The 56,186-nt window shown below is 73.0% G+C and carries 51 protein-coding genes (1 of these 51 running past the window's edge); 26 read left to right on the forward strand and 25 right to left on the reverse strand.

The window, feature by feature from the left end; translation table 11 throughout:
- Nucleotides 1-128 precede the first annotated feature (128 nt).
- The 5 genes from AC07DC_RS16710 to AC07DC_RS16730 form a co-directional block, all read right to left on the reverse strand.
- The gene (locus tag AC07DC_RS16710; RefSeq protein WP_138353944.1) at nt 129-368 is read right to left on the reverse strand and encodes a DUF397 domain-containing protein; all 240 of its coding nucleotides are present in this window, start codon (nt 366-368) and stop codon (nt 129-131) included.
- 98 nt (nt 369-466) lie between these two features.
- Entirely contained in the window at nt 467-1,633 is a 1,167-nt protein-coding gene (locus AC07DC_RS16715) for a thiolase domain-containing protein (protein ID WP_478915152.1), read from the reverse strand.
- Complete coding sequence (locus AC07DC_RS16720; RefSeq protein WP_478915153.1) at nt 1,630-2,676, reverse strand: thiolase domain-containing protein; 1,047 nt, start codon at nt 2,674-2,676, stop codon at nt 1,630-1,632. Before AC07DC_RS16720 ends, AC07DC_RS16715 begins: the two co-directional genes overlap by 4 nt.
- Complete coding sequence (locus tag AC07DC_RS16725) at nt 2,677-3,642, reverse strand: Zn-ribbon domain-containing OB-fold protein (RefSeq protein ID WP_478915154.1); 966 nt, start codon at nt 3,640-3,642, stop codon at nt 2,677-2,679.
- Between the two features lie 73 nt (nt 3,643-3,715).
- Nucleotides 3,716-4,522, reverse strand: a complete 807-nt coding sequence (locus AC07DC_RS16730) for a crotonase/enoyl-CoA hydratase family protein (RefSeq protein WP_478915155.1) — start codon at nt 4,520-4,522, stop codon at nt 3,716-3,718.
- A 181-nt stretch (nt 4,523-4,703) separates the two neighbouring features.
- On the opposite strand from AC07DC_RS16730, the gene AC07DC_RS16735 reads away from it, so the two are divergent.
- The 6 genes from AC07DC_RS16735 to AC07DC_RS16760 all read left to right on the forward strand — a co-directional run bounded on the left by AC07DC_RS16735 (nt 4,704) and on the right by AC07DC_RS16760 (nt 9,391).
- Nucleotides 4,704-6,338, forward strand: a complete 1,635-nt coding sequence (locus AC07DC_RS16735) for an acyl-CoA synthetase (RefSeq protein WP_478915156.1) — start codon at nt 4,704-4,706, stop codon at nt 6,336-6,338.
- Nucleotides 6,339-6,419: 81 nt separating this feature from the next.
- Nucleotides 6,420-6,764 carry an antibiotic biosynthesis monooxygenase family protein gene (locus AC07DC_RS16740; RefSeq protein ID WP_478915157.1) on the forward strand — a complete coding sequence of 115 codons (345 nt, stop codon included), beginning with the start codon at nt 6,420-6,422 and terminating at the stop codon, nt 6,762-6,764.
- Between the two features lie 82 nt (nt 6,765-6,846).
- Nucleotides 6,847-7,419 (forward strand): TetR/AcrR family transcriptional regulator, encoded by a 573-nt coding sequence (locus tag AC07DC_RS16745; RefSeq protein WP_478915158.1) that lies wholly within the window; start codon nt 6,847-6,849, stop codon nt 7,417-7,419.
- A 63-nt stretch (nt 7,420-7,482) separates the two neighbouring features.
- Complete coding sequence (locus tag AC07DC_RS16750; protein ID WP_478915159.1) at nt 7,483-8,067, forward strand: DUF4865 family protein; 585 nt, start codon at nt 7,483-7,485, stop codon at nt 8,065-8,067.
- Nucleotides 8,064-8,453 (forward strand): carboxymuconolactone decarboxylase family protein, encoded by a 390-nt coding sequence (locus tag AC07DC_RS16755; protein WP_478915160.1) that lies wholly within the window; start codon nt 8,064-8,066, stop codon nt 8,451-8,453. The genes AC07DC_RS16750 and AC07DC_RS16755 overlap by 4 nt, the downstream gene beginning before the upstream one ends.
- Nucleotides 8,450-9,391, forward strand: coding sequence for a phosphotriesterase family protein (locus tag AC07DC_RS16760; RefSeq protein ID WP_478915161.1), 942 nt, complete (start codon nt 8,450-8,452; stop codon nt 9,389-9,391). Before AC07DC_RS16755 ends, AC07DC_RS16760 begins: the two co-directional genes overlap by 4 nt.
- Here the strand turns inward: AC07DC_RS16760 and AC07DC_RS16765 are convergent.
- Complete coding sequence (locus AC07DC_RS16765) at nt 9,368-10,204, reverse strand: endonuclease/exonuclease/phosphatase family protein (protein WP_478915162.1); 837 nt, start codon at nt 10,202-10,204, stop codon at nt 9,368-9,370. The two genes, AC07DC_RS16760 and AC07DC_RS16765, sit on opposite strands and share 24 nt — an antisense overlap.
- A 77-nt stretch (nt 10,205-10,281) precedes the next feature.
- Between AC07DC_RS16765 and cpt the strand changes: the two genes are divergently transcribed.
- Entirely contained in the window at nt 10,282-10,815 is a 534-nt protein-coding gene (gene cpt / locus AC07DC_RS16770) for a chloramphenicol phosphotransferase CPT (protein WP_478915163.1), read from the forward strand.
- A gap of 92 nt (nt 10,816-10,907) precedes the next feature.
- Nucleotides 10,908-12,869, forward strand: a complete 1,962-nt coding sequence (locus AC07DC_RS16775) for a hypothetical protein (protein WP_478915164.1) — start codon at nt 10,908-10,910, stop codon at nt 12,867-12,869.
- Between the two features lie 34 nt (nt 12,870-12,903).
- On the opposite strand, the gene AC07DC_RS16780 is transcribed toward AC07DC_RS16775, so the two are convergent.
- From AC07DC_RS16780 to AC07DC_RS16805, 6 genes are all read right to left on the reverse strand, one after another.
- Nucleotides 12,904-14,457 (reverse strand): acyl-CoA synthetase, encoded by a 1,554-nt coding sequence (locus AC07DC_RS16780; RefSeq protein WP_478915165.1) that lies wholly within the window; start codon nt 14,455-14,457, stop codon nt 12,904-12,906.
- Between the two features lie 10 nt (nt 14,458-14,467).
- Nucleotides 14,468-15,586, reverse strand: a complete 1,119-nt coding sequence (locus AC07DC_RS16785) for an NAD(P)H-dependent flavin oxidoreductase (protein ID WP_478915166.1) — start codon at nt 15,584-15,586, stop codon at nt 14,468-14,470.
- Nucleotides 15,587-15,701: 115 nt separating this feature from the next.
- Complete coding sequence (locus AC07DC_RS16790) at nt 15,702-17,879, reverse strand: serine/threonine-protein kinase (RefSeq protein ID WP_478915167.1); 2,178 nt, start codon at nt 17,877-17,879, stop codon at nt 15,702-15,704.
- A gap of 78 nt (nt 17,880-17,957) precedes the next feature.
- Nucleotides 17,958-18,824, reverse strand: a complete 867-nt coding sequence (locus AC07DC_RS16795; RefSeq protein ID WP_478915168.1) for an oxygenase MpaB family protein — start codon at nt 18,822-18,824, stop codon at nt 17,958-17,960.
- A 40-nt stretch (nt 18,825-18,864) separates the two neighbouring features.
- A complete protein-coding gene (locus AC07DC_RS16800; protein WP_478915169.1) occupies nt 18,865-20,064 on the reverse strand; it encodes an acyl-CoA dehydrogenase family protein in 1,200 nt (399 codons plus the stop codon).
- A 105-nt stretch (nt 20,065-20,169) separates the two neighbouring features.
- Complete coding sequence (locus AC07DC_RS16805) at nt 20,170-20,694, reverse strand: TetR/AcrR family transcriptional regulator (protein WP_478915589.1); 525 nt, start codon at nt 20,692-20,694, stop codon at nt 20,170-20,172.
- A 266-nt stretch (nt 20,695-20,960) separates the two neighbouring features.
- Here AC07DC_RS16805 and dhaK point away from each other — a divergent pair, with 266 nt between their 5' ends.
- The 7 genes from dhaK (at nt 20,961) to AC07DC_RS16840 (ending at nt 29,395) form a co-directional block, all read left to right on the forward strand.
- A complete protein-coding gene (gene dhaK / locus AC07DC_RS16810) occupies nt 20,961-21,953 on the forward strand; it encodes a dihydroxyacetone kinase subunit DhaK (protein ID WP_478915170.1) in 993 nt (330 codons plus the stop codon).
- A 68-nt stretch (nt 21,954-22,021) separates the two neighbouring features.
- The gene (gene dhaL / locus AC07DC_RS16815; RefSeq protein WP_478915590.1) at nt 22,022-22,660 is read left to right on the forward strand and encodes a dihydroxyacetone kinase subunit DhaL; all 639 of its coding nucleotides are present in this window, start codon (nt 22,022-22,024) and stop codon (nt 22,658-22,660) included.
- A complete protein-coding gene (locus tag AC07DC_RS16820) occupies nt 22,657-23,064 on the forward strand; it encodes a PTS-dependent dihydroxyacetone kinase phosphotransferase subunit DhaM (protein WP_478915171.1) in 408 nt (135 codons plus the stop codon). Before dhaL ends, AC07DC_RS16820 begins: the two co-directional genes overlap by 4 nt.
- A 183-nt stretch (nt 23,065-23,247) precedes the next feature.
- The gene (locus tag AC07DC_RS16825; protein WP_478915172.1) at nt 23,248-23,904 is read left to right on the forward strand and encodes a peptidylprolyl isomerase; all 657 of its coding nucleotides are present in this window, start codon (nt 23,248-23,250) and stop codon (nt 23,902-23,904) included.
- Between the two features lie 162 nt (nt 23,905-24,066).
- Entirely contained in the window at nt 24,067-27,870 is a 3,804-nt protein-coding gene (locus AC07DC_RS16830) for an nSTAND1 domain-containing NTPase (protein ID WP_478915591.1), read from the forward strand.
- A 168-nt stretch (nt 27,871-28,038) separates the two neighbouring features.
- On the forward strand, nt 28,039-28,914 hold the full coding sequence (locus tag AC07DC_RS16835; protein WP_478915173.1) for a C40 family peptidase: 876 nt from the start codon (nt 28,039-28,041) through the stop codon (nt 28,912-28,914).
- Between the two features lie 91 nt (nt 28,915-29,005).
- Complete coding sequence (locus tag AC07DC_RS16840; protein ID WP_478915174.1) at nt 29,006-29,395, forward strand: hypothetical protein; 390 nt, start codon at nt 29,006-29,008, stop codon at nt 29,393-29,395.
- Between the two features lie 78 nt (nt 29,396-29,473).
- On the opposite strand, the gene AC07DC_RS16845 is transcribed toward AC07DC_RS16840, so the two are convergent.
- On the reverse strand, nt 29,474-29,917 hold the full coding sequence (locus tag AC07DC_RS16845) for a GlcG/HbpS family heme-binding protein (protein ID WP_478915175.1): 444 nt from the start codon (nt 29,915-29,917) through the stop codon (nt 29,474-29,476).
- 53 nt (nt 29,918-29,970) lie between these two features.
- Nucleotides 29,971-31,215: an MFS transporter gene (locus AC07DC_RS16850; RefSeq protein WP_478915176.1), complete on the reverse strand. Its 1,245-nt coding sequence runs from the start codon at nt 31,213-31,215 to the stop codon at nt 29,971-29,973.
- Nucleotides 31,216-31,369: 154 nt separating this feature from the next.
- Here AC07DC_RS16850 and AC07DC_RS16855 point away from each other — a divergent pair, with 154 nt between their 5' ends.
- Nucleotides 31,370-31,828, forward strand: a complete 459-nt coding sequence (locus AC07DC_RS16855) for a MarR family winged helix-turn-helix transcriptional regulator (RefSeq protein WP_478915592.1) — start codon at nt 31,370-31,372, stop codon at nt 31,826-31,828.
- A 51-nt stretch (nt 31,829-31,879) separates the two neighbouring features.
- Here the strand turns inward: AC07DC_RS16855 and AC07DC_RS16860 are convergent, their stop codons facing one another.
- Nucleotides 31,880-32,317 carry a cupin domain-containing protein gene (locus AC07DC_RS16860; protein ID WP_478915177.1) on the reverse strand — a complete coding sequence of 146 codons (438 nt, stop codon included), beginning with the start codon at nt 32,315-32,317 and terminating at the stop codon, nt 31,880-31,882.
- A 193-nt stretch (nt 32,318-32,510) separates the two neighbouring features.
- Between AC07DC_RS16860 and AC07DC_RS16865 the strand changes: the two genes are divergently transcribed.
- The gene (locus AC07DC_RS16865; protein ID WP_478915178.1) at nt 32,511-33,896 is read left to right on the forward strand and encodes an MFS transporter; all 1,386 of its coding nucleotides are present in this window, start codon (nt 32,511-32,513) and stop codon (nt 33,894-33,896) included.
- A gap of 75 nt (nt 33,897-33,971) precedes the next feature.
- Here AC07DC_RS16865 and AC07DC_RS16870 read toward each other — a convergent pair whose 3' ends face one another.
- From AC07DC_RS16870 to AC07DC_RS16880, 3 genes are all read right to left on the reverse strand, one after another.
- Complete coding sequence (locus tag AC07DC_RS16870) at nt 33,972-35,882, reverse strand: helix-turn-helix domain-containing protein (RefSeq protein WP_478915179.1); 1,911 nt, start codon at nt 35,880-35,882, stop codon at nt 33,972-33,974.
- 44 nt (nt 35,883-35,926) lie between these two features.
- On the reverse strand, nt 35,927-36,709 hold the full coding sequence (locus AC07DC_RS16875) for a 3-hydroxybutyrate dehydrogenase (RefSeq protein ID WP_478915180.1): 783 nt from the start codon (nt 36,707-36,709) through the stop codon (nt 35,927-35,929).
- A gap of 91 nt (nt 36,710-36,800) precedes the next feature.
- A complete protein-coding gene (locus AC07DC_RS16880) occupies nt 36,801-37,298 on the reverse strand; it encodes an NUDIX hydrolase (protein WP_478915181.1) in 498 nt (165 codons plus the stop codon).
- A 189-nt stretch (nt 37,299-37,487) separates the two neighbouring features.
- On the opposite strand from AC07DC_RS16880, the gene AC07DC_RS16885 reads away from it, so the two are divergent.
- Nucleotides 37,488-38,537 (forward strand): O-antigen ligase family protein, encoded by a 1,050-nt coding sequence (locus AC07DC_RS16885; protein ID WP_478915182.1) that lies wholly within the window; start codon nt 37,488-37,490, stop codon nt 38,535-38,537.
- A gap of 35 nt (nt 38,538-38,572) precedes the next feature.
- Here the strand turns inward: AC07DC_RS16885 and AC07DC_RS16890 are convergent, their stop codons facing one another.
- Complete coding sequence (locus AC07DC_RS16890; RefSeq protein WP_478915183.1) at nt 38,573-39,136, reverse strand: hypothetical protein; 564 nt, start codon at nt 39,134-39,136, stop codon at nt 38,573-38,575.
- Nucleotides 39,137-39,196: 60 nt separating this feature from the next.
- The gene (locus tag AC07DC_RS16895) at nt 39,197-39,982 is read right to left on the reverse strand and encodes a glutamate racemase (protein ID WP_478915184.1); all 786 of its coding nucleotides are present in this window, start codon (nt 39,980-39,982) and stop codon (nt 39,197-39,199) included.
- 133 nt (nt 39,983-40,115) lie between these two features.
- On the opposite strand from AC07DC_RS16895, the gene AC07DC_RS16900 reads away from it, so the two are divergent.
- The gene (locus AC07DC_RS16900; RefSeq protein WP_478915185.1) at nt 40,116-41,321 is read left to right on the forward strand and encodes a glycosyltransferase; all 1,206 of its coding nucleotides are present in this window, start codon (nt 40,116-40,118) and stop codon (nt 41,319-41,321) included.
- On the opposite strand, the gene AC07DC_RS16905 is transcribed toward AC07DC_RS16900, so the two are convergent.
- Together AC07DC_RS16905 and AC07DC_RS16910 are read right to left on the reverse strand one after the other, a co-directional pair.
- The gene (locus AC07DC_RS16905) at nt 41,294-42,442 is read right to left on the reverse strand and encodes a glycosyltransferase (RefSeq protein ID WP_478915186.1); all 1,149 of its coding nucleotides are present in this window, start codon (nt 42,440-42,442) and stop codon (nt 41,294-41,296) included. The two genes, AC07DC_RS16900 and AC07DC_RS16905, sit on opposite strands and share 28 nt — an antisense overlap.
- A 118-nt stretch (nt 42,443-42,560) precedes the next feature.
- Complete coding sequence (locus AC07DC_RS16910; RefSeq protein ID WP_478915187.1) at nt 42,561-43,904, reverse strand: TerD family protein; 1,344 nt, start codon at nt 43,902-43,904, stop codon at nt 42,561-42,563.
- 253 nt (nt 43,905-44,157) lie between these two features.
- Between AC07DC_RS16910 and AC07DC_RS16915 the strand changes: the two genes are divergently transcribed.
- The 4 genes from AC07DC_RS16915 to AC07DC_RS16930 all read left to right on the forward strand — a co-directional run bounded on the left by AC07DC_RS16915 (nt 44,158) and on the right by AC07DC_RS16930 (nt 48,843).
- Nucleotides 44,158-44,757, forward strand: a complete 600-nt coding sequence (locus AC07DC_RS16915; protein ID WP_478915188.1) for a DUF6643 family protein — start codon at nt 44,158-44,160, stop codon at nt 44,755-44,757.
- 70 nt (nt 44,758-44,827) lie between these two features.
- On the forward strand, nt 44,828-45,655 hold the full coding sequence (locus AC07DC_RS16920) for an MOSC domain-containing protein (protein WP_478915189.1): 828 nt from the start codon (nt 44,828-44,830) through the stop codon (nt 45,653-45,655).
- 104 nt (nt 45,656-45,759) lie between these two features.
- A complete protein-coding gene (locus AC07DC_RS16925; RefSeq protein WP_478915190.1) occupies nt 45,760-46,362 on the forward strand; it encodes an Rv1733c family protein in 603 nt (200 codons plus the stop codon).
- 87 nt (nt 46,363-46,449) lie between these two features.
- Nucleotides 46,450-48,843 carry a right-handed parallel beta-helix repeat-containing protein gene (locus AC07DC_RS16930; RefSeq protein WP_478915191.1) on the forward strand — a complete coding sequence of 798 codons (2,394 nt, stop codon included), beginning with the start codon at nt 46,450-46,452 and terminating at the stop codon, nt 48,841-48,843.
- Here the strand turns inward: AC07DC_RS16930 and AC07DC_RS16935 are convergent.
- Nucleotides 48,813-51,233, reverse strand: coding sequence for a hypothetical protein (locus AC07DC_RS16935; protein WP_478915192.1), 2,421 nt, complete (start codon nt 51,231-51,233; stop codon nt 48,813-48,815). The genes AC07DC_RS16930 and AC07DC_RS16935 overlap by 31 nt on opposite strands.
- Nucleotides 51,234-51,439: 206 nt before the next feature.
- On the opposite strand from AC07DC_RS16935, the gene AC07DC_RS16940 reads away from it, so the two are divergent.
- Nucleotides 51,440-52,276: a DeoR/GlpR family DNA-binding transcription regulator gene (locus AC07DC_RS16940; protein ID WP_478915194.1), complete on the forward strand. Its 837-nt coding sequence runs from the start codon at nt 51,440-51,442 to the stop codon at nt 52,274-52,276.
- 24 nt (nt 52,277-52,300) lie between these two features.
- Nucleotides 52,301-52,789, forward strand: a complete 489-nt coding sequence (locus AC07DC_RS16945; protein WP_478915195.1) for an SRPBCC family protein — start codon at nt 52,301-52,303, stop codon at nt 52,787-52,789.
- Nucleotides 52,790-52,934: 145 nt separating this feature from the next.
- On the opposite strand, the gene AC07DC_RS16950 is transcribed toward AC07DC_RS16945, so the two are convergent.
- On the reverse strand, nt 52,935-53,402 hold the full coding sequence (locus AC07DC_RS16950; RefSeq protein ID WP_478915196.1) for a MarR family winged helix-turn-helix transcriptional regulator: 468 nt from the start codon (nt 53,400-53,402) through the stop codon (nt 52,935-52,937).
- A gap of 105 nt (nt 53,403-53,507) precedes the next feature.
- On the opposite strand from AC07DC_RS16950, the gene AC07DC_RS16955 reads away from it, so the two are divergent.
- On the forward strand, nt 53,508-54,065 hold the full coding sequence (locus tag AC07DC_RS16955; RefSeq protein WP_478915197.1) for a DoxX family membrane protein: 558 nt from the start codon (nt 53,508-53,510) through the stop codon (nt 54,063-54,065).
- Between the two features lie 174 nt (nt 54,066-54,239).
- Here AC07DC_RS16955 and AC07DC_RS16960 read toward each other — a convergent pair whose 3' ends face one another.
- Nucleotides 54,240-56,186 carry the 3' portion of an endo-beta-N-acetylglucosaminidase gene (locus AC07DC_RS16960; protein WP_478915198.1) on the reverse strand. Its footprint extends 165 nt past the window's final position, so only the last 1,947 of its 2,112 coding nucleotides appear in the window; its start codon lies beyond the right edge, outside the window — the gene reads right to left on this strand; its stop codon occupies nt 54,240-54,242.

The raw sequence follows: 56,186 nt of genomic DNA on the forward strand, positions 1-56,186 counted from the left end.
CCCCCCCCCCCCCCCCCCCCCCCCCCCCCCCCCCCCCCCCCCCCCCCCCCCCCCCCCCCCCCCCCCCCCCCCCCCCCCCCCCCCCCCCCCCCCCCGCGGCCGGTGGCGGGCTTCCGCGGCGAAACGCCTCAGGTGAGGTCGAACTCGCCGTCACGCGCGCCGAGTACGAAGGCGCGCCATTCGGCCGGCGTGAAGATCAGCGACGGCCCGTCCGGGCTCCGCCCGTCCCGCATCGCGATGTAGCCCTCGATGAAGGCGATCTGGACGTCGCCCGTGCCCTGACTGCTGGACTGCCAATCCGCGCTCGCAAGATCCAGCTGCGGCTTCTTGCCGTTGGTCAACGGCTGTCCGATGGTGCTCTCGGCCACGTCCGCTCTCCTCCCACGTCGTCATCCGCGACCCAGCCTAGCCACCGGGCCCATTGCCCGACAGGCAATGGGCCAAGCTGCCCGGATACACCCCCCGATCAGGTGGTGGGCCGGTCCGCGCCGACGAGCCACATCGAGAAGAACTGGGCGCCGCCGCCGTACGCGTGGCCCAGTGCGCGGCGGGCCCCCTCCACCTGGTGTTCGCCGGCCTGGCCGCGCACCTGCAGGGCCGCCTCGGCGAACCGGATCATGCCGGAGGCGCCGATGGGATTGGTGGAGAGCACGCCGCCCGACGGGTTGACGGGCAGCTCGCCGTCGAGTTCGGTGACGCCCGCCTCGGTGAGCTTCCAGCCCTCCCCCTCGGCGGCGAAGCCGAGGTTCTCCAGCCACATCGGCTCGTACCAGGAGAACGGCACGTACATCTCGACGGCGTCGATCTCCCGGCGCGGATCGGTGATCCCGGCCTGCCGGTACACATCGGCGGCGCAGTCCTTGCCGGCCTGCGGGCTGACGTAGTCCTTGCCCGCGAACATCGTCGGCTCGCTGCGCATCGCGCCGCCGTGCAGCCAGGCGGGCGGTCGCGGCGTCCGGGCCGCGCCCTCGGTGTCGGTGAGCACCATCGCCACCGCGCCGTCGGAGGACGGGCAGGTCTCGGAGTAGCGGATCGGGTCCCACAGCATGGGGGCGGCCCGCACCTTATCCAGCGTGATGTCCTTCTCGTGCAGGTGGGCGTAGGGGTTCTTCAGGGCGTTGCGGCGGTCCTTGTAGGCGACGAGGGAGCCGATGTGGTCGGGCGCCCCGGTGCGGCGCATGTAGGCGCGCACATGCGGGGCGAAGAAGCCGCCGGCGCCGGCGAGCAGCGGCTGTTGGAACGGGATCGGCAGCGAGAGCCCCCACATGGCGTTGGACTCGGACTGCTTCTCGAACGCGACGGTCAGTACGGTGCGGTGGACGCGGGCCGCGACCAGGTTCGAGGCGACCAGCGCGGTCGAGCCGCCGACCGATCCCGCGGTGTGCACCCGCAGCATCGGTTTGCCGACCGCGCCGAGTGCGTCCGCGAGGTACAGCTCCGGCATCATCACGCCCTCGAAGAAGTCCGGGGCCTTGCCGATGACGACCGCGTCGATGTCGGCGAAGGTGAGTTCGGCGTCGGCGAGCGCCCGCAGGGCCGCCTCGCGCAGCAGCCCCGCGATCGACACGTCGTGCCGGGCCGCGACGTGCTTGGTCTGGCCGATGCCGACGACGGCCACGGGTGCCTTGCTCATTTCACATCCCCTTCCAGGACGGCGACCAGGTTCTGCTGCAGGCAGGGACCGGAGGTCGCGTGGGCCACGGCGCGGTCGGACTCGCCGCGGTGGATCCGGGCGGCCGCCTCGCCCAGCCGGATCAGGCCGGCGGCCATGATGGGGTTGGCGGCGAGCGGACCGCCGGACGGGTTGACGTTCACCTCGTCGCCCAGCCGCAGCGCCCTGCGCAGCACGACCTCCTGGGAGGTGAACGGCGCGTGCAGTTCCGCGGTGTCGACCGGCGCGTCGAAGAGCCCGGCCCGTTCGGCCGCGAGCCGGGTGGACGGCGAGTCGGTGAGGTCGCGGACGCCGAGGCTGTGGGCCTCGATCCGGTGGTCGAGGCCGCGGATCCACGCGGGCCGGCCGCAGAGCCGGCGGGCGGTGTCCCCGGCGGCCAGCACGATCGCGGCGGCGCCGTCGCCGACCGGCGGGCAGTCCTGGCGGCGCAGCGGCTCGACGACGTACTGCTCGCCGTCGCGGACCGAGGTGAGCTGCGCGTACGGGTTGTCCAGCGCGGAGGCGCGGCTGCGGGCGGCGACACCGGCGAGTTCGGGTTCGCTGGTGTGCCCCGCGTCGATGAGGGCCCGCGCCTGAAGCGCGGCGAGCGCGACCGGGTCGGGCCAGAGCGGCGCGACGTAGTACGGGTCGAGCTGGCGGGTCAGCACCTCGCGGACGTCGCCGGGCGAGGACTTGCCGTAGGAGTACACCAGCGCGGTGTCGGCCTCACCGGTGAGGATCTTCACCCAGGCCTCGTAGAGCGCCCAGGCGCCGTCCATCTCGACATGCGATTCGGAGATCGGCGGCCAGGCGCCGACCCCGTCCAGGGCCATCGTGAAGGAGAAGGCCCGGCCGGCGAGGTAGTCCGACGACCCGGAGCAGGTGAAGCCGATGTCGCTGGCCTTGAGATCGACCTGGCCGAGCGCCTCGTGGAGCACGGGCATGAGCAGTTCGACCTCGGAGACCTCGGCCGTGCTGCGGGCGTGCCGGCTCTGGGCGAACGCCACGATCGCGACGTCCCGCATCTAGACCATCTCCTTGTACGTGTCGTAGTCGGCGTCGGGCTCTCCGGTCGGCCGGTAGTGATCGGGGAAGCCGCCCTCGTCGCTCCACACGGGTTCGACGCGCATGCCCATCCGCACCTGGTCGTAGGGGAGGCCGCCGATCCGCCCGTGCAGGGCGAGGTCCGCGCCGTCGAGGGCGATGTGCGCGTAGACGTACGGCACGTCGATGTCGAGGCCGCGGGCCTTGATGTTGACGATGCAGAAGGTGGTGATGGTGCCGCCTGGGCCCACTTCCACCTGTTCCTCGGTGGCGACACCGCAGGTGGGGCAGGCGCCCCGGGGCGGGATGTAGACCTTGCGGCAGGACGGGCAGCGTTCGCCGATCATCTTGCGGTCGGCGAGCGCGGCGAGGTAGCGGGTCTGGGCCCGGCCGGGGCTGTAGACGTAGTCGAGGCGGGCGGGGGCGACGATGCCGGTCACCGGGTCGGCGAACTCGCCGGTGTGCGCGGTGGCCGCACCCTCTGCCGACCCGGGCCCGTGGTCCGGTTCGAAGCAGGCGATGTCGGTGATCGCGCCGACCCGCTCGGCGGCCCAGCGGATCCGTACCCGCATACCGGTGCTGACGGCGTCGGGGCCGGTCACGTCCAGTGCGTGCAGCATCGCGGTGTCGGCCCCGTCGAGGCGGACCAGGACCCAGGCGAAGGGGGTGGCAAGCGGCTGGTTGCGCCCGGGGTCGGGGTTCCAGGCCCAGGTGGTGACGGTGCCGGCGGCGCCGACCTCGACGAGTTCCCGCAGCTCCGCCGAGGTGACGGGGTCGTATTCGACGGGCGGTACGAGCACCCGGTCGTTGCCGGTGCGCACGCCCAGCACGGTCCGCTCGCGCAGCCCGGTGAGGAACGCGCTCTGGACGGGGCCGAGCGAGCGGGTGAACGGGAACTCGACGACCAGTGGTGCGCTGAGCACCTCCGGTGCGGGGGCGGAAGTCATGGGCGGGTCTCCATTCGTTGCGCGGTGCGCGACCTGCGGCCGCGCCGGACGGGCCGCGTGCAGGGCGCGGCGGTCACTGGCGCCGATAGACGGGCGGACGCTTCTCGGCGAAGGCCCGGGGACCTTCCTTCGCGTCGGCGGTGGCGAAGATCGGCCAGCCCCGCTCCAGTTCGTGCTTGAGCCCCTCCGTCTCGGTCATCTCGGCGGTGTCGTAGACGGACGCCTTCACCGCCTCGACGGCGAGCGGCCCGTTGGCGTTGATCTGTTCCGCGATCTCCAGGGCCCGCTTCAGCGCCGTGCCGTCGGGCACGACATGGCCGATCAGTCCGATCTCCTTCGCCTCCGCGGCGGAGTAGGGACGGCCGGTGAGCAGCATCTCCAGGGCGTGGGTGCGGGGGATCTGACGGGGCAGCCGCACGGTGGATCCGCCGATCGGGAAGAGCGCGCGCCGGACCTCGAAGAGCCCGAGGGTGGCGCTCTCCCCGGCGACGCGGATGTCGGTGCCCTGCAGGATCTCGGTGCCGCCGGCCACGCAGTACCCCTCCACGGCGGCGATCACGGGTTTGCGCGGCCGGTGGTGCCGGAGCATCGCCTTCCAGTGCAGGTCGGGGTCGGCCTTCATCCGGTCGCGGTACTGCTGTCCGGCCATCGCTCCGTCGTCGGAGGCGAGCGCCTTGAGGTCCATGCCGGCGCAGAAGGTGCCGCCGGCCCCGGTGACGACGATGGAGCGGATCGCGTCGTCGGCGTCGGCCGCCAGCCAGCCGTCGTACAGGCCGACCAGCATCGGCAGCGAGAGGGCGTTCTTGGCCTCCGGCCGGTTCAGGGTCAGTACGAGCGTCGCGCCGACGCGTTCCACCGTGAGATGTTCCGTACCGCCCATGGCCGGCCTCCAAGGTCGCAATCTTCCGTCGCGGACCTAGAACAGGTTGCAGTAGGCGCAGGTCGAGTTCAATAGTTTTCTGACTACCAGTCAGATTTCCCGCCCGGGAACCCTTCCCACCTCGCTCCAGGAGGGTTCTAATGACCGCCGAGACCTTCGCAGCATCGAGGCTGGAGGAGCCGTGGAGTACAACCTTGCCGACCTCTTCGAGTCGGTCGTGGACGTGGTCCCGGACCGGGAGGCACTCGTCTACATCGACCACCCCGGCACGGGCGCCGAGCGCCGGCTGACGTACGCCCGGCTCGACACGGCCGCGAACCGGATCGCCCACCACCTGATCGACAGCGGGATCGCCCCCGGCGACCATGTCGGACTGCATCTCTACAACGGCATCGAGTACCTGCAGACGGCGCTGGCCTGCATCAAGGCGCGCGCCGTGCCGGTGAACGTCAACTACCGGTACGTGGAGGAGGAGCTGGTCTACCTCTACCGGGACGCGGATCTGGCGGCGCTGGTGTTCGACGCCGAGTTCACCGGGAGAGTGGCCGCGGCGCTGCCGCACACCGAGAAGCTGCGGCACCTCGTCCGGGTGGGCACACCGGCGGCGGACGCCCCGGAACCGGCCATCGCCCCGGTGTCCTTCGCCGACGCCGAGGCGGCCGGGTCGCCGGACCGCGGCTTCCCGCCGCGCTCCGCGGACGACCAGTTCATCATCTACACCGGCGGCACCACCGGTATGCCCAAGGGCGTCATGTGGCGCCAGGAGGACCTCTTCTTCTCCGGCATGGGCGGCGGCGCCCCCACCGGCGAGCCGGTCAAGCGGCCCGAGGAGCTGGCGGAGCGGGTCGCCGCGGGCGGCGAGGGGCTGGTCTTCTTCCCGACGCCGCCGCTGATGCACGGCACGTCCACCCTCACCGCGTTCATCGGCTTCAACTTCGGCCAGAAGGTCGTCATCCACCGCAAGTACGTGCCGGACGAGGTGCTGCGCACCATCGAGAAGGAGAAGGTCAGCAGCGTCTCGCTGGTCGGCGACGCGATGCTGCGGCCGCTGGCGGACGCACTGGCCGGGCCGCTGGCCGGCACCGACTGCTCCTCGCTGTTCACCATCTCCAGCTCGGGCGCGATCATGTCGGAGACCGTCCGCGCCCAGTTCCAGGCGCTGGTCCCGACCGTCATGATCCTCAACAACTTCGGCTCCTCGGAGTCCGGCTTCAACGGCACGGCCACCGACGACTCCGGGCCGGCCAACGGTTTCCGGCTGCGGGTCAACTCCCATATCGCGGTGGTCGACCTGGCCACGCTGGAGCCGGTCGCGGTCGGCGAACCGGGACGTATCGCGCTGCGCGGCCACGTACCGCTCGGCTACTACAACGACCCGAAGAAGACCGCGGAGACGTTCTTCCAGCGGGACGGCGAGCGGTGGGTGCTGCTCGGGGACATGGCGACGGTCGACGAGGACGGCGTCGTCACCGTCCTCGGGCGCGGCTCGCAGTGCATCAACACCGGCGGCGAGAAGGTCTATCCGGAGGAAGTCGAGGAGGCCCTGAAGGCGCATCCCGACGTCTATGACGCGCTGGTCGCCGGAGTGCCAGACGAGAAGTGGGGCAATCACGTCGCCGCCGTCGTCCAGCCGCGCGACGGAGCGGACCCGCTGACCCTCGACGACATCCAGGCGCACTGCAGGACCCGGCTGGCCGGCTACAAGATCCCGCGCAGCCTCGTCGTCATGGACCGCATCCAGCGCTCCCCCAGCGGCAAGGCCGACTACCGCTGGGCCCGTTCGGTGGCCACCGGCGCGGCGGAGGCCAAGCAGTAGTCCGGAACGGTCACCCGGCCCGTTGTCAGTGGCGGCACCTACGATCGGCGGTCAGGATCCCCCGCCGATCGGAGTGCGCGCATGTCCGCCGAGTCCACCTCCTTCCAACGTCCCGCACCGCCGTACTACGCCGTCATCATCACGACGCTGCCGAGCGGTGAGGACCCGGAGGGGTATGCGGACGCGAACCGCCGCATGGGAGTGCTCTCCGCCAAGTGGCCCGGCTATCTGGGCCGCGAGTCGGAGAGCGGTCCCGATGGCCGCGATCTGCTGGTGGTCTATTACGCGGACGCGCAGTCCATAGCGGCCTGGAAGCAGGATCCGGAGCACCTGGAGGTGCAACGGATGGGCCGGGAGCGGTGGTACGCCTCCTACAGCGTCGAAGTGGCCCGCGTGGAGCGCGCCTACGGCTTCCGGCGCGACTGAAACGACCCTCCCCTGAGGCGGCGCGCGCCGGTACGCCGCTTCGGCGATGGATTCTGTACCTACTAGTATGTACACTCAGCTCATGGAGACCGCGGAACGGTTGATCGAGAGCACTCAGGAACTTCTCTGGGAACGCGGCTACACCGGCACCAGCCCCAGGGCGATCCAGCAGCACGCGGGCGCCGGCCAGGGCAGCATGTACCACCACTTCTCCGGCAAGCCCGAGCTCGCGCTCACCGCGATGCGGCGCAGCGCGGAGCAGTTGATGACCCAGGCCGACGCCCAGATGTCCGGTGGCACCGCCCTGGAGCGGGTCTCGGCCTATCTGCTGCGCGAGCGCGACGCGCTGCGCGGCTGCCGGGTCGGCCGGATGGCCATGGATCCGGACGTGATCGACAGCCCGGAGCTGCGCCGCCCGGTCCAGGAGACCTTCGCCTGGCTGCGCGGCCGGCTCGCCGAGATCATCGCCGAGGGGCTGGCGGCGGGCGAGTTCGACGCCACCCTCGATCCACGGGACACCGCCGCCACGATCACCGCCGTCGTCCAGGGCGGCTATGTGCTCGCCCGCGCCGAGGGGTCGCAGGAGCCGTTCCACCAGGCGGTGCGCGGTGCGGTCGCACTGCTCGCCGCCCGCTCGACCACCGCCGAGCCGTAACCGCCGACGAGCGGTAACGCCACTGAGCCGTGAACGCCGCCAAGCCGTAGGGAGTTCAGCCCGATGCACGCCATGCAGTACCGGATCACGCTGCCCGCCGACTACGACATGAAGATCATTCGCCATCGGGTCGAGTCCCGGGGCCATCTGCTCGACGACTTCCCCGGTCTCGGACTCAAGGCGTTCCTCATCCGCGAGCGGGGTACCGACAGCTCGCCCGTCAACCAGTACGCGCCGTTCTATCTGTGGAACACCCCGCGGGGCATGAACAGCTTCCTCTGGGGGCCGGGATTCCAGGGAATCATCGACGACTTCGGCCGCCCCGAAGTCGAGCACTGGACGGGGCTGGCCTTCGAGCACGGACCCGCGGCGGGCCGGGTCCCCCGCGCGGCCACCCGCCGCGCCCAGCCGATCCCTCCCGGCGAGGATCCGGCCGCCGTCATCGACCGCGCCGCCGGCGCCGTCCGCGAGTACGCCGCCACGCCCGGCGTGCACTCGGCGGCGCTCGCCGTCGATCCCCGGCACTGGGAGCTGCTGCACTTCACGCTCTGGGAGCACACCGCTCCCGCGGCGGCCGGCGACCGCCACGAGGTGTTGCACCTGTCGGCGCCGGAACTGGACACCATCGAGACGGGACGGCAGTGGTGAAGCAGGCGAACATCGACCGCGAGGCCGGCTACCAGCTGCTCGGCGAACTGGCGGGCCCGGAGACCATCGAGGCCACCCTCTCCCGCTTGGACGCGGTCGCCCCCGGATTCCCGGACTGGATCGTGACGGCCCTGTTCGGCGGCACCTACCAGCGCGAGGGGCTGGCGCTGCGCGACCGGCAGATCGCCAACCTCGCCGCGCTCGCGGCGCTGGGCGGTGTGGAACCGCAGTTGGACGACCATGTGCGCAACAGCCTGCGGATCGGGATCGAGCCGCGGGAGATCGTCGAGGTGATGGTCCATCTCGCGCCGTACATCGGCGTGCCGAAGGCGCTGGCGGGGCTGCGTGTCGTGACGGCCGCGCTCGGTGAGGACAAGAGCGCGTGAGGGCGATCCGTACGGTCCTCGGCGACATCCCGCCCGGTCAGCTGGGCGTCACCGACGCGCACGACCATCTCTTCTTCCGCGTTCCGGCCCTCGCGGGACAGGAGCTGGACTCCCCCGGCGCCGCGGAGGCCGAGCTGCGGACGTTCCACGAGCTGGGCGGCCGGAGCGTGGCGCAGTGGACCCCCTTCGGCCTGGGGCGGCGCGCCGCCGACCTCCCCGCGGTCTCCCGGGCCTCGTCGGTCCATGTGGTGGCCGCGACCGGACTGCACCAGGCCGCGCACTACGCGCCGAAGGCGCTGGACCGGCTGAGGGGCCGGACGGCCGAGTTCTTCGTGTCGGAGCTGACGCAGGGGCTGCGGCCGGGCGACGACCCCGACGCCCCGCCCGGTACCGCCCGCGCGGGCATGATCAAGGTCGCGGGCGGCTTCCACGGCCTCGACGCGCATGCCCGGCATGTCATGACGGCCGCGGCACAGGCCCATCACGCGACCGGCGCGCCGATCGGTGTCCACCACGAGCTGGGGACGGCGGCGACCGAGGTCCTCGAACTGCTCTGCGGGAAGCTGGAGGTGCCCCCGTCGAGCGTGATCCTCGGGCACCTCAACCGCTCGCCGGACCTGCGCGCGCACCGCGAACTCGCCGCGTCCGGTGCCTTCCTCGCCTTCGACGGGCCCTCGCGGGCCAACCACGCCACGGACTGGCGGCTGCTGGACTGCCTGCTCGCACTCGCGGAGGCCGGCCACACCGATCAGATCCTGCTCGGCGGTGACACCACGACGGCCGACGCGCGCGCCGCGACCGGCGGCGGGCCCGGTATGCCGTACCTGCTGCACACCCTGCGACCGCGGATCGAACGTGAACTGGGCGCGCAGGCGGCCGAGTCGGTCTTCGTGACCAATCCGGCGCGGGCGCTGTCAGCCGACTGGCGCGACGGGTAGGACGGGCCCGGTCGCCAGCTCGGCGACGACGGCGGCGTGGTCGGAGGGCCACACCCCGTCGACGGGAGCGTCGGCGGCGCGGCGGGCGCTGCGGACCCAGCCGCGGTCACCGGGGCCCGGCAGCCCGACGAGGAGGTAGTCGATACAGCTCGGCCGCTCGCCGAAGTTGACCGAATCCTGGTGGGCGATGTCCCAGGTGCCCTGCGGTTTCGACGGGTCGGCGAAGCGCCACGCGTCCAGCAGTACCAGCCCGGGTGCCGCGGGCGCCGTCTTGTAGCCGCCGATCAGCCGCATCTCGTCGAAGTCCGGCTCGGCGTTGAAGTCGCCGGACACCACCGGCGGGAAGCTCCCGGTCGCCCGCTCGTTCACGAAGGCCGCCACCTCCCGCACCTGCGCGCAGCGCACGGCGGACTCCGCCGGGCCGGAGTTGAGGTGGGTGGTGAAGAACGGCAGCGGGCCGCCCGGGGCGTCGATCAGGGCGTGCAGGACGGTCTTGCCGTCGTCGGGGAATCCGGCCGACGGCAGCCGGCGCTCCGCCGTCTCCAGGATCGGGTACCGGCTCAGGACGGCGATTCCCACGTCGACCGAGGTGTCACCGCCGTTGCGCCCGTGCCAGCGGTCCTGGACCGGTGAGCGGGACCAGACCCATTCCATGCCGAGCTCCTTGGCGAGCCACCCGGCGAGGTTCTCGGTCCCGCTCCCCCACACCTCCTGCAGCCCCAGGACGTCGGGCCGTTCCTCCCGCAGCACGTGCGCGATCGCGTCCCTGCGCGCCTCCCAGGGCCCGAACCGCCACCACAGATTCCACGTCATGACGCGGATCGTCCGGCCGTCCCGGGCGCTCGCAGTATCCACTGGCCGCTTCCTCTCCCGACGCCTACGGTGGCGGCATGCCCACCCAGGTGATCATTCTCAACGGCGGATCGAGCGCGGGGAAGAGCGGGATCGCCCGCTGTCTGCAAACCGTCCTTCCGCAACCGTGGCTGACCTTCGGCGTCGACACCCTGATCGCGGCGATGCCCGCCGCGATGCAGGCCTCGGATTCCGGTATCGCCTTCGGCCCGGACGGCGAGGTGACGACCGGGGCCGCGTTCCACCTGCTCGACGTGGCCTGGGCGCAGGGCATCGCGGCCATGGCGCGCGCCGGTGCCCGGATCGTCGTCGACGACGTGTTCCTCGGCGGCGCCGCCTCGCAGGACAGGTGGCGCACCGCGCTGACGGGTCTGGACGTGCTGTGGGTCGGGGTGCGGTGCGAGGCCGGGGTCGCCGAGGAGCGGGAGGCCGCCCGCGGTGACCGGGTCGCGGGCATGGCACGGTCCCAGGCCCTGATCGTGCACGAGGGAGTCGTCTACGACCTCGAAGTGGACACCACCCGCACCGAGTCGCTGGTGTGCGCCCGCGCCATCGCCGCGCGGATCGGCTGACCGCCAAGGTCGCGCTGCGCTGTCTTCGGACGTCGTCCTTCCGGGCATCTGAAAGGATATTGGACCACCGCTGTCTCGGGAGAAGGCCACTTATGCAGCCGTCGCACGCGTCGTCGCCCCGGTCCGCCGGGCCGGTCGCCGGGCCCGGAGCCGGAGCCGTCCTGGAGAGCAATCGGCTGCGGGCGGACCCGGCGCCCTGGTGGATGCCGCCGTCCACGGCCGTGGTCGCGGGGGTCATCGCCTACCTGCTGGCGGACGACCGGCTGCTGCGGCTGGCGGTGCCGCTCGCCGTGGCGGCCCTCGCGTGGGGCGCCTCCGACGGGTGGCGGCGGCTGCGGCCGCTGACGTTCTGGCGGCTGAGCGCGAGCGGGCTGCAGCAGTTGCGGGGCGGACGGGTGACGGTGACCCATGAGTTCTCCCGCGAGCGGCCGCTGACGGTCCTGGTGCCGGGCCTCGACGTGCTGGCACCGACCGACTACGGGGCGACGAAGGTCGGCAAGCTGTGTTCGAGGGGCGTGGAGGAGATGGGACTGGCGCTCTTCCCGTTCCATCTGACGGCCCGGCGGCTCGGCGCCCCGGTTCGGATCATGGACCGGCAGGGCGCGGCGCCGGGCGCCGCGGCGCACTGGGAGACGGTCTTCGCCCGTCGGGAGGCGGCGCTGCTGTCCGTGGCGGCGGAGGGACCGCTGCCGGCGCCCGAGGAGGGGCCGGTGGAGCTGTCGAGGGCCGAACCGGGGCTGCGCGGCCGCCAGTACGGGCGCCGGATCGCGGCGCTGGCGTGCGCGCTGACCGCGCTGCTGGTCGCGGCGGTCACCGACGGCTCGACGGCGGTCCCCGGACGCGTCGCGCTGCTCAACGCCCTCGGTGTAGCGCTGCTGGTGCTGGCCGCTGGATCCGTCGTCCGGCTGAGCGGAAACCGGCCAGCGCGCTGGACCGTCACCCCCGAGCGGATCACCGCCTTCGATCCGGTCTTCGGCACCACCGACCTGGCCGCCGAGCGCATCGCCGGGCTGATCGCGCAGCCGCTGGCCGCCACCGGGACCGGAGGCGGTGGCGAGCCGGCGGCGCTGCTGCAGATCTACGGCCACGACCTGGCGCTGCTGGGCACGGCGCACACCGGCCGGATACCGGCGGAGGAGCTCTTCGCGGTGCTGCGGTCGCGCGGCCACCGGGTGATCGAGGACGGTCCGCGCAGCCGCGCCTACGACCTGCGGCCGGGTTTCCTGCCCCATCAGATCGCCCCGGACGCCGCATTGGCCGTCACCTCGGAGTATCTGCGCTGGGAGGGCGCCGGCACGGAGATCCGCGTCCGGCGCGCGGACATCGGCGCGATGGAGATCAACACCCGGCACGGCCACCCATGGTTGCGGCTGCGCGGCGAGGACGGGACCGAGCAGCTGAACGCGCCGCTCAGCGCACTGCGCATCTCCCGCACCGAACTGCGGGAACGGGCGCGGGCGTTCGGCTATCCGATCAGGGACCCGGAACACGACGCCTACCAGTCGGCGGCCTACGCGGGCCTGGCGGCGGGCGTCGTCCAGGACCGGCCGGCCGCTTCCGGCGTGACGTCCGGCGAGCCCGTCGTGCTGGACATGCCCTGGACCACCCGCAAGTGGTACTACATCGCGGGCGCCGTGCTCATGATCGTGGTGGTGGGCGTCGCCGGCTTCAAGATGCGCCATCTCAGCGGTGACATGAGCTGGCTCGCCTGGGGTCTGCCGGCGGCCGCGGCCGCCGGCGCGCTGCTCGGCGGCCTGTACGACCTGCGCCGCCCGGGACTGGCCCTCGGCCCGGACGGCATCCGCCTCGCCTCGCGCGGCGGTTCGGGCCGTACCCGGTGGGAGCACCCCCGCATGGCGATCGGCGGCATCGGCGTCGACACCCACGAGGACGGCCAGGAGGCGCTCTTCGTCTGGTCGCCGACCGGCCAGGTCATCCGCAAGGAGAGCTTCGACCTGCCGGACACCGATCAGTTGCGCCGGGCCTGCGAGAGCGCGGGCCTGCCGTACGGCCGCCCGGATCCGGGCCGCTGGGGCCCGCCGCCGGAGATGTGATGTTCCCCGGCGGGCGGACCGTCACGGCGCGCTGTCACAGCGCGCGGTCGCGGCCCTCCCAGTACGGGTCGCGCAGCCGCCGCTTGTAGAGCTTGCCGTTGGGGTCGCGGGGCATCTCGGTGATGAAGTCGACGGTCCTGGGCCGCTTGTAGCCGGCGAGCCGCTTCTCGCAGTGGGCCAGGATGTGGTCGGCGAGTTCGGGCCCCGCCCGGTGGCCGGGGGCGGGTTCGATGACGGCCTTGACCTCCTCGCCCCAGCTCTCGTGCGGGATGCCGAAGGCCGCGGCGTCCGCGACGGCGGGGTGGGTGAGGAGCGCGGCCTCGATCTCGGCGGGGTAGATGTTGACCCCGCCGGAGATGATCATGTCGATCTTGCGGTCGCGCAGGTACAGATAGCCGTCCTCGTCGAGGTACCCGAGGTCGCCGACGGTGAAGAAGTCGCCGATACGGTTCTTCTTCGTCTTGCCCTCGTCCTTGTGGTAACTGAAGCCGCCGGTCTTCATGTTGATGTAGACGGTGCCGACCTCGCCCGCCGGCAGCGGGTTGCCGTCGTCGTCGTAGATGGCGATCTCGCTGATCGGCCACGCCTTGCCGACCGTGCCGGGCCGCTTGAGCCAGTCGGCGGCGGGTGCGAAGGTGCCGCCGCCCTCGCTGGCGGCGTAGTACTCCTCGACGCAGGGGCCCCACCAGTCGAGCATGGCGCGCTTGACGTGCTCGGGGCAGGGCGCGGCGCCGTGGATGGCGTGCCGCATGGAGGAGACGTCATGGCGCTCCTTGACCTGCTCCGGGAGTGCCAGGAGGCGGTGGAACTGGGTGGGCACCATGTGCGTGTGGGTGCAGCGGTAGCGGTCGATGACGCGGAGCATCTCCTCGGGCGACCACTTGTCCATGAGGACGACGGGGTGCCCGATGTGCAGTGCCGCGCCCGCGAATTGGAGGACCGCGGTGTGGTACAGCGGCGAGCAGACGAGATGGACGTTGTCGTCGAACGGCTTGATGCCGAAGATGCCGAGGAACCCGCCGAGGTACGTCTCCTCGGGGAGCTTTCCGGACAGCGGGCGGCGGATGCCGCGGGGGCGTCCGGTGGTGCCCGAGGTGTAGTTCATGACCCAGCCGCTGGTGCGGTCCGCGGGCGCGCCGACCGGCTGTCCGTTGGTCAGGTCGGCGTACGGCCGGAACCCCGGCACCTCGCCGACCGAGAACCGCCGGTCCACCGGGAACTCCGCCTCGTCGGCGGCGGCCAGCGCGTCGGCCGCGAACCGCTCGTGGGCGATGAGGACCTTGGCGCCGGAGTCGGAGAGGATCCAGGCGATCTCCGGTGCCACGAAGTGGTGGTTGACCGGCACCAGGTAGAACCCGGCCTGGAACGCGGCGAGGTAGGCGGTGAAGAACTCGACGCTGTTGGGCAGCACGACCGCGAACGCGTCACCGGGTTCGAGTCCGGCCGCGCGCAGTCCGTGGACGAGCTGGTTGCAGGCGGCGCTGAGCCGTCCGGCGTTCCATTCGTCGCCGTCCGGGGCGACCAGCACCAGCCGGTCGGGGTCCTGGGCGGCCTGTGCCCAGAAGCCGTTGGGTGCGGTGGACGTCATGGGGGCCTCCTCAGGCTCGGCCGGCGATGCGGTTGATACGGTCGACGGCCCGTTCGAAACCGCGGGTGAGATCGTCGAAGACCGCCTGGACGCTGCGTTCGGAGTTCATCTGGCCGACGATCTGGCCCACCGGGGTCCCGAGCAGCGGCTCGGTCTCGTACTTCTGGATCCGGGAGACCGCGTCGGCGACCAGCAGGCCCTGCAGCGGCATCGGCAGCGTGCCGGGCCCGGCCGGGTCCTCCCAGGCGTCGGTCCATTCGGTGCGCAGCTGACGGGCCGGCTTGCCGGTCAGGGCGCGGGACCGGACGGTGTCGCCGGAGCCCGCCGCCAGCAGCTTGTCGATGAGCACCTGCGAGGGAAGTTCCGCCTCGGTGGTGGTGAGCCACACCGAGCCGAGCCAGACGCCCTGGGCGCCCAGCGCCAGTCCTGCGGCGACCTGTTCGCCGGTGCCGATGCCGCCCGCGGCCAGCACGGGTATGCCCTCGACGGCGCTGACGACCTCGGGGACCAGCACCATGCTGGCGATCTCGCCGGTGTGGCCGCCGGCCTCGTAGCCCTGGGCGACGACGATGTCGATACCGGCGTCCTTGTGGTGCCGGGCGTGCCGGGCGCTGCCGGCGAGGGCGGCGACGAGGATGTCGTGCTCGTGGGCGCGGGCGACGACGTCGGCGGGCGGCGAGCCCAGCGCGTTGGCGAGCAGCTTGATCGGGTAGTCGAAGGCCACGTCGAGCTGGTTGCGGGCGACCTGCTCCATCCAGCCGGTGATCCGCCAGCCCGACACGTCGTCCGGTCGCAGCTCCGGCACGCCGTGCTTGGCGAGGACCTGGCGGACGTACTCGCGGTGCCCTTCGGGGATCATCGCCTCGATGTCCGCCTCACTCAGTGTCTGTTTTCCGGGGGCTTCGACCTTCTTGGCCGGCATCACGACATCGAGGCCGTAGGGCCGGCCGCCGGTGTTCTCCTCCATCCAGTCCAGGCTGCGGGCGAGTTCGTCCGCGTCCGAATAGCGCACCGCACCGAGCACGCCCATGCCCCCGGCGCGGCTGATGGCCGCGGCCACCGCGGGGAACGGCGTGAAGCCGAAGATGGCGTGCTCGATACCCAGCCTTTTGCTCAGCTCCGTCTCCATGGTGGGCAGGATGCCGCAGCAGGCGCGGAGACGGAAGAGATTATCTGACGCAACGTCAGATTTTTGGGAAAGTCGCAGCCTTAACCTGGAGACCTGCGGCCGCCCTCGGGGAGGCTCACAGCCGCTGCGGGCCGCCCTGCTGCGCCGCGACCTTGCGGTAGAGCGCGAGCGCCTCCGCCGAGCGGCCGAGCTGCTCCAGGCAGTGCGCCTCGTCGTTGCGGCTGGTGAGGGTGTCCGGATGGGCCGGGCCGAGTACCCGCGTGCGGGCGTCGGCGACCTCGCGGTACACCTCCAGCGCGGTCTCCCACCGGCCCAGCCAACCGAGCCCCACCGCGACCTCACGCTTGCTGACCAGCGTGTCGGGATGGTCCGCGCCCAACGCCTGCTCGCGGATCTCCGCCACGGTCCCCGCCTCGGCCAGCGCCTGGTCCCAGCGGCCGAGCCGGCCGAGGTTGACGCCCAGCGCGTGCCGGGCGCGCAGCGTCTCGGCGTCGGACGGGCCCGCCGTGCGGGTGCGGGCCGCGACCAGGTCGCGGTAGAGCTCCAGCGCCTCGGCGCTGCGCCCCAGCCGCCCGAGGCATATCCCCATCTCGTAGCGGGCGGCCAGGGTGTCCTGGTGGCCCGCTCCCTGGGTGCGCTCGTGCGCGGCGGCCACGTCCCCGTAGACCTCCAGCGCCTCGGCCCAGTGGCCGAGCTGGCCCAGCACGTAGCCGACCTCGTACCGGGTGACCAGCGTCTCGGGGTGGTCCGGGCCCAGCACATGAGTCCGGACGGCGGCGAGTTCGACGGCCATCGCGTACGCCTCGTCGAGCCGGCCCAGCCGGCCGAGGTTGAAGGCGAGGTTGTGCCGGCAGCGCAGCGTGTCGGGGTGCTCGGCGCCCAGGGTGCGCTCCCGGGCGGCGAGCACCGCGGAGTAGCCCTGGTGGGCCTCCAGGTGCAGGCCGAGGCGGCCCAGCGCGTAGGCCGTCTCGTGGCGGGCGGCGAGGGTGTCGGGGTGGTCGGGGCCGAGAACCCGCTGTCGCACTCCGGCGACATAGTCGTACAGCCGCATCGCGTCCTCGGTCCTGCCCAGCCGGGCCAGGCAGGAAGCCGCCTCGTACCGGCTGGTCAGGGTGTCGGGGTGCTCGGTGCCCAGCGCCCGGTCCCGCTCGGCGGCGACCGCGGTGTGCAGGTCGTACGCCTCCTGCCAGCGACCGAGGCGGCCCAGCCCGGTGCCTTCCGTGTGGCGGGCGGCCAGCGTCGCGAGCTGCTCCGGCGCGGGCGCGACGGCTCCCGAGGGGGTGCGGGTGGACCAGGCGCCGGTGAGTTCGTGGCGCGGCGGGGCGGTGGCGTGGAAGGCGCGGGTGGCGCGGGCGCCGGAGTCGGAGGCCAGCTCGCGCGCCCAGGACGGCAGCGGGGCCGCCGGGACCACCGGTCGCTCCGCCGCGCCGCGCATCGCCTTCAGCCGCCCGCCGACGTCCGCCGCGTTCTGCGGCCGGTCGTCCGGGGCCTTGGCGAGCAGGTCCAGGATGAGCCGCTCCAGCTCCTGGGGCAGGTCGGGCCGCCCCGCGCAGAGCGGCTCCGGCACGGCGTCGCGGTGCGCGACCAGCACGGCCCAGGCGTCGTCCATGTCGAACGGCGGCGCTCCGGTGGCGAGCTCGTACAGGACGCAGCCGAACGAGTACAGGTCGCTGCGCTGGTCGACCTCGGCCGCGCCGATCTGCTCCGGCGACATGTAGTGCGGCGTCCCCATGGCGATGCCGGTACCGGTGAGGCGGGAGGTGAAGCCGATGTCGTGGCCCAGCCGGGCGATGCCGAAGTCGCAGATCTTCACCGCGCCGTCGCTCAGCCGGATGATGTTGGCCGGTTTCAGATCCCGGTGCACGATGCCCTGCGCGTGGGTGTAGGCCAGTGCGGACGCGACCTGTTCCGCGATGTCCATGAGGTCCGGGACCGGCAGCGGCTGACGCCTGGCGTCGTCCAGCACCTGGAGCAGGTTGCGTCCGTCGAGCAGTTCCATCACCAGGAACAGCACGCCTTCGTGTTCGCCGAAGTCGTGCACCACGGTCACCCCGCGGTGCTGCAGCGAGGCCGCCACCCGGGCCTCGCGCCGGAAGCGTTCCTGCAGGACGCGGGTGAAACCGGCGTCCGCCGCCGGGCTCAGCGGCTTGAGGCACTTGACGGCGACCCGCCGCCCGAGCGATTCGTCCAGCGCCAGCCAGACCTCGCCCATCCCGCCCCGGCCGATCAGCTCGTTCAGCCGGTACCGGCTCTGAATCAGCGTGCCACTGCCATCGTGTACAGCCGCCATCATCCGCCGCCGCCCCCGTCGTTCCGCGTATCTCCCCCGGCGTCCAGTATGGCCGCAGCCACCGCCGGGAGGCACGTCGCATTACGGCAGGGAACGCGCCCCTTCGCGCAGCTTGTACACGGACGGATGGCTTCCGGGCCCGAGCCGCCCCACCGCCTTGAGGATATGTCCCGGCGGCAGCTGCCAGCGCAGCTGGCAGGGGATGGTGCGCAGCGCCCGGCCGGCCAGCCGAAGCCGCAGCCCGGTGGCGGCGGCGGACGGGGCCGGGCGGCCGTACAGCTGCTGGGCGAAGGGCGGCAGCGCCGCGTAGGCCAGGTCCGCGATCCGGCTCCACAGCACCGCCCTGGCGGGCACCAGGGGCCAGGGCACGGGCGGTGCCTGCAGGAACTCGTAGACCGCGTCCGAGTCCTTGCTCGCGGCCAGCTCCGGCCGGACCTTCTCGAAGTAGTCGGCGAGCGCCAGGGTGCTGTCGGGGACCGTGCCGGGATCCAGGCCGATCAGGCGGGCCGCGGTGCGCTGCTCGTCGACGTAGGCGTCGGCCTGGCCGCCGGTGAGCGGCAGCCCCGACCGGCGGGCGGCCGCCAGATAGGAGTCGATCTCGGCGCAGTGCACCCACAGCAGCAGTTCGGGGTCGTCCACGCCGAACCGCTCGCCGGTGGCCGGATCGGTCGCGCCGAGCCGGCGGTGGATGCCGCGCACCCTGGCCCCCGCGCGCTCGGCCTGGAGCGTGGTCCCGTAGGTGATCGTGCCGACGAAGTCGGCGGTGCGCAGCAGGCGCCCCCAGGCGTCCTTCCGGAAGTCGGAGTTCTGCATGACGCCCTGTACGGCGCGGGGGTGCAGCGCCTGCAGGTACAGGGCACGCACCCCCGCAACCCACATGATCGGGTCGCCGTGCAGCTGCCAGGTGACCGAACCGGGTCCGAAGAGCCCGGGGTCCGTGTCGCGCATCGCCGACTCCTCGCCGCGTGTGTGTTCCCCACCCACCACGCTAACGGCGCACGCGCGGCATACCCAGGCCGATCCAGGAAATGATCTCCCGCTGGATCTCGTTGTTGCCGCCGCCGAAGGTGAAGATGACCGCGCTGCGGTAGCCGCGCTCCAGCTCGCCGTGGAGGACGGCGCCGGCGGAGCCCTCCTTCATCGGGCCCGCGGCGGCTGCGACCTCCATCAGCCAGGCGTAGGCGTCGCGGCGGGCCTCCGATCCGTAGACCTTGACCGCGGAGGCGTCCTGCGGGGTGAGCGTGCCCTGCTGGAGGGCGTCCACCATCTGCCAGTTGAGGAGCTTCATGGCGTCGAGCCGGGTGTGCGTCATCGCGAGCCGGCGCCGTACCCAGCCCAGGTCGATGACCCGGCTGCCGTCGGCGAGCTTGGTGTCGGCGGCCCAGCGCTGCACGTCGTGCAGGGCGCGGATCGCCATGGTGCCGTGGGCGGCGAGCGTGACGCGTTCGTGGTTGAGCTGGTTGGTGATCAGCCGCCAGCCCTTGTTCTCCGCGCCGACCCGGCGGCTGACCGGGACCCGGATGTTCTCGTAGTAGCTGGCGGTGGTGTCGTGCGAGGCGAGGGTGTTGATGATCGTGCACGAGTAGCCGGGGTCGGAGGTGGGGACCAGCAGCATCGTGATGCCCTTGTGCGGCGGCACACCTTCTTCAATAGGAACGGTACGAGTTGCGAGCCAGACCCAGTCGGCCGTGTCGCCGTTGGTGGTCCAGATCTTCTGGCCGTCGACCGTGTAGTGGCCGGTCTCCTCGTCGCCCTCGCGCACCGCGCGGGTCTTGAGCGCGGCGAGGTCGGTGCCCGCGTCCGGCTCGGAGTAGCCGATCGCGAAGTCCAGCTCGCCGGCGAGGATCTTCGGCAGGAAGTACGCCTTCTGCTCCTCGGTGCCGAACTGCATGATGGTCGGACCGACGGTGTTCAGCGCCATCAGCGGCAGCGGCACACCCGCCTGCGCCGCCTCGTCGAAGAAGATGAACTGCTCCATCGGCGACAGCCCCCGGCCGCCGAACTCCGCGGGCCACCCGATGCCCAGCCAGCCGTCCGCGCCGAGCCGGCGGACGGTGTCCCGGTAGAACTTCTTCTGTGCCGCGGGATCGGCGTAGCGGGCGTAGACGTTGTCCGGCACCAGTCCGGCGAAGTACGAACGCAGCTCCACGCGCAGTTGCTGCTGTTCGGGTGTGTAGTCGAGGTGCACGGCCCCTCCTGAGGTCTCCGGGTCTCCGGTCCCTGCGGCGACGGCGCACAGACTAGAACGCGTTCCAGTAATTCGGAAGGGGTAACGCCCTGCGGTGAGCGGGAGTCAGTCCGTGACGGGCGCGGGGCAGGCCGGGTCGAAGTCCTGGATCGCCAGCAGGGTGTCCCGCAACATCCGCACCAGCAGGGACCGCACCACGTCGCGCTCCAGCCCTTGGTGGCCGAGCCAGTCCAGAGTCACGCCCTCGACGCACGACAGCCATCCGACCAGCGCCGTCCGCGCGACCACCGGGAGCTCCCGGTGTCCGTACGCGCCTTCGGCGATCGCCGCGAGCAGCTCCTCGCGCACCGCGTCCCGGACGGCGTGCACCTCCGCGTCGAAGCCGACGCCGCCGGTCACGATCGTGCGGTACGCGGCCTGGTTCTGCTGGGCGTAGCGCAGATAGCCGTCGACGGTGCGGTGCACGCGTTCGGCGCGCGGCAGCTCGGCGTTGCTGGAGGCGCGCACCACGAGCTCCTCGACCGACTCCCGCACGATGGCGAGGTAGTAGCCGCGCTTGTTCTCGAAGTAGTAGTAGATCAGCCCCTTGGCGACGCCGGCGTGCCGGGCGATGTCGTCCTGAACGCAGATCCTCCCACCGGCGAGTCGGCTTTCCCCGCCCCGCTAGGCGGGAAGCCGGATCCCCCAGCCCGGCCTAATGGCCGGGCATCCTCCGGTTTCTCGGTGAACGACAGCCGGGGCGGCGGAAACATCGTGACCCTCCGCCCGGTCCCGCCGGGCGGAGGGTTGTGACGGCGCGCCCGCCCCGCCGGGGTGCCTTCGCCAGGCCCGGTCCGTAGGCTGCCTGCGTGCACAGTGGACGCAACGACAGCTGTTGAAGCGGAGGGCCGCACCTCATGAAGATGCTCATCAACGTGGCCGAAAGCGTGGTCGCCGACGCCCTGCGCGGCATGGCGGCCGCCCACCCGGAGCTGACCATCGACGTCGACCACCGGGTGATCGTGCGCCGGAACGCGCCCGTCGCGGGCAAGGTCGGTCTGGTCTCCGGAGGCGGCTCCGGGCACGAACCGCTGCACGGCGGATTCGTCGGCCGGGGGATGCTCGACGCGGCCTGCCCCGGCGAGGTGTTCACCTCGCCCGTGCCGGACCAGATGGTCCGCGCGGCGGCCGCCGTGGACAGCGGCGCGGGCGTGCTGTTCATCGTCAAGAACTACACGGGCGACGTACTCAACTTCGACATGGCGGCCGAACTCGCCGAGGACGAGGGCGTACAGATCGCCAAGGTTCTCGTCAACGACGATGTCGCCGTCCTGGACAGCCTGTACACGGCCGGCCGGCGCGGCACCGGCGCGACGCTCTTCGTCGAGAAGCTCGCCGGCGCCGCGGCCGAGGAGGGCGCGCCGCTGGAGCGGGTGGAGGCGATCGCCCGGCGCGTCAACGAGTCCTCGCGCAGCTTCGGGGTGGCGCTCAGCGCGTGCACGACCCCCGCCAAGGGCAGTCCCACCTTCGATCTGCCGGCCGGCGAGCTGGAGCTCGGTGTCGGTATCCACGGCGAGCCCGGCCGCGAGCGGCGCGGGATGATGACGTCGGGCGAGATCGCCGATGTCGTCGTCGACGCGGTGGTCGAGGACCTGCGCCCCGACGCACCGGTGATCGCCCTCGTGAACGGGATGGGCGGCACACCGCTGCTGGAGCTGTACGGCTTCAACGCCGAGGTGCACCGGGCGCTGGCCGAGCGCAACGTGGCGGTGGCCCGCACCCTGGTCGGCAACTATGTGACGTCCCTCGACATGGCCGGCTGCTCGGTGACCCTGTGCCAGGTGGACGAGGAGCTGCTGCGGCTGTGGGACGCCCCGGTCTCCACACCGGCCCTGCGCTGGGGCTGCTAGCCCTGCCCGCGGCTCCATGGAACGCCCGTAGAGAGGACCCCATGAACGCATCCACGGCCCCCGGCCCGGTGGTCGACGCCGACTTCGTGCGCCGCTGGCTGACGGCGGCGGCCGCGTCCGTCGACCGCGAGGCGGACCGGCTGACCGAGCTCGACTCCCCCATCGGCGACGCCGACCACGGCAGCAACATGCGGCGCGGTTTCACCGCGGCGCGCGCGGCCGTGGAACTGGACCCGCCGCAGACTCCGGGCGGGGTGCTCATCCTCGTGGGCTCGCAGCTCATCAGCACGGTGGGCGGGGCGGCGGGCCCGTTGTACGGCACGCTGCTGCGCAGAGCGGGCAAGGCGCTCGGCGACGGCACGACGGTCACCCCCGAGGAGTTCCGCGACGCCCTGCGCACGGGGGTGGAGGCGGTCGGGAAGCTCGGCGGGGCCGTACCGGGCGACAAGACGATGCTCGACGCGCTCGTCCCGGCGGTGGAGGCCCTGTCCTTCGCTCTCGACGCCGGCGCCGGGCTCGCGGACGGCCTGGCCGCCGCCCGGATCGCCGCGGACGAGGGCGCCCAGGCGACCGTGCCACTGCAGGCCCGCAAGGGGCGCGCGAGCTATCTCGGCCCGCGCAGCATCGGGCACCAGGATCCGGGCGCGACCTCGGCCGCACTGCTGGTCACCGCCTTCGCGGACACCGCGGCGGAGGCGGTCGCATGAGCGACGGCCTGGTCGGCATCGTCCTGGTCTCGCACAGCGCGGCGGTCGCAGAAGCGGTCACCCGGCTCGCCACCGGGCTGGCCGGCGGCGGCGATCTCGCGCCCGTCGCGCCGGCCGGAGGCACCCCCGACGGCGGTCTGGGCACCAGCTCCGACCTGATCGCGGCCGCGGCGCACTCCGTGGACCAGGGCGCCGGGGTGGCGGTCCTGGTCGATCTCGGCAGCGCGGTGCTCACCGTCAAGGCCATGCTGGCCGAAGAGGACGAACTGCCTCCGGGCAGCCGGCTCGTCGACGCGCCCTTCGTCGAGGGCGCGGTGGCCGCGGTGGTCACTGCCTCCGCGGGAGCGGACCTGGCGGCGGTCGTCGCCGCGGCCGAGGAGGCGTACACGTACCGCAAGGTGTGACCGACCGCCGACCGGCGGGTACTCCTCACGGCCGGGCGGCGCGCACCTTCCGGCGTCCGGGCTCTCGCACGGGACACACCGGTTTCGGCCATCACGTCCCACCTGGCCCATCGGGCGCTTAGGCCCCAGCAGATCGGGCAGGCATGGTGCGGCCGTGTCAGGTTCGATCCGGAGGGTCCTCATATGAAGCGCAAGCAATGGGCGTTGCTCACCGCCGCCGCCGTTCTCCCGCTCGGCATGACGACGGCCGCGGCCGCCGACGATCCGCCGCCGGCGCCCGCCCCCTGCGCGTACACCGCGGCCGTCCCCGCCGACAACTTCAAGGGGATACCGGTCTTCGACGCGCGGAAGGCCGCGAGACCGTACAGCGCCACTCTGAAGACCAGCCAGGGTTCCATCACCGTCAAGATGCTGACGGACAAGGCCCCGTGCACCACGTATTCGTTCCGGTTCCTGGCCGAGCGCGACTACTTCAACCGCTCGCACTGTCACCGCCTCACCACCCAGCGGCTGTACGTCCTGCAGTGCGGTGACCCGACCGGCACCGGCAGCGGCGGCCCGGGGTACTCCTTCCCTGACGAGAACCTGACGGGCGCCACCTACCCGGCCGGCACGCTGGCGATGGCCAACGCCGGTCCGAACACCAACGGCAGCCAGTTCTTCTTCGTCTGGAAGGACACCAAGCTCTCGCCCGCCTACACCCCGTTCGGCAAGGTCACCGCGGGCCTCGACGTACTGCAGAAGATCGCGGCGGCCGGCGAGGACGACCAGAACGGCCCCGGCGACGGCTTCCCGACCCTTCCCGTGGACATCAGGAAGGTGCAGATCAGCGCCAGATGACGGCGGGACCGGCCCCGGCGCCCCGGGGCCGGCACCACACCCGCCCACATCCGGCGCCCGCCCTGCTCCGCCCGCCACCACCTCGCGTAATCACGCCAATTGGTGACCAAGTATCACGATCCCACCTGTAGCGTGGAGATCTGGATCTCCGCGGGGGTACGCATGGGTGGACCGGACAGCGCAGCGGCCGGCGGGACGGAGGAGGCCCGTCCGCCGACAGCCGCGGACGGACCGGCCGGATTCGGGGCGGAGCTGCGCCGGCTGCGGGGCGAGCGCGGGCTCTCGCTGACGGCGCTGGCGCAGCGGATCCACTACAGCAAGGGCTATCTGAGCAAGATCGAGAACGGCGGCAAGCCGCCCACCCCCGATCTGGCCCGCCGCTGCGACCAGGCGCTGCTGGCCGGGGGCGCGCTGGCCCGGCTGGTGCCCGATGTGCCGCCCGCGAGGGCACCGGAACCGGACGACCCGAGGAACGCGGTGTGCCCCTACCCGGGGCTCGCGGCCTTCCGTCCGCAGGACGCGCGCTGGTTCTTCGGCCGGGACCGGGCCACCGCCCGGCTGCTCGAACAGCTCGCCGGCCGGATCGGTGGCGGGCCGTTGGCGGTGATCGCCCCGTCCGGCGCCGGGAAGTCCTCCCTGCTGCGGGCCGGGCTGGTACCGGCACTGGAGCGCGGGGCGTTGCCGGTCGCGGGCTCCCGCAACTGGCCGGTGGTGGTGTGCACGCCCACCCCGAACCCGTTGAAGGAGCTGCTGCGTTGCGTGACGGAGGCGCTGGGGACCGGCCTCGGCGTCACTCCGGAGGAGCTCGCGGAGGAACCCGGCCGGCTGGCCGGGATCCTGCGCCCCGTCCTCGGCGCGGCCCGCCTGGTGCTGCTGGTCGACCAGTTCGAGGAGACGTTCACCCTGTGCGCGGATGAGGAGGAGCGGCGTGCCTTCGTCTCCGTGCTCTGCTCCGTCTCCGGCGGGGCCGCCCCCGGCGAGGAGGATCCGCCCGCCGTGGTGGTGCTCGGGATGCGGGCGGACTTCTGCGGCCGGTGCCTCGAACACGAGGGGCTGGCAGCGGTCTTCACCCACGGGCTGTTCGCCCTCGGCCCGATGACCGCGGCCGAGCTGCGGGAGGCCGTCGTCCGCCCCGCCGAAGAGGCCGGGCTCGCCCTGGAACCCGGCCTGGTCGAACTGCTGCTGCGCGACCTGGAGGTGCGCGGCACCTCCCACGGGGCGGCGGCCGGCGCCCTGCCGTTGCTCTCCCATGCGCTGCTCGTCACCTGGCAGCAGCGCACCGGCCGCACGCTGACCGTGACGGGGTACGAGACGACGGGCGGCATCCATGGGGCGATCGCCCGATCGGCCGAGGACGTCTTCGCCCGGCTGCACCCGGCGGAACAGGACCTGGCCCGGCGCATGATGGTCCGGCTGGTCCATGTCGGTGACGGCGACGTGGAGTCCCGGCGCAGGGCGGACCGGGATCCGCTGCTGGAGCAGCTGCCCGACCGGCGGGCCGCCGAGGCGACGCTCGATGCCTTCGTACGGGCCCGGTTGCTGACCGTCGACCGGGAGGCCGTGGAGATCACCCACGAGGCGCTGCTGCGGGCCTGGCCGCGGCTGCGCGGCTGGATCGACAACGACCGGGCTGGCCTGCTGATCCATCAGCAGCTCGCCCAGGCCGCGGGCGAGTGGGTGCGCGAGCTGCGCGACCCGGGGCTCCTGCACCGGGGCAACCGGCTGGACGTCGCGCGGGAATGGGCGGAACAGACCGAGGGGCGCGCGGAACTCGGTCCGCACGAGGCAGAGTTCCTGGACGCGAGCCTGGCGGAGGAGCGCGGCCGGCGGAACGCCGCGCGGCGGCAGGCCTCGATCCAGCGGCGGTTGCTGGTCACCCTCGCGGCGCTGCTGGTCATCGCGGTCCTGGCGGGCAGCCTGGCGTTCCAGCAGCGGTCGCGTGCCTTCGACGAACGCCGGGTCGCGCAGTCGCAGGCGATGGCGGTGCGGTCCGGTGCGCTGGCGTCGGGGCAGCCGGAGGCGTCGATACTGCTGGCCGCGGCCGCGTACCGCACGGCGCCGACCACCGAGGCGCGCGGCGCCCTGCTCAGCACGCAGTCCCAGTACTTCGCCGGCCGGCTCATGGGCCACACGGGTCCGGTCAACGCGGTCGCGTTCAGCCCGGACGGCCGGCTGCTGGCCTCGGCGAGCTCGGACGGCACCGTACGGCTGTGGGGTGTCGCGGACCACCGGGCGGTGGCGACGCTCACGGGCCACGGCGCTCCGGTGCGCTCCGTCGCGTTCAGTCCTGACGGCGGGCTGCTGGCCTCCGCCGGCTCGGACGGCACCGTGCGGCTGTGGGGCGTCGCCGACCACCGGGCGGCCGGCACGCTGACCGGCCACAGCGGCGGCGTCCGGGCCGTCGCCTTCTCCCCCGACGGTGCGACCCTCGCGTCCGGCGGGGCGGACGGCACCGCCAGGCTCTGGGACGTGGCCGGCCGGCGGCTGCTGACGACCCTGACCGGCCACACCGACCAGGTGCTCTCCGTCGCCTTCGGCCCGGACGGCAGGACCCTCGCGTCCGGCAGCGCCGACCGCACCATCAGGCTCTGGGACGTCGTGGAGCGGCGGCCGATCACCACCCTCACCGGCCACAACGACGAAGTGCTCTCCGTCGCGTTCTCCCCCGACGGCAGGACCCTCGCCTCCGGCAGCGCCGACCGCACCGTCAAACTCTGGGAAGTCGCGGACCGGCGGCCGATCACCACCCTCACCGGCCACAACGACGACATCAACGCGGTGGCGTTCAGCCGCGACGGGACCGCGGTCATCAGCACCAGCGGCGATGGCACCGCCAAGCTCTGGGACACCGCCACCCACCGGGTGACCGCCACGCTCGCCGGACACACCGACTACGTCCTGTCCATCGCCGTCGGACCGGGAAACCTGCTGGCCACGGCGGGGTTCGACCAGTCCGTGGTGCTGTGGGACCTGGGCAGGTCCGCGCTGACCACGCGCCCGTTCGCCGAGCTCTGGCAGTCCGCCTTCTCCCCGGACGGGCAACTGCTGGCCTCCGCCGGCGCGGACCGCACCGTCAAGCTCTGGGACGTCACTCATCGCCGGTTTCTCGCCGACCTCACCGGCCACGACGGATCCGTCTTCGCCGTCGCCTTCTCCCCCGACGGACGCCTCCTCGCCTCCGCCGGCGCGGACCGCACCGTCAAACTGTGGGACGTCGCCCGTCGCAGGCTTCTCGCCGACCTCACCGGCCACGACGGATCCGTCTTCGCCGTCGCCTTCTCCCCCGACGGACGCCTCCTCGCCTCGGCCAGCGCGGACCGCACCGTCAAGCTCTGGGACGTGGCGCGGCACCGGCTCGTCACAGACCTCACCGGGCATCAGGACTTCGTGAACACCGTCGCCTTCAGCCCGGACGGGCGGACGCTGGCCAGTGGCAGCGACGATCTGACGGTACGGCTGTGGGACGTGGCCGGACGCCGGGCCGGCGCCGTGCTCAGGGGCCACAGCGGTTCGGTGCGCGGCGTGTCGTTCAGCCCGGACGGCCGGACCCTGGCCAGCGGAGGCAACGACGGGACCGTGCGGCTCTGGGACCCGAGCGGGCGCGGGGCCGCCGACCGCACCGCCACGCTGACCGGCCACAGCGGCGCGGTGCGTTCGGTGGCCTTCAGCCCGGACGGCCGGACGCTGGCCAGCAGCGGCAGCGACGGCACCGTACGGCTGTGGGACACCGGCCCGCGGCGGCTCACCGCCACCCTCACCGGGCACAGCGGCGCCGTCTGGGGTGTCACCTTCGACCCTCGGCGGCCGATGGTGGCCAGCAGCAGCAACGACGGCACCGTACGGCTGTGGAACGTCGATGTGCGGCAGCGCGGCGCCGAGATCTGCGGCCTGGTCGGCGATGTGGGCCGCACGCGCTGGGAGCAACTGCTCCCCGGCGTGCCGTACCAGCCCCTCTGCCAGTCCTGACTGCGCGGATCAGGGCTGGTCAGGGCTGTTTCCCCAGGTGTTTCCCGTTTCCCGTCGCGTCAGGAGACGGACGGGTCCTCGACAGTGGCCGGCCCGCCGCACAGGCTCGAAGGGCAGCAACCGAACCGCAGCGACCGGACTTTCGGCGGGACGAACGGGGATCAGGACATGCGACACACCCGGCACGGGATCACTACGGCGGCAACCGCCCTCTGCGTACTGGCGCTCAGCGGGTGGCCGGCGGTGTCGACCGCGCAGGCGGCCGCCGCGGCCCCGGTGCGGGCCGCGGCGGCGGCCGGCACCTGCGACGTACTCGCGCCGGGCGCCTCGGCGGTGGCGCAGAAGGCGGTACGGGCGGCCTGCGGACAGATCGGCGTCTGGTACTCGTGGGGCGGCGGCCACGGGCCGCAACCCGGCGCCACCTACGGGCAGGTGGACCCCACCGACCCCGCCAGCAACCACGACCCCGAGCGGCGCGGCTTCGACTGTTCGGGGCTGGTGCGGTTCGCCTACGCCCAGGCCACCGGGCAGGACATCCTCAACGGCACCTCCCGGAGCCAGTTCAACACCACACACGCCTCGGCGCGTTTCAGCACCGCCCAGGGCACCGCGCCGCTGCGCCCCGGGGACCTGCTGGCCTACGGCAACGGCGGCGCGATCCATCACATCGCCCTCTACCTCGGCGCGGGGAAGATGGTCGAGGCCCGGCAGTCGGGCACCCATGTGATGGTCAGTGACGTACGCCTGGGCGGCGACTACGCCGGGGCGGTCCGGGTCGACGGCACCGCGGCGCCCGGCGGCAGCTTCAGCACCTGGGGCACCGACGTCTGGACGCACGCCGACGCCTCGACGACGAGCGCGCGGGTGGTCAAGTTCGACGGTCCGACGCCGGTGCGGATCAGCTGTCAGAAGCACGCGCAGTCCGTCACCGCCGAGGGCATCACCAACGACGCCTGGTCCTATCTGCCGGACCACCGGGCGTGGATCACCAACATCTACATCAAGGGTCCCGCCTGGCTCGACGGCGTACCCACCTGTCCCTGAGGGCGTAGCGCCATGAGGGCGTAACCAAGCCCCCGGACCACACGTCCCACCTCACCCGAGTACCACCCAACACCCGACATCTGGAGGAGTCATGTCCGCACGCAGCAGGTTCGTCCTCGCGCTGGCCGCCACCGCTCTCACCGCGGGGCTGACGGCCGCCGTCCCCGCCTCGGCCGCGCCCGCGGCACCCGCCCCGCACGCCAAGGCCGCCGCCGACTGCAGCATCTGGGCGGACGGCCGCCTGCACTGCGGGAACGCGGCCGGAGCGAAGGGGTACGCCGACCGTTCGTACAATTCCGCGCTCAGGGGACAGCTGAACTCGACGTTCAGCTGGTTCCAGTGCTGGGGCCACGGCGACCGGCACGGGGGCGGCAACGACATCTGGTACTGGACGCAGCTCGACAACGGCCAGTGGGGCAACGTGCCGGCCGTGAGCGTCAAGACGCCGGTGGACCCCGCACCGGGGCTGCGCGAGTGCTGACGACCCGCTGACGTCCTGTCGACAACAGCATGGTGGGCTGCCCCGGATCCGGGGCAGCCCACCATGGTGTTTTTCGGGTCAGGCCACGTCGCCGAGCGCGCGCAGCGCCGTGACGGCGATGCCGTGGTCCTGCTCGGGGGCGCCGCCGCCGAGGCCGATCGCACCGATCAGACGGCCGCCGCGGTGGACGGGTACGCCGCCCGCGATGAACAGCAGCGGCCGGTCGAGGGCGGTCGGCAGAGTGTGGAACGGGGCGCCGGGCTGGACCGCCTCGACCAGGTCGGCGGTCGGGGCGTTCAGCTGCAGGGCGGTGAACGCCTTGCGGGTGCTGGTCTCGCCCGAGATCAGCACGGCCCGGTCGTCGCGCCGGAAGGCCAGCAGATGCCCGCCGGCGTCGAGGACGCTGACGCTGACCGGCACTCCGGCGGCCTCCGCGGCTTCGCGGGCGGCTGCGACGAGGACCTCGGCGTCCTGGACGGTCAGCGGGAACACGGCGGTGGCGGTGGGGGCGGTGGTGCTCATGGGGTGCAGCTCCTCAGTGGGGTGGTGTGGGTGCGGACGGTTCAGCCGGCGGTTCAGAGGTTGGCCGGGACGGACACCGGCTCCTGCTCGACGGCAGAGGCGGCAGCGACGGACGCGGCCGGCACGCCGTCGGCGGTGAGCCGCCCGCGGGCGGTGGTGCGGCGCTCCAGCGTCCCCGACACGATCGCGAGCACCAGGGCAGCGGCGGCGAGCGCGCCACCGACCCAGTTCGGCGCGGTGTAGCCGAGTCCCGAGGCGATGACGATGCCGCCGAGCCAGGCGGCGAGGGCGTTGCCGAGGTTGAAGGCGCCGATGTTCACGGCGGAGGCGAGGGTCGGGGCGCCGGCCGCCTGGTCCAGCACACGCTTCTGCAGCGGCGGGACGGTTGCGAAGCCCAGGGCGCCGATCAGCGTGATGGTGACGGCGGCGGCGACCTTGTTGTGAGCGGTGAAGGTGAACAGCCCGAGGACGACGGCGAGGGAGCCCAGCGTCACGTACAGCATCGGCATCAGACGGCGGTCGGCGTACCGGCCGCCGATCAGGTTGCCGCCGACCATGCCGAGGCCGAACAGGACCAACAGCCAGGTGACGGAGGTGTCCGCGAAGCCGGCGACGTCGGTCATCATCGGGGTGATGTAGGTGATGGCGGCGAAGACCCCGCCGAAGCCGAGCACGGTCATCGCCATCGCGAGCAGCACCTGGACGTTGCGGAAGGCCGCCAGCTCGTGGCGCAGCCGTACGCCTTCGGGCCTGGGCTGTTCGGGCAGCAGCTTGGCGATGCCGAGCAGGCCCAGGACGCCGAGGCCGGCGACGACGAAGAACGTGGTGCGCCAGCCGAAGTTCTGGCCCACGAGGGTGCCGAGCGGCACGCCGACCACGTTGGCGACGGTCAGACCGGTGAACATCATCGCGATCGCTCCGGCCTTCTTCGCCGGGGCGACCAGGCCGGCCGCGACCACCGCGCCGATGCCGAAGAACGCGCCGTGGGCGAGGGAGGCGACGATCCGGCCGGCGAGCATCACCCCGAAGACCGGGGCGACCGCGGAGATCACGTTGCCCGCGATGAACAGCCCCATCAGCAGCATCAGCATGCGCTTGCGGGATATCCGGGTGCCGAGGACGGTCATCAGCGGGGCGCCGAGCACGACGCCCAGGGCGTAGCCGGTGACGAGGAATCCGGCGGTCGGGATCGAGACGCCGTAGTCGGCGGCGACCTCGGGGAGGAGCCCCATGATCACGAACTCGGTGGTGCCGATTCCGAAGGCCCCGATGGCGAGGGCCAGCAGTGCGAGAGGCATGGGGTTCACTTCCCAATAACGTTGCGATTGCGCCTTACGAGACTTCACAATAATTGCAGACGCGTTTCATTGCAAACGCGGGCTATCGCGGAAGTGCTCTATCCTGTGCTGTATGCGCGCTCACGCCCGCACCTCGCCGCAGAAGGGACCCACCATGACCGCCACCGATCCCGCACTCACCGGTCTCGCCCAGGGCTGGTGGGCCCTGTCGCTGCTGCATGGCCGGATCGAGGCGCACATCGAGCGGGCGCTGCAGGCGGGGCACGACCTGAGCGTCCGCGAGTATTCATTGCTCGACGTCCTCAGCCGCCAGCACGACGGCGAAGGCGGCCACCTGCGGATGCACCAGGTCGCCGACTCCGTCGTCCTCAGCCAGAGCGCGACCACCCGGCTGGTCTCCCGCCTGGAAGACCGCGGGCTGCTCTCCCGCTATCTGTGCCCGACCGACCGCCGCGGCATCTACACCAACGTCAGCGAGGCCGGCCTGAAACTCCTCGCCGAGGCTCGCCCGACGAACGACGCCGCCCTGCGTGAGGCGCTCGACGAGGCCGCGAAGAACCCCGAGCTGACCCCGCTGGCCAACGCCGTCGAGTCACTGGGCGCAACCGCCTGAACCACTCCGGGGGCGCGCCGGGGCGGGCGGTCCGCCCCCGGAGCGCGCACCTCACACCAGCGTGAAGTCCTCGAAGTCGAACCCGGGGGCGACGACGCACGTCACCAGGACCGGCTCATCGCCCGCGGGCTCGGCGGACTGCCAGAAACCGCCCGGCACCAGGAACTGCGGCTGCTCCCCCCGCTCGACCCCGCTCCCGAGCACCGCCTCGACGGCCCCGGCCTCGTCAGGGCGCTCGCCGTCGCCGCCCAGCCGCATCCGCAGCGGGCCACCGCGGTGCCAGAGCCACAGCTCGTCCGAGCGCACCCGGTGCCACGCGGAGACCTCGCCCAGGTGCAGCAGGAAGTAGATGCCGGTCGCGAAGGCCCGCGGCCCCGGGTACCCGGCGGGAACGGCCTCACCGGGGGCCTTCCACGTCTCCCGATACCACCCGCCCTCGACATGAGGTTGGAGACCGAGGAGCGCGACCAGTTCAGAGATGTCCGTCATGGACACAGACTCTCGCAGCCGGACGCCCGGCCGGGGTAGCGCGCGACGGGCGGCGGACCTGAGCCGGGCATGGGGCCCGCACGCACAGCGGGCGACCGGACTGTGGTGTCCCACCACATGGGTCAACGGTCGAGCTGTTTCTACGGTGTGGCAGCACCCGGATACATCCGTCCCCGCCCGGAAGTGGTAACCCATGACTGCCCAGGCCCCCGCGCCTCCCACCCCCGGCTCGCTCCGCCGCATCGTCGCCGCGAGCCTCATCGGTACCACCATCGAGTGGTACGACTTCTTCCTCTACGGCTCCGCCGCCGCCCTGGTCTTCAACAAGCTGTTCTTCCCCGGCTCCGATCCGCTCGTCGGCACGTTGCTGTCGTTCCTGACCTACGCGATCGGCTTCGCCGCCCGGCCGGTCGGCGCGCTGGTGTTCGGGCACTTCGGTGACCGGCTCGGACGTAAGAAGCTGCTGGTCATCAGCTTGTTGATGATGGGGGGCGCGACGTTCTGCATCGGTCTGCTGCCGACCCACGCCACCGTCGGATCGGCCGCTCCGGTGCTGCTGACCGTGCTGCGGCTGGTGCAGGGCTTCGCACTCGGGGGCGAGTGGGGCGGCGCCGTGCTGTTGGTGTCGGAGCACGGGGACGCGAAACGCCGCGGGTTCTGGGCGTCGTGGCCGCAGACCGGCGCGCCCGCAGGGCAGTTGCTGGCGACGGGGGTGCTCTCCGCGCTGACCGCGCTCCTGTCGGACTCGGCGTTCCTGGCCTGGGGCTGGCGGATACCGTTCCTGCTCTCCGGCCTGCTCGTGATGGTGGGGTTGTGGGTGCGGTTGTCGGTCGACGAGTCGCCGGTCTTCAAGGCGGCGCTGGCCAAGGCCGCCGCGCGCACGTCCGAGGACCCGGTGGAACGCATGCCGCTGGTGGCCGTGTTCCGGGACCACTGGCGCGATGTGCTGGTCGCGATGGGGGCCCGAATGGCCGAGAACATCAGCTACTACGTCATCACCGCGTTCGTCCTGGTCTACGCGACCACCCACGCGGGGCTCGGAAAGCAGACCGCGCTCAACGCCGTACTCATCGGCTCCGCCGTGCACTTCGCGGTGATCCCGGCCTGGGGTGCCCTGTCGGACCGCATCGGCCGCAAACCCGTGTACCTGCTGGGCGCGGCCGGGGTGGGGCTGTGGGCATTCCCGTTCTTCATGCTCGTCGACCGCGAGAGTTTCGGCTCCCTGGTCCTCGCGATCACCGTCGGACTGATCTTCCACGGAGCGATGTACGCCCCTCAGGCAGCCTTCTTCTCGGAGATGTTCTCGACCCGCATGCGGTACTCCGGAGCCTCGATCGGCGCCCAGTTCGCCTCGGTCGCGGCCGGCGCCCCCGCACCGCTCATCGCGACCGCACTGCTCAAGGACTACGGGAGTTCCACCCCGATCTCCCTGTACGTTCTCCTGGCCGCCGTCGTCACCCTGGTCGCCGTCGCGGTCGCCAAGGAGACCCGCGGCCGCGACCTCACCGCGGTGGAACCGGAGCGGGACCGGGCCGCCGGTCCGGCGCCCGCGACCGCCGCCGCGACCGCGCCGCGCTGACCGCGACCGCAGGGACCGATCCGCGACCGTCCGCGACCCGTCCGCGATCAGGACAGGTCGCGGATCGGCGGCGGTTCAGCCCGCGCCGCCCAACCGGTGCAGGCGCAGGGCCAGTTGGAGTTCGAGGGTGCGTTCCGGGTGCTGCCAGTCGGGGCCGAGCAGCTGGGCGACGCGCTCCAGACGCTGGGCGACGGTGTTGACATGGACGTGCAGCGCGTCCTTGGTGCGGGCCGGGCTCATACCGCTCGCGAAGTAGGCGTCGAGGGTACGGACCAGGTCGGTGCCGCGCCGGCTGTCGTAGTCGGTGACGGCGCCGATGGTCCGCCGCACGAAGCCCGCGACATCGCGGGAGTCGGCCAGCAGCAGGCCCAGGAAGCCGAAGTCCTCCGCGGCGGCGCCCTCACCGCCACGGCCCAGCACGCGCAGCGCGTCGACGCAGCGCTGCGCCTCGGCGTAGCCCGCGGCGACCGCCTCGGGATCCGCGGCCGGCGCGGGGACACGGGTGGACGCGCCGACGGTGACCTCGGCGTGTACGGCCGCGCCCAGTTGCACGGCCAGCCGGCGCGCGGTCGTCGACGCGTCGACGCCGTCCTCCAGGGGCAGCAGCAGGACGGTGCCGCCGTCGCGGGCGGCGGCCAGCCCGTGCCGGGTGGCGGCGACGTGCGAGGCCGCGGACCACAGGCGCTGGCGGTCGGCGGTGGCGCCGTCGGCCGGCCGGGCGGCGAGGACGACATGCGGGACGTCGAGGTCGGCACGGAGCCGGCCGGCCCGTTCGCGCAGCAGCCGGGGATCGCGGTGCGGCGCGTCCAGCAGGTCGTCGAGGAGCTCGCCGCGGAAGCGCTGCTCGGCCTCGCCCGCGGTGCGCCGCGCGAGCAGCAGTAGCGCGGTGACCATGGCGGCACGTTCCAGGGTGCGCTGGTCGACGGGGTCGAGTCCGGGATGGCCGCGCAGGACGAGGGCGCCGAGGAGCTCACCGCCGGCGGTGACGGCAGCGGTCCAGGTGTCGCCCTCGCGCACCGCGTGGCCGTCGGCCCGGGAACGGGCGACGGCGGCCGCGAGCGCGGCGGGCGCCGGCTCGCCGCCCGTACCGGTGCCGGTGACCTCGACCGTGCCGGAGAGCACTTCGGCGACGGCGGCGGCCACGTCGTCGACCCCGCCGCCGCGCAGCACCAGCTCGGTGAGCCGGTCGTGGACCTCGGAGGCGCGTTCCAGCACGGCGCTGTGGGTGCGGATGGTGTCGTTGGCGGCGCCGAGGCCGTCGAGCGCCGAGCGGGTCTCCTCCAGCAGGTTGGCGGTGTCGATGGCGACGGCCGCGAGGGAGGCGAGCGAGGCGAGCAGGGCGATCTGCTCGCGTTCGAAGACCCTGATCCGCCGGTCGGCGGCGAAGAGCACGCCGATGACCCCGCTGCCCAGGGCGAGCGGCACGCCGAGGATCGCGACCAGCCCCTCGTCCCTGACCCCGGAGTCGATGGTGTGGGTGTGCCGGAACCGCTCGTCGTCGAAGTAGCTCTCTGTGACGTACGGCATGGCGGTCTGGGCGACGAGCCCGCCGAGCCCGGCGCCCATCGCGAGCCGCAGGCTCTGGAAGCGGGCGGAGACCGAGCCCTCGGTGACCCGCATGTAGGTGTCGCCGGCCCGGGGGTCGTTCAGGGTGAGGTAGGCGACGTCGGTGCCCAGCAGCGAGCGGGCTCTCTGCACGATGGCCTGCAGTACGGCGTCGAGATCGCGCAGCCCCGCCAGGTCGCCGGCGGTCGCGAAGAGCGCCGACAGCTCCGCCTCACGGCGCCGCCGCCCCTCCAGCTCGTCCCGCACCCGCAGGGCCAGCCGTTTGGCGCGTTCGAGCTCCGCGAGCCGGGTGACGGGCGCGCCGTCGGCGCGGGCGCGCAGCACCGGCCGCTCGTACTCCTCGGCCGGCGCGCCGCGCGCGAGGAGCCGCAGGTAGGGGGCCTCGGACGGTTCGTCGCCTGCCGGGTGATCGCCATTCATGGGCACAGACATACCGGCCCGCCCGGCCCCGGCGCCAGCGTTGGTCAGTGGGCGGTCCATCCGCCGTCCATCGTCAGGGAGGCGCCGGTGATGAAGGAGGCCTGTTCCGTGCAGAGGTAGGCGGCCAGTTCCGCGACCTCCGCCGGCTCCACCAGCCGTTTGACGGCCGAGTCCGCCAGCAGGATCTCGGTCACGACGCGCTCGGCGGCGATGCCGTGCGCGGCGGCCTGGTCGGCGATCTGCCGCTCCACGAGCGGGGTGCGGACGTAGCCGGGGCACAGGCAGTTGGAGGTGACGCCGTGCCGCGCGCCTTCGAGGGCGGCGGTCTTGGAGAGCCCTTCGAGCCCGTGCTTGGCGGAGACGTACGCGGACTTGTACGGGGAGGCCCGCAGCCCGTGCACGGAGGAGATGTTGACGACGCGGCCCCAGCCCTGCCCGTACATGTGCGGCAGCGCCCCGCGGATCAGCCGGAAGGGGGCCTCCAGCATGACGCGCAGAACGGTGGAGAAGACGTCGGGCGGGAACTCCTCGATGGGTCGGACGAGTTGCAGCCCGGCGTTGTTGACCAGGATGTCGGTACCGGCCGCGGCCTGCTCGGCGGCGTCGAGGTCGGTCAGGTCCAGCAGCAGGGTCTCCACGGAGCCGGGCCGGCCCGCGGCCTCCTCGTGCAGCGCGGCGAGCCCTTCGGCGTCCCGGTCGACGGCGCGCACCTTGGCTCCGGCGGCGGCCAGCCGCAGGGCGCAGGCCCGGCCGATGCCTCCGGCGGCCCCGGTGACGAGTGCGGTGCGGCCGCCGAGGTCCGCGGCGGAAGGCGAGATCAGCGTCATGCTGGGCAGGCTAGGCAGCGATCGCCCCCTGACCGATGTCGGCCGCACCCACACTTCGGCGCCACCGGGTGTGGGCCCGCGCCATGGGTACTCAGCGGTCGCGGAGCTCGGGGGCCGGACCGGGTACGAACCAGGCCGCCGGTTCGTCCTTGAGGGCGAGCTCGATGCGCTCCCGGTGCAGCGGCGCGAGTTCCGGCAGCGCGTCCAGGGCGAACCAGTCGACGTCGAGCGACTCGTCGTCGTTGACCTTCGCCGCGCCGCCGACCGCCCGGCACAACATCACGACGTCCATGTACTGCGCGAGATGCCCGTTGGGGTACTCGATCCTCTGGTTGGTGAAGACGCCGAGGATCCGCTCGACGACGGCGACCACCGCGGTCTCCTCATGGACCTCCCGCACCGCGGCCTCGGCCGGCTGCTCCCCCGGCTCGGGGATCCCGGCGATCAGCGCCCACTTCCCGGTGTCCGACCGGCGGTTCAACAGCACTCTGCCGCGGTCGTCGAAGACGACCATGACGACGCCGGGCATGAACAGCAGCGTGTTGCCCGCCTTGGCACGGATATCGCGGATGAACTCGGGAATCGGCATCCCCCGAGCCTAACCAGCGGCCGTGGATCGTCACACCAGCATCAGGGCTACCAACTGGTGGATCGTTCCTGCACTACATATCCACAACTCACCACCTGAACCGTTACGGTGACCGGGACAGCGCCTACGCGGGGACCGGACGGCGACGGCACCCCGTCGCGTCCAGGTGGCGTCAGGGGGTACCGGGGGATGAGCACGACGACCGGCGGGGCGTCAGGAGCAATGCGCGCGGACGGACGGGACGGCCCGGAGGAACGGGTGCAGGCCAGCAGGACCGATGCGCTCGGCATCGCCGTGCTCGTCGGCTGCGCCACCTGGTCGCTGATAGCCGCGGCGGGCCGTCCCGCCCGCCCCGAAGGTCTGCTGCTGGCACTGCTCGCGGTGACCGCCGGATACGCGACGGGCCGGATCGCGGGAGCACTGCTGCCCGTCGCGGCCCCCGCGGGCATGGCGCTCGCGATCATCGCCGCGACCCTGGTGATGCCCGGCCGGCTGTCCGGCTCCGCCGACACGCCGCCGCTGGGCTACCCGAACGCCGACGCCGCGCTGCTGGTGCTGGCCACCGGCGCCGCCTGCTGCGCCGCCTGGGGCACACCGTCCCCGCCGCTGCGCCTGGCGCTGCGCGCGCTCGGGGCCGGAGCCGGGGCGATGGCGCTGGCCATCGGTTCGACGGCCGGATTCGCCGCGTCCGTCGGCGTGCTCCTCTGCTCGCTGGCCGCCTCGCACATGCGGCGCCGGCTGCTGGCCCTGGTGGGGTTCGCGCTGGCGACCGCGATCGCGGTCGGCGGAACGTACGCGGTGGCGACCGACGCGCTGCCCTCCGGACTGTCCGCCTCCCTCTCCGGGCAGCTGACCACCCCGCGGGTCGAGCTGTGGCGTGACGCCGTGGGAATGGCCGAGGACCATCCGGTGCGCGGGGTCGGCCCCGACCGCTTCCGGGTGGAGAGCGCCGGCGGGCTGGCGGCCTCCGAAGGACCGCCAACCCCGCAGTCCGCCGTCTTCCAGGTCGCCGCGGAACAGGGCGTCCCCGGTCTGGTCCTGCTCGGGGCGGCGTTCGCCTGGGTGCTGTGCACTTTGTGGCGGTCGCCGCGCTCCACCCCGGTCGTCCTGACCGCCGGAGCGGCCCTGACGGGGCTCGCCATGCTCGCCACCGTCGACCACGTGCTGAGCTACGCCGTCGTCACAGCGGCAGCAGGCATCCTGGCCGGCCTGGCAGCGGCCCGCCCGCTGCCGGAGTAGCAGGGTCGGCCGGGACCAGGGACGAACGACCCGTGTCAGGAAGCCGGCGGCAGGCCGTTGCGCGGGCGCAGGCCCACCCACTGCCGGATCGCCTGCACGGCACCTTCCGCGTCGTCCACCGTCACGGTGAAGACATGGCCGGTTCCCAGCACCAGCACCACCCCGGGACCACGCCGCACGACCACCGCGGTGCCCATCTCGGGCCGCCAGCGGTAGCCCCAGCCGCCCCAGGTGCGCGGGCTGACGAGCGGCTCGAGGTCCGCGGAGCTGACCTGGTCCATGGGGATGTGGCGGCGCGGCAGCCCGATGTGGCCGCAGCGCACATCGAGACCTTCGCGGTCGACCGTCACCCGCACATGGGTGAACGCGACCGTGCCGCAGAGCACCAGCAGTCCGACGGCCACACAGCCCACGACCGACATGACCAGGGGCGCGAGGCCGGAGGTGTACGGGCCGTCCACGGCCAGCTGGATTCCGAGCGCCATGCAGGCCGCGCCTGCGGCCGCGGGCAGCCACTGCATGCGGTTGCGGGCGCGTCCTGTCCATACCGGGGGCCAGAGCTGGGGCGCGGGTGCGTCTCCCTGGGGAGCTTCCGTCATGTTCCGCAGCCTACTCAGCTACCGGCAAGTCGGCAGCCGCATGGATTCGGGCGATTACGCTCAGGCGGATGCGGCCGCGCCGAGCGCCGCGCCCTCCGCGTACGCCAGCGCGGACGCGGGCAGCGTGGCATGGCGGCCGCTGAGGATCACGGTGAGCCCGCCGGACGGCTCCGCCGCCGGCTCGGGAAGCGCGCCGAGCCTGCGCAGGGCCTGGGCGGCGACCGCCTCGGCCGATCCGAGCAGGGTGACGACGGCCGGTCCTCCGGCCCGCTGGACGGCGGCGCGGATCCGCTCCGTCACCAGCTCGTAGTGGGTACAGCCCAGGACCACGGCCCGCACATCGTCCGGCGTACGGGCCGCCGCGACGGCGATGGCCGCGTCGATGGCCGCGTCGTCCGCGTGCTGCACGGCGTCCGCCAGACCGGGGCACGCCACTTCCGTCACCGCCGCCCCGTTGCCGAACTCCTCGATGAGCCGGCGCTGGTAGGCGCTGCCGGTCGTCGCGGGCGTGGCCCAGATGGCCACCGCCCCGCCGCCCGCCGCGGCGGGTTTGATCGCGGGCACCGTCCCGATCACCGGCACGGCCGGCTCCAGCTCCGCGCGCAGCGCCGCCAGCGCGTGCACGGAAGCCGTGTTGCACGCGACGATCAGCGCGTCGGGGCGGGTTTCGGCGGCCGCCCGCGCGCACGCCAGCGCGTGCGCCGTGACGTCCTCCGTGGTGCGCGGGCCCCAGGGCATCCCGTCGGGATCCGAGGACAGTACGAGGTCGGCGTCGGGCCGCAGCCGGCGCAGCGCGGCGGCCGCCGCCAGGAGGCCGATTCCGGAGTCCAACAGCGCGATCTTCACCCGGTCACCTTATGCGACGACCACCCGCGGCCCTCAGGGCGCGGGGTCCGGGCGCGTCCGGACACGCCGCGGCGCGCCTCCTGTTCGGCCGTGCGGGGCGGCGGCGCGGCGCGGTTGCGGCAGACTGCGGCAGGTGACGGTGCTGACGTGGGTCGCTGGGGTGTCGCTGCTGGCGTGGGTGTGGCTGCTGCTGGCGCAGGGGTTCTTCTGGCGGACGGACGTCCGGCTACCAGGACCGGAAGGCGGGCCGGGCGCCGAACCGGGAGACGGCCCGCAAGGGCCGGAGGCCTGGCCGACGGTGGCCGTCGTCGTGCCCGCCCGGGACGAGGCGGCCGTGCTGCCGCTGAGCCTGCCCTCCCTGCTGGCGCAGGACTATCCGGGCCGGGCCGAGATCTTCCTGATCGACGACGGAAGCTCGGACGGGACCGGCGAAACCGCCCGGTCGCTCGGCGCGCTGCACGGCGGGCTGCCGCTGACGGTGGCCTCGCCCGGTGAGCTCCCGGCGGGCTGGACCGGGAAGCTGTGGGGCGTACGGCACGGCATCGCGCTGGCCACCGAGCGCACCGGCGCGGAGTATCTGCTGCTCACGGACGCGGACATCGCTCACGAGCCGGACTCGCTGCGCGCGCTGGTGGCGGCGGCGCGGGCCGCGGACCTCGACATGGTGTCGCTGATGGCCCGGCTGCGCGTCGAGACGGTCTGGGAGCGGCTGATCGTCCCGGCGTTCGTCTACTTCTTCGCCCAGCTGTATCCGTTCCGCTGGATCAACCGTCCGGGTGGCAGGACGGCTGCCGCGGCCGGCGGCTGCGTGCTCATCCGCCGCACGGCCGTCGAGGCGGCCCGGGTGCCGGAGTCGATCCGGCACGCGGTGATCGACGATGTTGCGTTGGCCCGCGCGGTCAAGGGCGGCGGCGGCCGGATCTGGCTCGGGCTCGCGGACCGGGTGGACAGCGTGCGCCCGTACCCGGACCTGGGCGAGCTGTGGCGGATGGTCTCGCGCAGCGCCTACGCGCAGCTGCGGCACAACCCGGCGGTCCTTGCGGCGACCGTCGCCGGCCTCCTCCTCGTCTATCTGGTGCCGCCGCTGGCGGCGCTGGCCGGCGCGGCGGCGGGCGACCCGCCGCTGTGCGCCCTGGGCGCGGCCGCGTGGGTGGTGATGGCGGCGACCTATCTGCCGATGCTGCGCTACTACCGGCAGCCGCTGTGGCTCGCGCCGCTGCTCCCCTTCACCGCGGCGCTGTATCTGCTGATGACCGTCGATTCGGCTGTTCAGCACTACCGCGGCCGGGGCGCGGCGTGGAAGGGCAGGACCTACGCCCGTCCCGACGCCTCGGTGTAGACGGCGGACAGCCGCGCGCCGACGGCGTCCGGTCCGAAGCGCCGCCGGGTCCTGGCGGCGAGCGCCGCGGGCTGCCGCAGCGACAGTTCCGCGGCGGCTTCGACCAGCGCGAGGGCGAGGGCCCGCGGGTCGCAGGCCGGTACGAGGATGCCGCCGTCGGCGCCGACGAGTTCGGGCAGCGCTCCGGTGCGGGTGCCGACGACCGGGGTGCCGCAGCACAACGCGTCGAGCGCCATGGTGCCGAAGCCGCTGACGTGCCGCGGGTCCACGAAGAGGTCGGCGTGCGCGAGGGCGTGCAGGATCCCCTCCCGGTCGAGGTCACCGGCGAGGACGACGGCGCCGGCGGTCCCGGTGCGCCCGACGCGTTCCTGGACGGCGCCGAGCCCGGGTCCGGCACCGATGATCCGCAGCCGCAACCGCGCGTCCTTGCCGAGGGCTTCGGCGAACGCGTCGACCAGCACGTCCCAGCCCTCGTTCGCCACGAGCGGGCCGGCGGCCACGATGCGCACCGGGTCCTGGCTGATCCGCGCGCGGGCGGGTACGTCCGGCAGCGCCTCGGTCTCCACGGGGTGCGGCACCAGCAGATGGCGGCCGGGGAGCCCGAGTTCGCCGAGCCGGGCCAGCAGCGCGTCGCTGACGGGCAGGACCGCGGCCGCCTCCCGGTACAGCCGGGCCACGCGCCGCCGGTCGAGCACTCCGGGGAGCGGCCGCGTCGGGTGCCCGAGCCAGCGGCGGTCGTGCTCGGACAGGACGTACGGGATACCCGTGGCCCGGGAGAGCCACGGCAGAAGGCCGGCCGCGCCCGGTGCGTGGGCGTGCAGGACGTCGACCGCGCCGCACTCCGCGCGCTCCACCCGGAGGACGGCCTCGATGCGGCCCGCGGTGGCACGGTGCCCGCCGGTTCCGGCGGCCGGCCTGCTCCGCTCCCGGCGCCCGGCCTCGATCTCGTACCGGTGCGGCGACCGCTCGTCGCGCCCGGCGAAGGGCAGTCCCGGCAGCGGCGGGGTGCTCAACGACCCGACGGTGACCAGTTCGACGACATCGGCGACCGTGGCCGCGGCCCGGTGCCAGGCATCCGGCCGGCGCGGCCCGTCCGGTCCGGACAGCATGGCGACACGCACGGCCTCACCCCTCGTGACTCCTCACGCGGCGCGGCGGAAACCTCGCGGAATCCGCCGCTCCGGGGCGCCACTGTGGCACAGGGGCGCGGCCGTCAGGGCCGGTTCGGCGCGCTCCGGGTCACTTACGGCCGGGCGTCCAGTTCATGCCCCATCCGTAGGCGTAGTCGACCGTGCGCTGCGGACTCACTCCGCGCTGCGGCACCAGGTAGCGCGCCTCGCGCTGCACCACCAGGTCACCGCCCTGATTGCTGATGAGGGCCAGGGCGCAGACGTTCGACGGCACGGTGCACTCGTCGAGCGAGAAGTCGATCGGAGCGCCGTTCAGCGGCTGGAGGGTGACGGTCGCGTGCAGTCCGGCGAAGCTGCGCGCGCCTTCGTAGATCGTCACGAAGATGAGGATCCGGCGGAACGCCTGCTTGTGGTCCAGGTTGATGGTGAGGTTCTCACCGGACTCGGAGCCGCCGGTCCTGTCGTCACCGTCCAGGTGCAGGTACGGGGGCTGGTGGAGGGAGCCGAACGCGTTGCCGAGCGCCTGGATCACGCCCTTGCTGCCGTCGGCGAGTTCGTACAGCGCGCACAGGTCGAGGTCGAGGTCGGAGTGGAAGGCCGACGGCTTCCCGCTCTTGCGTCCCCAGCCCTTGAACTGCTTGTGCACCTGCCAGCTCAGGTTCACCCGCATCGCGCCGGAGATGCCGCCCTGCTTGGTGAGGGAGACCGACGGCGCCTCCTTGGTCAGCGTCACCTTCGTGAGCCGAACGGGCTGCGGTGCGGCCAGCGGCTGCACCGGCGGGGGCGGGGCCTGGTACTGCTGCGGCGGGGGTGGCGGCGCCTGGTACTGCTGGGGCGGCGGGGGCGGGGGCTGGTACTGCTGCGGCGGGGCCTGGTAGGGCTGCGGCGCCTGCACCACCGGAGCGGGGGCGGGAGCGGGCGCGGCGGGCGCGTCGTCGACGGAGATCCCGAAGTCGGTGGCGAGCCCGGCGAGTCCGCTGTCGTAACCCTGCCCGACCGCGCGGAACTTCCAGGCGCCCTGGCGGCGGTAGAGCTCACCGAGCACGAACGCCGTCTCCACGGACGCGTCGGTGCTGTCGAAGCGGGCCAGTTCGGCGCCGTTCGCCGAGTCGGTGAGGCGGATGTGCAGACCGGGGATCCGGCCGAAGGTCCCGCCGTCGCTGGAGGCGGCGAGGACGATCGTCTCGATGGCCGGTTCCACCCCGCCGAGATCGACGGACAGGGTGTCCGTCACCGCGTCCCCCGCGGTGCGCTTGCCCTCGTGCCGTACGGCACCCGAGGCGTGCGCGGGCTGGTTGTAGAAGACGAAGTCCGCGTCGGATCTGACCTTGCCGCCCACCAGCAGCAGAGCGGAGGCGTCCACGTCCGGGACACCGGGACCGGTACGCCATCCCAGCTCCACGCGGACCGTCGGCACGGACACCGGCACGTTCGTGCCTTTGCGCATCGTCATGCTCTCCCCTTTTGCACGGTGCCGCCCACCGTAGCCCGGACCCGCGGCCGTCGAACATATGCTGCCGCCCCGCGGGTGGGGGGCGACCGCCGGTAACGCCCCGCGGACATGGCTTTTACGCGATCTCAACGCTCAATGATGACCGTTTTTCGTTGATTCGCTCATATTGGGGATCCACCGTCACTCACAGCACACAAAACAACCCTCTAATCGGTCTCCCCAACCAGCACATCGTGGGCTTAACTTAAGTGCCATGAGCTCCCCCCGCGGCACCTATGGTGGCGGCTACTACGCAGCGCCGTCCTTCCCGGACACGCCGATCTACGACAGCCTCGTCGCTGAGCGTGGCACCCCCCAGATCGCCCCGATCAGGATTCCGGCGGAGTACGCGTATCCGTCGTACGAGACCGGCAGGAACCTCCCGGCCCTGCCGGCCGCCCTCCCCGCCCTGCCGTCGGGCTCGTCCCAGTACGCCCAGTACCCGGCCGCCCAGGGCGGGTACAACGGCTACCCCTCGACGGGTTACCAGCCGCAGCCCGCGCCGGTGCAGCACACTCCCGCGCCGTACATCCCGCAGCAGGCCGGCGGGGGGCGCGCGAGCGGCTCGTACAACGGCTTCAACGGTGCGAACGGCTTCACCGGGGCCAACGGCTACAACCCCGGTTCCACCGGCAGCCATCCGGTGCAGCAGCCGCAGCAGCAGGCCCCCGCGCAGGGTCTGGGCTACGACTCGGCGCGCCAGGCGCCGCAGCGCCCCGTGCCGCCCCGCCAGGTGCCGAACGGCTATGCGGAGGACCCGTATCAGCAGCGGCGTCCGCTGGGCCAGGGGAACCAGGGCTACTACCAGGGCTGATCGAGATGCGGTATATCGAGATGCGGTTTACAGCTGGGCAGGTCACGGCCGGCCCTGGCAGGATGCCGCTATGTCGACGAACGCCCTGCTCAGTGCGCTGAACATCTACCCGGTCAAATCGCTTCGGGGCCTTGCCACCGAAGCGGCGGACGTGGAGCCGTGGGGGCTCGCCGGAGACCGCAGGTGGATGCTGGTGGATGCCGACGGGCGCGTCATCACGCAGCGGCAGCAGGCGAAGACGGCGCTGGTGACCGCGCAGCCGTCGGGGGGCGGCTCGCTGCGATTCACCGCGCCCGGCCAGGAGCCGCTGTCCGTGCCCCGGCCGGAACAGCGAGCGGCCGAGCCGGTACTGATCTTCCGCGACAAGGTCGATGCCGTCGCCGCGGGCGACGCGGCCGACACCTGGTTCAGCAGCTGTCTCGGTGTGCCGGCGCGCCTGATGTACATGGCCGACCCGGCGGTCTGCCGCCCTGTCGACCCCGAGCACTCGCGCCCCGGCGACACCGTGTCGTTCGCCGACGGCTACCCGCTGCTCATCACCACCACCGCCTCGCTCGATGCCCTCAACTCCCTCATCGCGCTGGGCGCCCACGCGTCCGAGGCGCCGCTGCCGATGAACCGGTTCCGGCCCAACGCGGTCGTGGACGGCACCGAGGCGTGGGCCGAGGACGGTTGGCGGCGCATCAGGATCGGCGAGGTCACCTTCCGCGTCGCCAAGCGCTGCGCGCGCTGCGTCGTGCCGACCACGAACCAGGAGACGGCAGAACGCGGCCGGGAACCGCTGCGCAGCCTGGCCAAACACCACAGGATCGACGGCGAGACGATCTTCGGCCAGAATCTGATCCCCGAGCACCCCGGAACCCTGCGGGTCGGCGACCCGTTGACCATCCTGGAGTGACGCGTCGAGGCATCGCTCCTGCGACCACCGCACGGACGGCTCCGCCGCCCCGCGCGCGGGTCGCGCCGTTTGAGGTACCGAACGGTCGAAGGGGGTGCTGCTCCATGGGCTCCAAGGTGCGCTGGTGGCGATGGCGGCGCAATCCGCTGCGCCGCGCGTCGGATCTGGCCGAGGCGTGGATCAGCCTCGTCACCGTCGTCCTGGTGCTCTGTGCCGTGCCCGCGGCCGGCTGGTTCACCGGCCAGGCCGCCAACCGCGCTCTGCAGCGCACCGTGCGCCACCAACTGGCGGACCGCACGCTGGTACCCGCCGCCCGGGTCACCTCCGCACCCCGGTCGGCGGCCGGGACGGACGCCGAGGCCGGGCAGGCGCGCAAGCTCCGGCGGGCCGCCGTACTGAGCTGGACGGCGCCGGACGGCTCGGCGCGCAGCGGCACCGTCCGCGTCGAGAACCAGGAACAGGTCGACGGCCGGCTGCACATCTGGACCGATCGCGGCGGGCGGCCGGTCGACCCGCCGCTGGACCGAGCCACCGCCCACGCCCACGCGGCGCTGGCCGCGCTCGGCGGCGCGGCGCTGGCGGCCGCCTTGCTGCTGACCATGCGGCAGTTGCTGCTGTGGCGGCTGATGCGCCGCCGGCTGCTCGAATGGGAACGCGAATGGGAGCGTGCCGGCCAGGATTGGGGACGGGCGGGCGCCGGCGGCTGACCGCGACTCGTCATGGAGGGCGTCCCACTCACGCTACGGTGGATCCCCCGGTCGGCTTTACGCAAGAGGTGGGGGCAGGGCAGCCCGATGGCACATGGCGTGGTGCAGGTGACCAGCACGAGCAGCTCGCGGTGGCGCCGCCGTTCGGGAGAGTACGAGACCCTGGCCGCCGCCCTCGAAGCGGCCGGTGACGGCGACGTCCTGTCGATCGCGCCGGGCACCTACCGCGAGAACCTCGTCGTCACCCGGGCCGTCACGCTGCGCGCCGCGGAAGGCCTGGGCTCGGTGCGTATCGCCCCCGCGGGCGGCGTGGCGCTGACGTTGCGCGCGGCGGCGCTCGTGCAGGACCTGACCGTCGAGGGGCAGGACACCTCGGCGGCCGCACTGCTCATCGAGGGGTGCGCCCCGGAGCTGACCGGACTGCGGGTCGCCACCCGGTCGGCCGTCGGGATAGAGGTCCGCGACAGCGCCCGTCCCACCGTCCGGCAGTGCACCGTGGACAACCCGGCGGGGCTGGGGATCAGCGTCCTGGAGTCGGCCGGCGGGCTGTTCGAGGAGTGCGAAGTGGTCTGCGCGGGACAGACCGGCGTCTCGGTGCGCGGCGGCGCCTCGCCCCGGCTGGAGCGCTGCCGCATCCACCACGCCAACGGCGCGGGCCTGGCCGTCACCGGTGAGGGCACCTCCGCCGAGGCCGTCGGCTGCGAGGTCTACGAGATCAAGGGCACCGGAGTGCAGGTCGCCTCGCGCGCCACCGCGCACTTCACCGACTGCCAGGTGCACCGCACCACGGGCGACGGGATCACCCTCGACACCGACGCGGTGCTGACCCTGTCCGACTGCGACATCCACGACATCCCCGAGAACGCGATCGACCTGCGGGCCCGCTCCGTCCTCACCCTCACCCGTTCCGCCGTACGCCGCTTCGGCCGCAACGGCCTGTCGGTGTGGGACCCGGGGACCCGGGTGGACGCCAACCGGTGCGAGATCCATGACAGTACGGGCGACTATCCGGCGGTGTGGGTGAGCGACGGTGCCGCGGCGGTGCTGGAGTCCTGCCGGGTGCACGACGTGCCCGACGCGCTGTTCGTCCTCGACCGGGGATCGAGGGCCGATGTCGTGGACAGCGACTTCTCCCAGGTGCGCAACACGGCGGTGTCGGTGAGCGACGGCGCGACCGTCCAGCTCGACGACTGCCGGATCCGCGAGGCCGCCACCGGCGCCTGGTTCCGCGACCACGGCAGCGGCGGCACGCTCGCCCAGGTCACCATCGACGACACCGCGACCGGGGTCATCGTCACCAAGGGCGCCGACCCGGTACTGGAGCGCTGCACCGTCACCAATCCCGCGGAGGCCGGGTTCTACGTGTCGGCCGAGGGCCGCGGGACCTTCACCGGCTGCCGGGTCACCGGCAGCCGCGGCTACGGCTTCCATGTCATCGACGGCTGCCGCACCACCCTGACCCGCTGCCGCACCGAGCGCTGCGAGCGCGGCGGCTACGAGTTCGCGGAACCGGGCCCGGTCACCGAGGACTGCACCAGCGACAGGGCCGCCGAGCACACGCCCGACACCGGGCAGCAGGTGACCGCGGTGGCCGCCGTCCAGTCGTTCGGACTGCTGGGCGGGGTGCCCAAACAGGGTCCCGCCGAGCCGGCGCAGGCGGAGCCCGAGATCCGCGCCTCGGACGACGTACTGGGCGAACTCGACGCGCTCGTGGGCCTGGACAGCGTCAAACGCGAGGTGCGCACCCTCATCGACCTGATCGCCGTCGGCCGCCGCCGCCAGGAGGCCGGCCTCAAGGCGCCGTCGCTCCGCAGGCACCTGGTCTTCACCGGCTCCCCCGGCACCGGCAAGACCACGGTGGCACGGCTGTACGGCGAGATCCTGGCCGCGCTGGGCGTGCTGCAGCGCGGCCACCTGGTCGAGGTGGCCCGGGTGGACCTGGTCGGCGAACACATCGGTTCGACCGCCATCCGCACCCAGGAGGCCTTCGACCGGGCGCGCGGCGGTGTGCTGTTCATCGACGAGGCGTACGCGCTGTCGCCGGAGGACTCCGGGCGGGACTTCGGCCGCGAGGCGATCGACACCCTGGTCAAGCTCATGGAGGACCACCGCGACGCCGTGGTGGTCATCGTTGCCGGGTACACCGCCGAGATGGAGCGCTTCCTGGCCTCCAACCCCGGTGTGGCGTCCCGTTTCTCCCGCACCATCACCTTCGGCGACTACACGGCCGAGGAGCTGCTGCGGATCGTGGAGGCGCAGGCGGTCGAGCACGAGTACCAGCTCGGCGACGACGCGGGCGACGCGATCCTCAAGTACTTCAACGCGCTTCCCCGGGGGCCGGGCTTCGGCAACGGCCGCACCGCACGGCAGACGTTCGAGGCGATGGTGGAGCGGCACGCGGGACGCCTCGCGCACGTCACCGAGCCGAGCCATGACGAGCTGCAGCTGCTCTACCCGGAGGACCTGCCGGAACTGCCCTGAGCGGGAAGGCCGGACGGGGCAGGCGCGGGCGGGGCGGGCGGCTCCGGGAGTTCCGCCGCCAGTAACCGGCGCAGCAGCGCGGCCCGTTCGGCCGCGAAGGCCGGATCCGCCTGGAAGCCGGAGTGGCCCAGCACCGGTTCCGGCAGCGGATGCTGCGGCGTACGGCCGTACGCGACCGGGTCCTTGAGCGGCCCGCGGTCCACCGCCGTGCCCTCCCCGACCCGCACCGGGCCGCCGATCGGATCCGTCCGCCGCCACAGGTTGCGCCACTCGCTCAACTCCCGGTGCAGCGAACACAGTTGGTCCGGGCCGAAGTACGCGGGGAACCACCGGCCGTAGAGCCGTTCCAGCGGGCAGCCGTAGGTGAGCAGCGCGACGCGGCGCCGGGTCGCCGGGTCCAGCTGCCAGACGGCGGCCGCCGCCAGCACGCTGCCCTGCGAGTGGCCGGACAGGATGATCCGGCCGCCGGTGCGGGCGGTCCAGGTGGCCATCCGCCAGGTCAGGTCGGGCACGGCCCGCTCGGCGTAACACGGCGGCGCGAACGGGTGCGCGGCGCGCGGCCAGAACGTGCCCACGTCCCACAGGATGCCGATGGTGCGGCGCGCGGAGGCGTCCCGGTAGGCGCGGCGCCCGAGCGCCAGCAGGGCGACGACGCCCGCGCCGACGAGCCACGAGCCCAGCGACTGGGCGGCCCGCGCCACGTCCGGCAACGGCCCCGGAGTGCCCTTCGCCGCCTCGCCGGGCCCGGCCCCACCGGTCCACGCCCCGACGACCGCGCCCGCGCCGAGCAGGAACGCGACCGCGCAGACCACCGCGACCAGCAGCGCGACGGAGTCGGTCAGCCCGGCCCGCGCGATCGCCCCGGCGATCTGCCGGGTCCTGGCCGGCTGCTTGGTCTCCCCCGGATACAGCCCGGCCATCTCCGCTCCGACGGCCAGCCGCTCCCGCCACAGCCGCCATGCCCCGACGGCCGCCACGCCCACCAGCACGACCAGCAGGATCGGAATGATCGACGCCTGCCACGTCAGCAGCGCCGGCGGCCCCCACAGCGGACCGCCCTCCTCCCCCGGCGTCGCGCCCCGGTCCAGCCAGTCCGCTATCCGCTGCGCCACACCACCCGTCAGAACGCCGCCCAGCGCGCACGCGAGCAGCGCCACGGTGGGCCCGCCGAGGCCGTGCAGCACCGCCTTCCCCGCGTGGCCGCCGAAGAGCGGCGCCTGCGTGGCGGGCTCCGCGTCCTGCCGCGGGATCTCGGGGACGGCCGGCGGACGGTGGGCCGTGTGGTGCATGAGGGCGGCCGTCACCGCCAGGGCGGCTACCAGAGCGCCCTGGACAAGGGCGAGCGCGGTGAAGGTGACATCGGCCGGGAGCCGGCCGGTGGAGACCCAGCCCGGGCGGTGCCAGCCGGCGTAGACCGCGACGGCGGCCAGCACGACCGGGCCGCCGCCCAGCAGCAGACCGGCGGTGTGGTGGTCCGTGGCCTCGTCCGGTGCCGTCTCGCTGCGGCCGGCCCGGCAGGTCTCGGTGACGGCGGCCGCGGCGAGCACGGCGATCAGGCCGCCGAGGGCCCAGCCGGCGGCGCCGAGCGCGCCGCGCCCGCGGTCCTGGTCGTAACGCAGCGCGGGCACCAGCAGCGCCGTCGCGGCGGTGAGCGCTCCGGCGGCGGTGTGCGCGGAGCGGAGCCGGGCGACCAGGCGGCGGCCGTACCAGAACCCGGGCAGCGCCAGCGCGGGCACACCCGCCCTGGCGCGGTTGTCGGTGGCCGGGCGCTGGGACTCGTACGCGTACCAGGTCCGGTGCGAGAGCCACCAGAGCAGAGCGGTGAGCGCACCGGGCACCAGGGCCGCCAGCGCGAGGCGGCGGCCGGGCTCCGACCACCAGCCGCCCTGGTACGCGGCGGCGAAGCCGAGCCAGTACTTGCCGCGCGCGCAGGAGGCACTGCCGGCGCACTGCCAGCCGACCAGGTCCATGGAGACCTCGCAGACCGCGGCGACCAGCAGCAGCGTCAAAGTGAGCGCGATGAGCCGCACGAGCACGTCGTAGGCGCGGTTCTGACCGCCCCGGCCGGTCGGCGGGCGCATCCAGTGGGCGAGGTTGGCGACCATGAACGGGAGCAGGAGCAGCCACATGGCACGGCTGCCGTTCCCCGACGTCAGATTGCACCAGGTGTACGCCTCGGGCACCGGCGCGTCCCGGTCGGCGCCGGGGTGGAGTTCGGCGTCGGCGTCCACGGTGCGGCGGTAGAGCCCGGCCGTGTCGTCGCCCGCCACCCGCACGGTGCGCGGATCCCCGAGCATCCCCTCGGGCGTGGCGCCGCCGACGCCGTGAACGAGCAGTTCGAGTGCCGGTGCCCGCGCGTCCGCGGGCCCGGGTCCAGGGTGCCGGCTCACATGTCCCCCGTCCTGTTGTGCCCTCCCAGGATCGACGTCCCGACGGAGGAGCACAGCCCTCGTGCGGAATGTGCCCCGAAATGGTGACAAGGACGCGCGGTGGGGGCTCGATCACCCCCCGCACGCCCTGAGGCCTCCCGCATGGAAGGATGACCGTGGTTCGATGGCGTTCGACGCGACGTATGAGATGAGAGACGGGGCCACGGGTGAGCGACAACCAGAATCTCCTCGCCGAGCAGCGACGTGCCCTGATTCTTGACGAGGTCAGGCGGCGCGGCGGCGTACGGGTCAACGAGCTCACCCGCAAGCTCAACGTCTCGGACATGACGGTCCGCCGGGATCTGGACGCGCTGGCCCGGCAGGGTGTCGTGGAGAAGGTGCACGGCGGCGCGGTACCGGTGGTCGAGGCGAGCAGCCACGAGCCGGGCTTCGAGGCCAAGTCGGGTCTGGAGCTCGGCGCGAAGGAGGCCATCGCGCGGGCCGCCGCCAAGCTGGTGACGCCGGGCAGCGCGATCGCCCTGTCGGGCGGCACGACGACGTACTCACTGGCCCACCGGCTGCTGGACGTACCGGACCTGACCGTGGTGACCAACTCGGTGCGGGTCGCCGATGTCTTTCACACCGCGCAGCGGCGGCCGGGGGCGCAGAGCCGGGACGGCGCCGCGACGGTGGTGCTCACCGGTGGCGTGCGGACCCCGTCGGACTCCCTGGTGGGACCGGTCGCGGACCGGGCGATCAGCTCGCTCCACTTCGACATGCTCTTCCTGGGCGTGCACGGGATCTCGGTCGAGGCCGGCCTGTCGACCCCGAACCTGGCGGAGGCGGAGACCAACCGACAGTTCGTGCGCTCGGCGCGCCGGGTCGTGGTGATCGCCGACCACACCAAGTGGGGGACGGTGGGGCTCAGTTCCTTCGCCTCACTGGAGGACGTGGACACTCTCGTCACGGACGCGGGCATCCCCGAGGTGCTGCGCGCGGAGATCTCCGAGTACCTGTCGGATCTGGTCGTCGCGGGTGAGACGGACTCCCCCGCAGACAGCTGACGCCTCGTCACGTAAGGTGCGCCCATGGCCCGCCGATCGCGCTCCCCGCGCCCCCTGCGCCGCGTCGAACTCGACTTCCTCGACACCGCGCCCGTACGCCTGGTCTTCACCCTCGGCATCATCGCGTCCCCCGAGGCGGTGTACCGCGCGCTGGCCGTGGACACCGCGGCCTGGCCGGCCTGGTTCCGCGCCGTCAAGTCCGCGCGCCCGACCGAAGCGGGCCGCGACGTCGCACTCGCCGGCGGTGTCCGCTTCGAGGAGACGGTACTGGTGGACGAGGCGCCGAAGCGCTACGTCTATCGGGCGGACACGTGCAACGCCCCAGGGCTGCGGGCCCTGTTGGAGGAGTGGCGGGTGGAGCCGGTCGGGCCCGGCAGCCTGGTCCAGTGGACCTTCGCGATGGACGGCCCGGCGCCACTGCGCGTTGTGATGCGGGTGTTGCGGCCTGGGCTGGGGCGGGCGTTCCGCGGCGCGGTGCTGGCGCTTGACCGGCGGCTTGCGGGGGCGGGGTAGGTCGGGGGTGCGGGGGCCGGGTCCTCCGGGGCGGGGCTTCGAAATCGACTATTTAGGGCCTGGCGGCCCTCAAATAGCTCGGCAGCATTTCGAAACCCCACCCCGCCAGCCCCGTCCCCCTCCCGTCAGTGCCGCGCTACCGGACTCAGCGCACGCCGGTGGCGCGCAACCGGCGGCTCACCTCGCCCAACCCCTCCGCGATGGCGGTGAGCTGCTCGCGGGTGAGGACGTCGATCAGCAGCTCGCGGACCAGGGCGACGTGTCCCGGGGCGGTCTCACGGACCTTGGCCCAGCCCTCGTCGGTGAGGCAGGCGACAACGCCGCGCACATCACCGGGGAAGGACCGACGGCGGACCATCCCGCTCTTCTCCAACTGTGTGACCTGGTAGGTCAGACCGCTCTTGGAGGTGAGCAGGGCGTCGGCCAGCTCGGTCATCCGCAGCTCGCCGCAAGGCGCCGCGGAGAGCCGGGTGAGGATCTCGTACTGCGGATGCGAGAGGTCGGCGTCGTCCTTCAGCTGCTGTTCCACCCGGCGGCCCAGCAGGTTGCTCGCCGCCAGGAAGCCCGTCCAGGCCGCCATCTCCTGCTCGTCGAGCCACCTTGTGTTGTCCATGGGGTCATCGTAACGCTGTTGTTCAAATTCGAATTAGCCGATACGGTCGAACCAGTGGTTCGAATTTGAACCACGTCATGTCCCCCACCCCAGGAGAACCGCCCTATGCCGTCCCCCACCACCCAGCTCGCCCCGCCCGTCCCCGGTACGCCCGCCCCGGCGACCGCGGCGGCCTCCCCGCACGCCTATGACGCCGGGCTGCTCCTCCTCCGGCTCGCCGTCGGTCTCACCATGGCCGCGCACGGCAGCCAGAAGTTGTTCGGCTGGTTCGGCGGGGGCGGCCTCGACGGAACCGGCCAGTTCTTCACCATGAGCGGCTACCCGTCCGGCAAAGCGATGGCCGTCGTGGCGGGGCTCAGCGAGACCTTCGGCGGGCTCGGCCTGGCGGTCGGCCTGCTCACCCCGTTGGCGGGCGCCGCGGTGGTCGGCACCATGGTCAACGCGCTGGCCGTGAAGTGGGGCGGCGGCTTCTTCGCGCCCCAGGGCGTCGAGTACGAGCTGCTGCTGACCGCGGCGGCCGCCGCACTCGCCCTGACCGGCCCCGGCCGCCTGGCCGCCGACCGGTACCTCCCCATACTCCGCTCCCACCGACTGGCCTACGGCGCATCAGCCGTGGCGCTGGGTGTGGCCGTGGCGGGCGTCATCCTGCTGCTGCGGAAGTAGTCGCACACAACGAACCGGTTGGCCGTGACGCAAGGGGGCCGGGGCCGCAGGTGGGGGGTTCGAAATGCTGCCGAGCTATTTGTGAGCCGCCAGGCTCGTAAATAGTCGATTTCGAGCCCCCACCGGAGGACCCGGCCCCCGCACCCACCCACCACCCGCCAGAGGCCGCGTTCCTTAGACCCAAGCGAACGCAGCCGACGACGACCCGGAAGAAGCGAACAGCTCGCCGACGGCGCGGACTTCGAGCCGCGTAACGGCCTCGCCGGCCGTACGCCGCAGAGCCGGCACGTAGTAGGCGGTGCCCGGTGTCCCACCGAGGAAGCGGCGGCCGCCGCCCGGCAGCACCTGGTGCACCTCGTAGTGGCGGACCGGACCGGCCGAACAGCGCCAGCCGATGCGCAGGGCGGCCGTGGCACCGTCCGCGGCGATGGCCGAGGACGTCACGGCCAACAGGCCCGGCCGGGCCGGAGGCCTCGCCGCGGAGTCGCGCACCGCGAGCCCGCCGAGCCGCCAGCGGACCGCCGTGCCGCCCGATCCGGTGAGCCGGACTCCGAGGACGTGCAGGACGCGTCCGTGCGGCTGGGACAGCCGCACGGACGCCGTGGTCCAGCCGCGCCCGCCCGCCGGAAGGGAACCGGCCGGCAGATAGCGGAAGCGCGGCGGCCGACCGGAGATGGCGGGCTCGTCCAGGGCGACGGCCACCTCCACCCGGACCGGGCCCGATCCGGGGTCGGTGCGATGGGTCAGTTCCACGACCGCGCCGCCGCTCAGCGGAACGTCGGCGCTGTAGAGCTCGATCGTGGCCGGGGCGTCGAGTACGCCGTCCACCAGCAGGCTGTTGCCGCCGCGCCAGGCGTCGGCGAAGTCGAAGGCGACCCTCGGCCGGGTTCCGGTGCTGTGCACCACCCAGCGGCGGCCGGGCAGCCGGTCCTGCAGGCCGAGGTGGTTCCAGGCGGTGTCCGAGGACGGTGTGCCGTGCTCGTACCAGCGCAGTCCGTGACCGGAGTTGAAGGTGGTCGCGAACGGCAGCGCGGTGAGCGTGGAGCGGTCGGCGACGGATTCTGCCGGGGCCCGCCAGCTCCCCGTGCCGCTCTGCGGCGCCGAGGGATCGAGCGACGGGCCGGTCCAGAACCGGTCGTCGCGTGCGTGGAAGTCACCGGGCGCGCGGCGGTCCGCCGGCAGGCTCGTCCAGGTCCACTCGGGGCGGTAGAAGCCGTACGAGGTGACATGCGGTCCGTCGGCGGGGACGATCGCGTCCCAGTCGACCGGGGTGTCCCAGCCACGGGACTCCACATCGATGCCGGCCCACACCGCGTAGCGGCTGCGGTCCAGTTCACCGGCGAGGGTGCCTGAAGCGGCGAGGCCGGAGCTGCTCCAGTCGAAGTTGAGGAACATGGAGTCTGCCGCGGTGAAGAACTCCTGGTTGCGCGGGTTGAGTTCGTTCTGCCAGTCGACGGCTCCGGTGTCGGTCATGGCGTCGTACCAGGTGACGCGCAGGCCGTGGCCGTGAGCGCGCAGGTACGCGACGAACTCCCGCATCGCGGCGGCAAGTTGGGCGTCCCCGCCGCCGGTCTCGGCGTTGATGAACCAGCCGTCGAAGCCGTACACCCGCGCGACCCGGATCAGCTGGTCCGCGATCGGGAACCGCCCGTCCGTACCGCGCTGGACGAGGTCGCGGGTCCATCGCAGATCGCCGCCGTAGGCGACCGGTGGCAGGAAGACGGTGCCCAGCACGGGCACCCCGTTGCGGTGCGCGGCGTCCACCACGGGCGCGTTGGGCGCGAGGATCAGTCCCTCGCCCGAGGAGCCGCCCCAGAACACCAGCTCGTCCAGGTACGCCCAGTGCGTCAGCGCGTAGTAGTCGGCTGTGGCGGAGCCCTGCGAGGGGTTGCCCGCGGTGTGGTCGAACGCGGCCAGGCCGGAGACCCGCGCCTGGCCGCTGCGGGCCGTGGTGTTGGCGGGCGGGGGTGTGAAGCGCGCCGCGAGCGGGACGCTCGCGGTGTTGAACGCCAGATCCGGGTCCGACTCGGGCGTCCACGCCTTGAGGCTGCGCCACTGGATGCCATCGCCCGGTGTCCCGGAGGGCAGGCTGTCGGGGAACCAGTAGGAGGCGTAGGGCTG

It is taken from the genome of Streptomyces sp. NPDC045021, from assembly GCF_056432645.1.

What these genes read in the sequence shown, in the direction of transcription:
- AC07DC_RS16715 (WP_478915152.1), bottom strand. Translation starts at nt 1,633, where the DNA reads ATGAGCAAGGCACCCGTGGCCGTCGTCGGCATCGGCCAGACCAAGCAC.
- AC07DC_RS16720 (WP_478915153.1), bottom strand. Translation starts at nt 2,676, where the DNA reads ATGCGGGACGTCGCGATCGTGGCGTTCGCCCAGAGCCGGCACGCCCGC.
- AC07DC_RS16725 (WP_478915154.1), bottom strand. Translation starts at nt 3,642, where the DNA reads ATGACTTCCGCCCCCGCACCGGAGGTGCTCAGCGCACCACTGGTCGTC.
- AC07DC_RS16730 (WP_478915155.1), bottom strand. Translation starts at nt 4,522, where the DNA reads ATGGGCGGTACGGAACATCTCACGGTGGAACGCGTCGGCGCGACGCTC.
- AC07DC_RS16740 (WP_478915157.1), top strand. Translation starts at nt 6,420, where the DNA reads ATGTCCGCCGAGTCCACCTCCTTCCAACGTCCCGCACCGCCGTACTAC.
- AC07DC_RS16745 (WP_478915158.1), top strand. Translation starts at nt 6,847, where the DNA reads ATGGAGACCGCGGAACGGTTGATCGAGAGCACTCAGGAACTTCTCTGG.
- AC07DC_RS16750 (WP_478915159.1), top strand. Translation starts at nt 7,483, where the DNA reads ATGCACGCCATGCAGTACCGGATCACGCTGCCCGCCGACTACGACATG.
- AC07DC_RS16765 (WP_478915162.1), bottom strand. Translation starts at nt 10,204, where the DNA reads ATGACGTGGAATCTGTGGTGGCGGTTCGGGCCCTGGGAGGCGCGCAGG.
- cpt (WP_478915163.1), top strand. Translation starts at nt 10,282, where the DNA reads ATGCCCACCCAGGTGATCATTCTCAACGGCGGATCGAGCGCGGGGAAG.
- AC07DC_RS16775 (WP_478915164.1), top strand. Translation starts at nt 10,908, where the DNA reads ATGCAGCCGTCGCACGCGTCGTCGCCCCGGTCCGCCGGGCCGGTCGCC.
- AC07DC_RS16780 (WP_478915165.1), bottom strand. Translation starts at nt 14,457, where the DNA reads ATGACGTCCACCGCACCCAACGGCTTCTGGGCACAGGCCGCCCAGGAC.
- AC07DC_RS16785 (WP_478915166.1), bottom strand. Translation starts at nt 15,586, where the DNA reads ATGGAGACGGAGCTGAGCAAAAGGCTGGGTATCGAGCACGCCATCTTC.
- AC07DC_RS16790 (WP_478915167.1), bottom strand. Translation starts at nt 17,879, where the DNA reads ATGATGGCGGCTGTACACGATGGCAGTGGCACGCTGATTCAGAGCCGG.
- AC07DC_RS16795 (WP_478915168.1), bottom strand. Translation starts at nt 18,824, where the DNA reads ATGCGCGACACGGACCCCGGGCTCTTCGGACCCGGTTCGGTCACCTGG.
- dhaK (WP_478915170.1), top strand. Translation starts at nt 20,961, where the DNA reads ATGAAGATGCTCATCAACGTGGCCGAAAGCGTGGTCGCCGACGCCCTG.
- AC07DC_RS16820 (WP_478915171.1), top strand. Translation starts at nt 22,657, where the DNA reads ATGAGCGACGGCCTGGTCGGCATCGTCCTGGTCTCGCACAGCGCGGCG.
- AC07DC_RS16825 (WP_478915172.1), top strand. Translation starts at nt 23,248, where the DNA reads ATGAAGCGCAAGCAATGGGCGTTGCTCACCGCCGCCGCCGTTCTCCCG.
- AC07DC_RS16830 (WP_478915591.1), top strand. Translation starts at nt 24,067, where the DNA reads ATGGGTGGACCGGACAGCGCAGCGGCCGGCGGGACGGAGGAGGCCCGT.
- AC07DC_RS16835 (WP_478915173.1), top strand. Translation starts at nt 28,039, where the DNA reads ATGCGACACACCCGGCACGGGATCACTACGGCGGCAACCGCCCTCTGC.
- AC07DC_RS16840 (WP_478915174.1), top strand. Translation starts at nt 29,006, where the DNA reads ATGTCCGCACGCAGCAGGTTCGTCCTCGCGCTGGCCGCCACCGCTCTC.
- AC07DC_RS16845 (WP_478915175.1), bottom strand. Translation starts at nt 29,917, where the DNA reads ATGAGCACCACCGCCCCCACCGCCACCGCCGTGTTCCCGCTGACCGTC.
- AC07DC_RS16850 (WP_478915176.1), bottom strand. Translation starts at nt 31,215, where the DNA reads ATGCCTCTCGCACTGCTGGCCCTCGCCATCGGGGCCTTCGGAATCGGC.
- AC07DC_RS16855 (WP_478915592.1), top strand. Translation starts at nt 31,370, where the DNA reads ATGACCGCCACCGATCCCGCACTCACCGGTCTCGCCCAGGGCTGGTGG.
- AC07DC_RS16860 (WP_478915177.1), bottom strand. Translation starts at nt 32,317, where the DNA reads ATGACGGACATCTCTGAACTGGTCGCGCTCCTCGGTCTCCAACCTCAT.
- AC07DC_RS16865 (WP_478915178.1), top strand. Translation starts at nt 32,511, where the DNA reads ATGACTGCCCAGGCCCCCGCGCCTCCCACCCCCGGCTCGCTCCGCCGC.
- AC07DC_RS16870 (WP_478915179.1), bottom strand. Translation starts at nt 35,882, where the DNA reads ATGAATGGCGATCACCCGGCAGGCGACGAACCGTCCGAGGCCCCCTAC.
- AC07DC_RS16875 (WP_478915180.1), bottom strand. Translation starts at nt 36,709, where the DNA reads ATGACGCTGATCTCGCCTTCCGCCGCGGACCTCGGCGGCCGCACCGCA.
- AC07DC_RS16880 (WP_478915181.1), bottom strand. Translation starts at nt 37,298, where the DNA reads ATGCCGATTCCCGAGTTCATCCGCGATATCCGTGCCAAGGCGGGCAAC.
- AC07DC_RS16885 (WP_478915182.1), top strand. Translation starts at nt 37,488, where the DNA reads ATGAGCACGACGACCGGCGGGGCGTCAGGAGCAATGCGCGCGGACGGA.
- AC07DC_RS16890 (WP_478915183.1), bottom strand. Translation starts at nt 39,136, where the DNA reads ATGACGGAAGCTCCCCAGGGAGACGCACCCGCGCCCCAGCTCTGGCCC.
- AC07DC_RS16910 (WP_478915187.1), bottom strand. Translation starts at nt 43,904, where the DNA reads ATGACGATGCGCAAAGGCACGAACGTGCCGGTGTCCGTGCCGACGGTC.
- AC07DC_RS16915 (WP_478915188.1), top strand. Translation starts at nt 44,158, where the DNA reads ATGAGCTCCCCCCGCGGCACCTATGGTGGCGGCTACTACGCAGCGCCG.
- AC07DC_RS16920 (WP_478915189.1), top strand. Translation starts at nt 44,828, where the DNA reads ATGTCGACGAACGCCCTGCTCAGTGCGCTGAACATCTACCCGGTCAAA.
- AC07DC_RS16925 (WP_478915190.1), top strand. Translation starts at nt 45,760, where the DNA reads ATGGGCTCCAAGGTGCGCTGGTGGCGATGGCGGCGCAATCCGCTGCGC.
- AC07DC_RS16930 (WP_478915191.1), top strand. Translation starts at nt 46,450, where the DNA reads ATGGCACATGGCGTGGTGCAGGTGACCAGCACGAGCAGCTCGCGGTGG.
- AC07DC_RS16945 (WP_478915195.1), top strand. Translation starts at nt 52,301, where the DNA reads ATGGCCCGCCGATCGCGCTCCCCGCGCCCCCTGCGCCGCGTCGAACTC.
- AC07DC_RS16950 (WP_478915196.1), bottom strand. Translation starts at nt 53,402, where the DNA reads ATGGACAACACAAGGTGGCTCGACGAGCAGGAGATGGCGGCCTGGACG.
- AC07DC_RS16955 (WP_478915197.1), top strand. Translation starts at nt 53,508, where the DNA reads ATGCCGTCCCCCACCACCCAGCTCGCCCCGCCCGTCCCCGGTACGCCC.